Source organism: Pseudoalteromonas sp. APC 3355 (assembly GCF_030407615.1).
Lineage (GTDB): Bacteria > Pseudomonadota > Gammaproteobacteria > Enterobacterales > Alteromonadaceae > Pseudoalteromonas > Pseudoalteromonas distincta.
Window position 1 is genome coordinate 230,686 of sequence record NZ_JASDDB010000002.1, and the last position, 57,671, is coordinate 288,356.

General features: G+C 38.8%; 49 protein-coding genes, 1 tRNA gene and 1 riboswitch (2 of these 51 only partly in view). Of the genes, 37 read left to right on the top strand and 13 right to left on the bottom strand.

Annotated features, from left to right (window positions below):
* The 5 genes from guaB to rimI form a co-directional block, all read left to right on the top strand.
* A protein-coding gene (gene guaB / locus QMA08_RS04325; protein WP_002958783.1) for an IMP dehydrogenase crosses the window boundary here: on the top strand, window positions 1–110 show its 3' portion. Its footprint begins 1,360 nt before the window's first position; 110 of the gene's 1,470 nt are visible here — the last part of the coding sequence; its start codon lies off the left edge, out of view; it ends in the stop codon at window positions 108–110.
* Between the two features lie 102 nt (window positions 111–212).
* Entirely contained in the window at window positions 213–1,790 is a 1,578-nt protein-coding gene (gene guaA / locus QMA08_RS04330) for a glutamine-hydrolyzing GMP synthase (protein ID WP_002958782.1), read from the top strand.
* Between the two features lie 155 nt (window positions 1,791–1,945).
* Window positions 1,946–2,022: transfer RNA gene (locus QMA08_RS04335), tRNA-Trp, on the top strand.
* Between the two features lie 64 nt (window positions 2,023–2,086).
* On the top strand, window positions 2,087–2,392 hold the full coding sequence (locus tag QMA08_RS04340; protein ID WP_278381985.1) for a hypothetical protein: 306 nt from the start codon (window positions 2,087–2,089) through the stop codon (window positions 2,390–2,392).
* The gene (gene rimI / locus QMA08_RS04345; protein WP_290173981.1) at window positions 2,379–2,846 is read left to right on the top strand and encodes a ribosomal protein S18-alanine N-acetyltransferase; all 468 of its coding nucleotides are present in this window, start codon (window positions 2,379–2,381) and stop codon (window positions 2,844–2,846) included. Before QMA08_RS04340 ends, rimI begins: the two co-directional genes overlap by 14 nt.
* A gap of 73 nt (window positions 2,847–2,919) precedes the next feature.
* On the opposite strand, the gene QMA08_RS04350 is transcribed toward rimI, so the two are convergent.
* Both QMA08_RS04350 and QMA08_RS04355 read right to left on the bottom strand, forming a co-directional pair.
* Window positions 2,920–5,586: an ATP-binding protein gene (locus QMA08_RS04350; protein WP_039484936.1), complete on the bottom strand. Its 2,667-nt coding sequence runs from the start codon at window positions 5,584–5,586 to the stop codon at window positions 2,920–2,922.
* 485 nt (window positions 5,587–6,071) lie between these two features.
* Entirely contained in the window at window positions 6,072–6,722 is a 651-nt protein-coding gene (locus tag QMA08_RS04355; RefSeq protein ID WP_039484933.1) for a TetR/AcrR family transcriptional regulator, read from the bottom strand.
* 248 nt (window positions 6,723–6,970) lie between these two features.
* On the opposite strand from QMA08_RS04355, the gene QMA08_RS04360 reads away from it, so the two are divergent.
* The 8 genes from QMA08_RS04360 to QMA08_RS04395 all read left to right on the top strand — a co-directional run bounded on the left by QMA08_RS04360 (window position 6,971) and on the right by QMA08_RS04395 (window position 16,671).
* Window positions 6,971–8,482: an efflux transporter outer membrane subunit gene (locus QMA08_RS04360; protein ID WP_290173782.1), complete on the top strand. Its 1,512-nt coding sequence runs from the start codon at window positions 6,971–6,973 to the stop codon at window positions 8,480–8,482.
* On the top strand, window positions 8,482–9,309 hold the full coding sequence (locus tag QMA08_RS04365; protein WP_290173783.1) for an MFS transporter: 828 nt from the start codon (window positions 8,482–8,484) through the stop codon (window positions 9,307–9,309). The genes QMA08_RS04360 and QMA08_RS04365 overlap by 1 nt, the downstream gene beginning before the upstream one ends.
* Complete coding sequence (locus QMA08_RS04370) at window positions 9,306–10,025, top strand: hypothetical protein (protein ID WP_290173784.1); 720 nt, start codon at window positions 9,306–9,308, stop codon at window positions 10,023–10,025. Before QMA08_RS04365 ends, QMA08_RS04370 begins: the two co-directional genes overlap by 4 nt.
* A 29-nt stretch (window positions 10,026–10,054) precedes the next feature.
* The gene (locus QMA08_RS04375) at window positions 10,055–11,089 is read left to right on the top strand and encodes an HlyD family secretion protein (RefSeq protein ID WP_182753899.1); all 1,035 of its coding nucleotides are present in this window, start codon (window positions 10,055–10,057) and stop codon (window positions 11,087–11,089) included.
* 292 nt (window positions 11,090–11,381) lie between these two features.
* Window positions 11,382–12,971 carry a peptide chain release factor 3 gene (prfC, locus tag QMA08_RS04380; RefSeq protein WP_290173785.1) on the top strand — a complete coding sequence of 530 codons (1,590 nt, stop codon included), beginning with the start codon at window positions 11,382–11,384 and terminating at the stop codon, window positions 12,969–12,971.
* A 60-nt stretch (window positions 12,972–13,031) separates the two neighbouring features.
* Entirely contained in the window at window positions 13,032–14,774 is a 1,743-nt protein-coding gene (gene argS, locus QMA08_RS04385; RefSeq protein ID WP_002958775.1) for an arginine--tRNA ligase, read from the top strand.
* Between the two features lie 469 nt (window positions 14,775–15,243).
* Window positions 15,244–15,882, top strand: coding sequence for a pyridoxamine 5'-phosphate oxidase (gene pdxH / locus QMA08_RS04390; RefSeq protein ID WP_002958774.1), 639 nt, complete (start codon window positions 15,244–15,246; stop codon window positions 15,880–15,882).
* Between the two features lie 21 nt (window positions 15,883–15,903).
* A complete protein-coding gene (locus QMA08_RS04395) occupies window positions 15,904–16,671 on the top strand; it encodes a TatD family hydrolase (protein WP_290173786.1) in 768 nt (255 codons plus the stop codon).
* Here QMA08_RS04395 and QMA08_RS04400 read toward each other — a convergent pair.
* Window positions 16,638–17,258: an AhpA/YtjB family protein gene (locus QMA08_RS04400; protein ID WP_290173787.1), complete on the bottom strand. Its 621-nt coding sequence runs from the start codon at window positions 17,256–17,258 to the stop codon at window positions 16,638–16,640. The genes QMA08_RS04395 and QMA08_RS04400 overlap by 34 nt on opposite strands.
* A gap of 152 nt (window positions 17,259–17,410) precedes the next feature.
* Between QMA08_RS04400 and serB the strand changes: the two genes are divergently transcribed.
* Window positions 17,411–18,439: a phosphoserine phosphatase SerB gene (gene serB / locus QMA08_RS04405; RefSeq protein WP_290173788.1), complete on the top strand. Its 1,029-nt coding sequence runs from the start codon at window positions 17,411–17,413 to the stop codon at window positions 18,437–18,439.
* Between the two features lie 20 nt (window positions 18,440–18,459).
* Here serB and QMA08_RS04410 read toward each other — a convergent pair whose 3' ends face one another.
* Window positions 18,460–20,937, bottom strand: coding sequence for a PilZ domain-containing protein (locus QMA08_RS04410; RefSeq protein ID WP_290173789.1), 2,478 nt, complete (start codon window positions 20,935–20,937; stop codon window positions 18,460–18,462).
* A 364-nt stretch (window positions 20,938–21,301) separates the two neighbouring features.
* Here QMA08_RS04410 and radA point away from each other — a divergent pair, with 364 nt between their 5' ends.
* Together radA and QMA08_RS04420 are read left to right on the top strand one after the other, a co-directional pair.
* Complete coding sequence (gene radA, locus QMA08_RS04415; protein ID WP_002958769.1) at window positions 21,302–22,687, top strand: DNA repair protein RadA; 1,386 nt, start codon at window positions 21,302–21,304, stop codon at window positions 22,685–22,687.
* Window positions 22,688–22,762: 75 nt separating this feature from the next.
* Window positions 22,763–23,695 (top strand): hypothetical protein, encoded by a 933-nt coding sequence (locus QMA08_RS04420; protein WP_024603815.1) that lies wholly within the window; start codon window positions 22,763–22,765, stop codon window positions 23,693–23,695.
* A gap of 53 nt (window positions 23,696–23,748) precedes the next feature.
* On the opposite strand, the gene argE is transcribed toward QMA08_RS04420, so the two are convergent.
* Window positions 23,749–24,897: an acetylornithine deacetylase gene (gene argE / locus QMA08_RS04425; protein WP_290173790.1), complete on the bottom strand. Its 1,149-nt coding sequence runs from the start codon at window positions 24,895–24,897 to the stop codon at window positions 23,749–23,751.
* A gap of 224 nt (window positions 24,898–25,121) precedes the next feature.
* Between argE and argC the strand changes: the two genes are divergently transcribed.
* The 10 genes from argC (at window position 25,122) to QMA08_RS04485 (ending at window position 35,004) form a co-directional block, all read left to right on the top strand.
* Window positions 25,122–26,132 (top strand): N-acetyl-gamma-glutamyl-phosphate reductase, encoded by a 1,011-nt coding sequence (gene argC, locus QMA08_RS04430; RefSeq protein WP_290173791.1) that lies wholly within the window; start codon window positions 25,122–25,124, stop codon window positions 26,130–26,132.
* A complete protein-coding gene (gene argB, locus QMA08_RS04435; protein ID WP_182716083.1) occupies window positions 26,133–26,900 on the top strand; it encodes an acetylglutamate kinase in 768 nt (255 codons plus the stop codon).
* A 7-nt stretch (window positions 26,901–26,907) separates the two neighbouring features.
* A complete protein-coding gene (locus QMA08_RS04440) occupies window positions 26,908–27,840 on the top strand; it encodes an ornithine carbamoyltransferase (protein ID WP_002958764.1) in 933 nt (310 codons plus the stop codon).
* Window positions 27,837–29,039, top strand: coding sequence for an argininosuccinate synthase (locus QMA08_RS04445; RefSeq protein WP_007377844.1), 1,203 nt, complete (start codon window positions 27,837–27,839; stop codon window positions 29,037–29,039). The genes QMA08_RS04440 and QMA08_RS04445 overlap by 4 nt, the downstream gene beginning before the upstream one ends.
* A 51-nt stretch (window positions 29,040–29,090) precedes the next feature.
* On the top strand, window positions 29,091–30,956 hold the full coding sequence (gene argH, locus QMA08_RS04450) for an argininosuccinate lyase (protein ID WP_002958762.1): 1,866 nt from the start codon (window positions 29,091–29,093) through the stop codon (window positions 30,954–30,956).
* A gap of 258 nt (window positions 30,957–31,214) precedes the next feature.
* The gene (locus QMA08_RS04455; RefSeq protein ID WP_182732748.1) at window positions 31,215–31,412 is read left to right on the top strand and encodes a hypothetical protein; all 198 of its coding nucleotides are present in this window, start codon (window positions 31,215–31,217) and stop codon (window positions 31,410–31,412) included.
* A 1,008-nt stretch (window positions 31,413–32,420) separates the two neighbouring features.
* Entirely contained in the window at window positions 32,421–32,936 is a 516-nt protein-coding gene (locus QMA08_RS04465; RefSeq protein ID WP_290173792.1) for a hypothetical protein, read from the top strand.
* Window positions 32,929–33,453 (top strand): hypothetical protein, encoded by a 525-nt coding sequence (locus QMA08_RS04470; protein WP_182695710.1) that lies wholly within the window; start codon window positions 32,929–32,931, stop codon window positions 33,451–33,453. Before QMA08_RS04465 ends, QMA08_RS04470 begins: the two co-directional genes overlap by 8 nt.
* 503 nt (window positions 33,454–33,956) lie before the next feature.
* On the top strand, window positions 33,957–34,484 hold the full coding sequence (locus QMA08_RS04480) for a hypothetical protein (RefSeq protein WP_182695709.1): 528 nt from the start codon (window positions 33,957–33,959) through the stop codon (window positions 34,482–34,484).
* Window position 34,485: 1 nt separating this feature from the next.
* Entirely contained in the window at window positions 34,486–35,004 is a 519-nt protein-coding gene (locus QMA08_RS04485) for a hypothetical protein (RefSeq protein ID WP_182693093.1), read from the top strand.
* Window positions 35,005–35,036: 32 nt separating this feature from the next.
* On the opposite strand, the gene coaD is transcribed toward QMA08_RS04485, so the two are convergent.
* On the bottom strand, window positions 35,037–35,528 hold the full coding sequence (coaD, locus tag QMA08_RS04490) for a pantetheine-phosphate adenylyltransferase (RefSeq protein WP_039484868.1): 492 nt from the start codon (window positions 35,526–35,528) through the stop codon (window positions 35,037–35,039).
* 198 nt (window positions 35,529–35,726) lie between these two features.
* Between coaD and QMA08_RS04495 the strand changes: the two genes are divergently transcribed.
* Window positions 35,727–36,380, top strand: coding sequence for a TetR/AcrR family transcriptional regulator (locus QMA08_RS04495; RefSeq protein WP_002958757.1), 654 nt, complete (start codon window positions 35,727–35,729; stop codon window positions 36,378–36,380).
* Between the two features lie 97 nt (window positions 36,381–36,477).
* Window positions 36,478–37,935, top strand: coding sequence for a tRNA uracil 4-sulfurtransferase ThiI (gene thiI, locus QMA08_RS04500; RefSeq protein ID WP_024595947.1), 1,458 nt, complete (start codon window positions 36,478–36,480; stop codon window positions 37,933–37,935).
* Between the two features lie 25 nt (window positions 37,936–37,960).
* On the opposite strand, the gene QMA08_RS04505 is transcribed toward thiI, so the two are convergent.
* Window positions 37,961–38,863, bottom strand: coding sequence for a 2-dehydropantoate 2-reductase (locus QMA08_RS04505; protein ID WP_290173793.1), 903 nt, complete (start codon window positions 38,861–38,863; stop codon window positions 37,961–37,963).
* A complete protein-coding gene (locus tag QMA08_RS04510; RefSeq protein ID WP_002958754.1) occupies window positions 38,856–39,209 on the bottom strand; it encodes a VanZ family protein in 354 nt (117 codons plus the stop codon). Before QMA08_RS04510 ends, QMA08_RS04505 begins: the two co-directional genes overlap by 8 nt.
* 152 nt (window positions 39,210–39,361) lie before the next feature.
* Here QMA08_RS04510 and QMA08_RS04515 point away from each other — a divergent pair, with 152 nt between their 5' ends.
* The 3 genes from QMA08_RS04515 (at window position 39,362) to QMA08_RS04525 (ending at window position 42,929) form a co-directional block, all read left to right on the top strand.
* The gene (locus tag QMA08_RS04515) at window positions 39,362–39,844 is read left to right on the top strand and encodes a YajQ family cyclic di-GMP-binding protein (protein ID WP_002958753.1); all 483 of its coding nucleotides are present in this window, start codon (window positions 39,362–39,364) and stop codon (window positions 39,842–39,844) included.
* A gap of 188 nt (window positions 39,845–40,032) precedes the next feature.
* Window positions 40,033–40,827 (top strand): hypothetical protein, encoded by a 795-nt coding sequence (locus tag QMA08_RS04520; RefSeq protein WP_024595949.1) that lies wholly within the window; start codon window positions 40,033–40,035, stop codon window positions 40,825–40,827.
* Between the two features lie 54 nt (window positions 40,828–40,881).
* A riboswitch (cobalamin riboswitch) is annotated at window positions 40,882–41,066 on the top strand.
* A gap of 36 nt (window positions 41,067–41,102) precedes the next feature.
* Window positions 41,103–42,929, top strand: a complete 1,827-nt coding sequence (locus QMA08_RS04525; RefSeq protein ID WP_290173794.1) for a TonB-dependent receptor — start codon at window positions 41,103–41,105, stop codon at window positions 42,927–42,929.
* A gap of 77 nt (window positions 42,930–43,006) precedes the next feature.
* On the opposite strand, the gene msrA is transcribed toward QMA08_RS04525, so the two are convergent.
* The 3 genes from msrA to QMA08_RS04540 form a co-directional block, all read right to left on the bottom strand.
* Complete coding sequence (gene msrA, locus QMA08_RS04530) at window positions 43,007–43,543, bottom strand: peptide-methionine (S)-S-oxide reductase MsrA (protein WP_024595951.1); 537 nt, start codon at window positions 43,541–43,543, stop codon at window positions 43,007–43,009.
* A gap of 85 nt (window positions 43,544–43,628) precedes the next feature.
* The gene (locus tag QMA08_RS04535; protein ID WP_024603401.1) at window positions 43,629–46,727 is read right to left on the bottom strand and encodes an efflux RND transporter permease subunit; all 3,099 of its coding nucleotides are present in this window, start codon (window positions 46,725–46,727) and stop codon (window positions 43,629–43,631) included.
* Window positions 46,728–46,730: 3 nt separating this feature from the next.
* Complete coding sequence (locus tag QMA08_RS04540; protein ID WP_002958748.1) at window positions 46,731–47,783, bottom strand: efflux RND transporter periplasmic adaptor subunit; 1,053 nt, start codon at window positions 47,781–47,783, stop codon at window positions 46,731–46,733.
* A gap of 246 nt (window positions 47,784–48,029) precedes the next feature.
* Here QMA08_RS04540 and QMA08_RS04545 point away from each other — a divergent pair, with 246 nt between their 5' ends.
* The 6 genes from QMA08_RS04545 to QMA08_RS04570 all read left to right on the top strand — a co-directional run bounded on the left by QMA08_RS04545 (window position 48,030) and on the right by QMA08_RS04570 (window position 53,498).
* Window positions 48,030–48,734 (top strand): DUF2982 domain-containing protein, encoded by a 705-nt coding sequence (locus QMA08_RS04545; RefSeq protein ID WP_024596874.1) that lies wholly within the window; start codon window positions 48,030–48,032, stop codon window positions 48,732–48,734.
* A gap of 22 nt (window positions 48,735–48,756) precedes the next feature.
* Window positions 48,757–49,089 (top strand): hypothetical protein, encoded by a 333-nt coding sequence (locus QMA08_RS04550; RefSeq protein WP_024596875.1) that lies wholly within the window; start codon window positions 48,757–48,759, stop codon window positions 49,087–49,089.
* A 69-nt stretch (window positions 49,090–49,158) separates the two neighbouring features.
* Window positions 49,159–50,808: a DUF1566 domain-containing protein gene (locus QMA08_RS04555; RefSeq protein WP_290173795.1), complete on the top strand. Its 1,650-nt coding sequence runs from the start codon at window positions 49,159–49,161 to the stop codon at window positions 50,806–50,808.
* Between the two features lie 9 nt (window positions 50,809–50,817).
* Window positions 50,818–51,336 carry a DUF1566 domain-containing protein gene (locus QMA08_RS04560; protein ID WP_024604441.1) on the top strand — a complete coding sequence of 173 codons (519 nt, stop codon included), beginning with the start codon at window positions 50,818–50,820 and terminating at the stop codon, window positions 51,334–51,336.
* 165 nt (window positions 51,337–51,501) lie between these two features.
* Window positions 51,502–52,419 carry an AAA family ATPase gene (locus QMA08_RS04565; protein WP_165744853.1) on the top strand — a complete coding sequence of 306 codons (918 nt, stop codon included), beginning with the start codon at window positions 51,502–51,504 and terminating at the stop codon, window positions 52,417–52,419.
* Window positions 52,420–52,430: 11 nt separating this feature from the next.
* Entirely contained in the window at window positions 52,431–53,498 is a 1,068-nt protein-coding gene (locus QMA08_RS04570; protein ID WP_182711517.1) for a general secretion pathway protein GspB, read from the top strand.
* Between the two features lie 53 nt (window positions 53,499–53,551).
* Here QMA08_RS04570 and QMA08_RS04575 read toward each other — a convergent pair whose 3' ends face one another.
* Window positions 53,552–54,745, bottom strand: coding sequence for an HD-GYP domain-containing protein (locus QMA08_RS04575; protein ID WP_182711518.1), 1,194 nt, complete (start codon window positions 54,743–54,745; stop codon window positions 53,552–53,554).
* Window positions 54,746–54,863: 118 nt separating this feature from the next.
* Window positions 54,864–57,671, bottom strand: partial view of a bifunctional proline dehydrogenase/L-glutamate gamma-semialdehyde dehydrogenase PutA gene (gene putA / locus QMA08_RS04580; protein ID WP_024596881.1) — the 3' portion only. It continues 996 nt past the right edge of the window; only the last 2,808 of its 3,804 coding nucleotides appear in the window; the start codon falls outside the window, past its right edge; its stop codon occupies window positions 54,864–54,866.

A 57,671-nucleotide genomic window follows, 5' to 3' on the forward strand; every position in this document is an offset into this window, starting at 1 on the left:
AGCTTAATACAAAACCACAATTTGTACGTGTTACTTCAGCGGGTATGGGTGAGTCGCACGTTCATGATGTGCAAATCACTAAAGAAGCACCAAATTACCGCTTAGGTTAAGCAGCGTAATTAATTTAATATACTGGGCTTGCTTTGCAAGCCCTCTTTTTAGTCGTTTACATTAACAAACGGCATTTAGCATCAGACTTTACGAGATACTCCATGAGCAAAGATATTCACGATTCACGAATTCTCATTTTAGACTTTGGTTCACAATACACTCAATTAATCGCCCGTCGTGTGCGTGAAATTGGTGTTTACTGTGAACTTTGGGCATGGGATGTGACTGAAGAGCAAATCCGCGAGTTCAACCCACAAGGTATTATTCTTTCTGGTGGTCCAGAATCAACAACACTTGAAAACAGCCCGCGCGCTCCTGAGTATGTATTTAATGCAGGCGTTCCTGTGCTAGGTATTTGCTACGGTATGCAAACAATGGCAGCTCAACTTGGTGGAAGTGTACACAGCTCTGATAAAAAAGAGTTTGGCTACGCACAAGTTGAAAAAGTAGGCAGCTGTGCATTATTTGATGCAATTGAAGACCATATTACTGATGGCGGCAACGGCATACTTGACGTATGGATGAGTCATGGCGATAAAGTAATGGACATTCCAGCTGATTTTACAACAACAGCTAAAACATCTACTTGTCCACATGCTGCAATGTCTAACGAAGAAAAGCGTTTTTACGGCGTACAATTTCACCCAGAAGTAACGCATACTCATCAAGGGTTACGTTTGCTTGAGCGTTTCGCTATTGATATTTGTGGCTGTGAAAAATTATGGACTCCTGCAAAAATCATTGATGATGCTATTGAGCGTATTAAAGAAACTGTAGGTGATGACGAAGTTATTTTAGGTCTCTCTGGTGGTGTTGATTCATCAGTTGTGGCTATGCTTATTCACCGTGCAATTGGCGCAAAGCTAACATGTGTATTTGTTGATAATGGTTTACTTCGTTTAAACGAAGGTCAGCAAGTGATGGACATGTTTGGTAATAAATTTGGCTTAAACATTGTAAAAGTTGAAGCTGAAGAGCAGTTTTTAAATGATTTAGCTGGTAAGTCAGACCCAGAAGATAAACGTAAAGCCATTGGTCACACGTTTATTAATGTATTTGATGAGCAAGCCAAAAAGCTTAAAAATGCGAAATGGTTAGCGCAAGGTACAATTTACCCTGACGTTATTGAATCTGCGGCATCTGCCACAGGTAAAGCGCATGTTATTAAATCTCACCACAATGTGGGCGGATTACCAGATGACATGAAAATGGGCCTTGTTGAGCCATTGCGTGAATTATTCAAAGATGAAGTGCGTAAAATTGGTCTAGAACTTGGTTTACCGTACGACATGCTTTACCGTCATCCTTTCCCTGGACCAGGTTTAGGTGTACGTGTACTTGGCGAAATCAAAAAAGAGTACTGTGATTTACTACGCCGCGCAGATGCGATTTTCATTGAAGAGCTACACAAAGCTGAGCTTTACCATAAAGTAAGCCAAGCGTTTACTGTATTCTTACCAGTTAAATCGGTAGGGGTTATGGGCGATGCACGTAAGTACGATTGGGTTGTATCACTTCGTTGTGTAGAAACAATCGACTTTATGACAGCACGCTGGTCACATTTACCATATGAGTTTTTAGGTGTGGTTTCAAACCGTATCATTAACGAAATTGATGGTATTTCTCGTGTTGTTTACGATATTTCAGGTAAACCACCTGCAACTATCGAATGGGAATAATTGATTTTAGTTTCAATTAACTAATTTTAAGTGATTAAAAAACGGCGGATTAGCATGCTAATTCGCCGTTTTGTTTATTTAAAAAGCAGTTAAACTAAAAGAGTGATTTTTCTCTTTACCTTTGGCGAAACTTCTCTATAATTCGTCGTCATTGCAGGGGCGTAGTTCCAATTGGTAGAACAGCGGTCTCCAAAACCGATGGTTGGGAGTTCGAATCTCTCCGCCCCTGCCATTTCTTCTTTACATCGTTTTTATTACTTCTTATATTGTTCAAATGTCTAATCTACTGAGTTGTTATGCATCCACGTTACGCAGCTATTTTTGATATAGAAAATCTTGAACTCAATCAACATTATTGTCCTCAAGCAAATGATCAAGCTAATACTTTATCGCAAAGCACGATAGCCAGTTCTTTAACGCTAAATGAGCAACTATTTGCAGACATTAAGCTCAGTGCAGGGGCTATTATTATAAATAGCGTTGTACAGGGTAGTGAGATGCAATTAAACGACAATCAGCTTACGTTGCCAACCCCACAGCTCAACGCCTCTGAGAAGCGTGCTTTATGGGCTTTAATGAGTGAACACCTTGATAAACTTTAAATCAGTAGATGAAACTGCAATACCTCAATTAATGGCCATCGAAACAGCATGTCATAGCCATCCGTGGACTTTAAATACAATGAGTTCATGTATAGGCGGGCGCTATTTTAATGTTGCCGCATTTGATGAGGTGAGCATGATTGGTTTTTATATTGGTGAAAAAGCAGGGCCTGATTTTACGCTTATGGATATTTGTGTAACACCAAGCCACCAGGGTAAGGGTATTGCAAGGCATTTGTTAGCCCAGTTTATTGAATATGGTGAACAGCAAAATGCTGAAAACCTCTTTTTAGAAGTACGCGAATCTAATACGCGGGCTATTGCGCTATACGAGAACGCTGGCTTTACAGAGATGTCAGTGCGTAAAAACTACTATCCAAGTGATAATCCGGCCAAAAATGGCTTTGAAGACGCTATTTTAATGGGCATGGCATTAGGTTTAAACTTTTCATAATTAAAGTCGGTGATTAGCGTTTTAAGCATAGAGCGCTAACGCACCGAACTTGTACTATTTTGTAAATTTTCTTTTAGGTTACTTTGCCACTAATTGCTTGCTCAATGGCTGCTATTAATTTATTTACCAGCTCGTCTCTTGGCACTTTATTGTTACTTTTTAAATTTTCTTCAAGTGCCGCAGCGCTGTGATAAATTTCATCAAAATTAAAGCACCCAGAACTACCTTTAATACTGTGCGCTATACCTCTTAATGCCTCCCAGTCATTACAATGTTTCAGAGTTTTAACTTCTTCTAAATAAGTAGGTAAGTTGGCTAAATAGTTATCAGTAATTTGCTGAAACTTTTCGCTTTTTAATAAGCTGTCCCACTTATTTTGATTATCCTTTTCAAGATGTAGGTAGCTTACGAGTACATTTTCCAGAGCATCTTTATCAATGGGTTTAGCGAGTGCTTTGTTGCAGCCAGCTTCTAGGTAAGTGCCTATATCGTGATTCATTACGTTAGCAGTAAGGGCAATAATGGGGCCATCGTATGCTGCATGACGAAGCATTTTAGTCGCTTCTAATCCGCCCATTACAGGCATTTGCATATCCATTATAATAAGCTGATAGTCGTTAACGAGTGCCATTTCTACAGCTTGTGCGCCATTACTAGCAATATCGGGTTCAAGGCCCCAAGTTTGCAGTAATAATTTAATTAATAGCTGGTTATCAGGGTTATCCTCAGCGACTAAAATATTAGCCTCAAAGTTATTGGTCGCAAACGATAAGAGAGGGTCTTTCTCTGGTATTAACTGGCTTTCTTGCGTTAAAAACTCAAGCATTGGTTGATCATCAGATAACTGACACGACACCCTAATTGTAAAGCGGCTACCAACGCCAACTTCACTTTCAAGCGTTACATCGCCACCAAGTAACAGTGCTAAATTTTTAGAAATACACAATCCAAGGCCTGTACCACCAAAACGACGTGTGGTTGTGGCATCGGCTTGCTCAAACGGTTTAAACACACGCTCTATTTGATGCTCAGACATACCAATGCCGGTATCTTTAATTACAAATTCTAGCTTTTGACTTGCTTGTAAATAATGCACGCAAATAGACACACTGCCATTTTCGGTAAATTTAACAGCGTTATTTGCAATATTTATCAGTATTTGTTTTAAGCGGGTCACATCACTATAAATGGTGCGTGGTAGCGGCAGTTGGTAATCAATATTAAGGGTTAATTGTTTTTCTTGTGCCAGTGGTTGAATAATCGATTCAATGTCATGCACAAGCTGCACTACGTTTAACGCAGACAAATCGACAGCTAGCTTTTCAGCTTCAATTTTAGATAAGTCGAGTATGTTATTTATTAACTCTAGTAAGTGTTTTGAATTACGTAAAATAGTGCTTAGATGTTGTTTGTCGTTGGCTACTTTGTCGTTGTGGAGTAATTGCTCTGTAAAGCCCATAATAGCCGTAAGTGGCGTTCGTATTTCGTGACTCATATTAGCTAAAAAACGACTTTTAAGCTGATTAGCTTGCTCGGCTTGGCCAATTGCAAGCTCTAGTTGGCTGTTCATGGCTTCAAGTGCTTTAGTACGACTTTCTACTTTATCTTCAAGGTGGTGTTTATATTCTTCAAGCTGCTGCTGGTAGTGTCTAATTTGATTAACCATGTGGTTAAAGTCGTTAAACAAAACACCCACTTCGTCATTTGTATGAGCTGGTAAGTGCACCGACAAATCGCCATCACCAACACGGTGGCTTGCAGCACCTAATAATTCAATTGGGTTAAGTAATAAATTACGTACCACTATAAAAATTAATATTGGCAGGGTGATTATCGAAATAATAACAATTAAGCCTGTTATTAAGCTTATGGCTTTACCAGATTGATAAAGCACACCTTTGGGAATGGTTGAAACGTAATAATATCCACCGGGCATTTGTACGGCAAAAATCATACGCTCTATTTTATCTATGCTTGAGAGTTCAATGGTAGAAAGCATGCCTATATCGGCAAGATCGTGTACTTGGTTAAGTTCATATTCGCTTATGTATTGGCCGCGCATGTTGTAGTCGGAGCTAAATAAAATTTTCCCGTCTTTGGTCAACATTAAATTAAGTGTGTTGTTATATGGCGCTTCTAAAATACTGGAGTTGAGTATTGAAGGCTCTATATGTATTACAATAAAACCAAGCTGCTGTGGACGTTTCAAGTAGTAATCAACGCTGTCAATTCGTTGAATGAAATATAAGCTCGTGGTGCCATCGTCCTTTTGAATCATAAATTGCTGTGTACTTAAATTACTTTGCAATACTCGATTAAAAAATGGATAGCTTTTAGGCGCTGTTGTTAGGTTGTTAGAGTAGTAGGCATCACTTTTCCCACTTGCTGAAACTAAATTAATGCTAATTATATCTGGATAAGCTTCGCTGTAACTGGCAAATACATCCATAAGCGCGCCAAGTTTTCGGGTGTAATTACCGTTGGCGCTAATATCGTTTGCTAAAAAGTCACTAAGTACTGGCGAATTTGAAAGTAGTTTTGCAGTAGAGTGAAAAGAGTCGATATAGTTGAATATTTTTTGCTGTTGTTGCTCAACAAAACGGCTCATTATTAAATCAGCTTGTTTTTGTGTTGAATTAGTTACATTGGTGAGCGTAAAGCCACCTAAAAATAGCAGTGGCAGAATAACAAGAGGTGTTATATACCATAATAATCTTATACTTAACTTACTGGTTTTCATGACCAAACGACTTATCCTCCATGCAATCTGCCAATAATATGCGTTACGACCTGATTACACAAGCTTATAGCGGTCTTGGTGGCTAAATTACAATCATTAGTTGCATGATCTTTAGCTCTTTTTTTTATGTTTAAGTTATTTAAATTTAACAAATTACACTGAATAATATCAATTCAGTGTTTAAAAAACTTACATAGTTTTACATCTTTTAAAGTTACTAATTTATTGCCAAATTGGGAAGCATCTTTTGTAGAGCGAAATTTGAACACAAAACACTCCACATGCTTTTATATTTTTGCCAAGCTGCTCTCCATAGTCGATTTACTGCCACGAGTTTATATATTGATGCATAGGTGAAATAAGGCTGTGAGGCTGAGAAGGCATAGCAAGGTTTAATACGATGATTTTGAGTGTTTGTTTAAAACGAACACGTGTAAGAAATACGCATTCGTAATAATGTTATTACCTATTAAATAATTACATATTTAACAGCCGTATGAGCGTACTAAAAAGTCGATGGTTATTTCAACCCATCGATCAATCGCATCTTTAGTTATTGGTTTATCCGGATGAGTTAGATATAACAAATGCAGTTCGCTGCGCATTAACGCAACAAATACATCGGTAGCTTCTTCAATGCTAATAGTTTCAAAGTTAAGCTCGTTTGAAGCGACTGCATCTGTTAAGTACTTAGAAACTTTACCTTTAACTACAAGCGGACCTGAGTTGTAAAACATATGACCAAGAGCAGGAAAACGGGGAGCTTCAGCTATTACGACGCGGTATAGCGCCATTGCAGATTCCGCCAAGGCGACTTGTAAGTAGGCATACCCTAAGCGGCGTAAGTTTTCAGTTAAGTTGCCCGGTTTAAAAGTAATATTATGAATTGAAGCCGTAAACACTTCGCATTCACTTTTTATGACTGCTAAAAATAATGTTTCTTTATTTGCAAAGTGAGCGTAAACCGTTGATTTTGATACCCCTGCTTCACGTTGGATCATATCAGTAGTTGCACCGTTAAACCCATGAGTTAAAAATATTTTACGAGCTGCTTGTAATACTGTCCTTGCTTTTGCGCCAAGCTCTAGCTCACTAGGAGGCGTAGTGCTTTGGGAATTAGTAAGCTCTTTTGTCATTACATTTCACCTTGACATGATATTAAATTACGAATAGCATATCAAACCGAGCGGTACAGTTCAATTTAAGCTTTGAGTTTTCTGTAACTAGTCCACTTCAGTAACGCTAATATAACTTAGCTAATTGTTTCTAAAATACATTCATGATTGTGAGCTTGCTAATATTGATTTGTTAAATTTTCCTGCAAACAAGTCAAACCGAGCGGTACAGTACATGTTTATTGCATTGTTAAATTTGGGAAATCGAAATGGCAATTCTGCGTTTTAATAAAAGGCTTTTTAACTATTCACGGCACACTGCCATAGCACTTACGTCAATTGCTATTTTATCTGGGTGTGTTGTAGGTCCCACTTTTGAAGAGCCTAATGCAAACATAAATAACGCGGCTGTAACGCCTACAGCCGACTTTGGCCAAGGCGAGCAAAGCAACAAAGCTGAATTAGTATGGAACTGGTGGACTATATTAAACGACCCTATTTTAACTGAATTAGAGCAAAAAGCGCAGCTGGGTAATCTTGACTTACAAATGGCTTCAAGTCGAATTGCACAAAGTCGAGCTGCGTTGGGTATAGCATCATCAGAGCGTTTGCCAAACGTATCTGCTGGATTTGATTACAAACGTGAAGGTCTTAGCGAAAACGGTAAATTTGTCGCACTTGGTGCGCCACCAGATGCTGATAACTTTTGGCAGCTAGGGTTTGATGCCAGTTGGGAGCTGGATTTATGGGGTCGTAATAAACGAATAGAAGAGGGCGCAATCGCTATGTTGCAAGCGTCATTATTTGAACGTGAAGCTGTGCGGGTCAGCCTCGCGGGCGAAGTTGCTAAAACCTACTTGTTGCTGCGAAGTGCACAAACACAATTAGAAATCACACATGAAAACAAAAGCATTGCAGAGCGTGTATTAACCCTTGTGCAAAGTCGTGAAAGAAATGGCGTAAGCACGCGCTTTGAAACTATTAGCGCCCAGGCAGAACTCGCAACAATTAATGCGGGATTACCAGAGGTAACACAGCGTCGTAATGCTTTAATGAATGCACTTGCATTATTAATTGGGGAGCAACCGCGTGCATTAAATGCTTTATTAGCAGCACGTATACCACAGCCACATATTCCTACTGGCATACCTAAGGTGATCCCATCTGAATTTGTAAAACGTCGCCCAGATATTTTACAAGCTCAGGCAAATTTACACAGTGCCGTAGCCGCTATTGGTGCAGCACAAGCAGATTTTTACCCGCGTATTACGTTAACGGGTACATTAGGTGTTGAAGGTTATGCGCAGCACGATTTATCAACGTGGGACTCACGCGTATTTTCTGTTGGGCCCAATGTATATTTGCCTATTTTTCAAGGTGGACGCTTAAAGTCACAACTTAAATTAACAAAAGAACGCGAGAAAAATGCGGCATTAAATTATCGCCAAACAGTACTCAAAGCATGGCATGAAGTAGATAACGCAGTAGATGGCTGGGCGGCACAGCAAAATCACCACGATAAAGTAGAAATAGCATATAACTTTAATAAACAAGCACTACATAGTGTTGAGCGAGCTTACCAGCAAGGTGCTGCAGATTATCTTAGTGTACTCACTGCACAGCGCCACTTACTGGCAAGCCAAACTAATTTAAACAATAGCGCCACTAATGCATCACTTGCGGTGGTTAGCTTATATAAATCATTAGGTGGAGGCTGGAATCCTGATGTTTTGCCTAAAAAAACATCAGCGAGAAATGAAATAGTTGCGGAGGGGGAGTAATGAATGCAGCCACAATTAATGTGCCCATACAAAACGCGGATCCCATTGTAAGACCCGCTGGACCTTCTAAACAAGCAATTGCCGGGCTCTTAGGTATTTTTATTGCGGCAATGATGGCCGGTTTAAATAATCGTGTCGGTTCTTTAGGTCTTGTTGATATTCGTGGCGTGTTGGGCGCAAGCCTTGATGATGCATCGTGGCTATCGAGCGCTTACACCGTAGGAGAATTAATAGCAATGCCGTTTGCTTCATGGTTTGCTATTACGTTATCGGTTAGGCGTTTTCATATTAGTATGGTGACAGTATGTGGTTTTATAGCCGCAATATTGCCGTTTATTCACAACTTAGATTTACTGATCGCTTTACGCTTTATCCAAGGTGTAAGCAGTGGCGCGTTAATCCCTATTTTAATGATGGCCGCACTTAAGTTTCTACCTCCTCATATTCGTTTACATGGTTTAGCTTTATATGCAATGACTGCTACATTTGCACCTAATTTAGCTATTTGGTTAAGTGGCCAATGGGTTGATGGGTTATCTGATTGGCGCTTAATTTACTGGCAAGTTATTCCATTGTGTCTTGTAGCCGGCTCTCTAACAGCATGGGGCTTACCAAAAGAAGGTGTTAAGTATGCTCGCTTTAAAGAAGGTAACTGGTTAGGCCTAATATGCGGGGTTTCATCACTTGCGTTAATTGCTACAGCTCTCGATCAAGGAGTTCGGCTTGACTGGTTTAATTCATCACTTATTACCGTATGCTTTAGTGCTGGAATTGTTTTGTTTGGCTGTTATTTGTTTACGGAGTGCATCATAAAACCCCATTTATGAAGCCTCAGCTAATCGGTAAACGTAATTTAGGTATTGGCGCGGTGATACTAACGTTATTGTTGGTGGTTTTTATGTCGGGTTCAATGCTTCCTTCAGTTCATTTAACAAATTTACATAACTATCGAGCATTACAGTTAGCGCCTATTGGGTTGCTTATTGCTTTACCGCAGTTAGTGCTGGGATCTGTTGTTGCACTTTTTTTATATAAAAAATGGGTTGATGCACGATTTGTTATGGCAATAGGCCTGTTCTTAATTTCTCTTGCTTGTTTTAGTGGTACTCAAATAACGCCGCAATGGCATGGCGATCAATTTTTAACAGCCCAGTTATTGCAGGCATTTGGCCAGCCAATGGCCGTTGTCCCTATATTATTCTTAATGACTAGTGTGTTAGACCCAAGTGAGGGCCCGTACTTTTCGGGAACTATAAATACCTTACGTGTTTTTGGATCGCTAATTGGTGGTGCAGTTGTTGGACAGTTGATCGTTGTTCGAAGTCGTTTTCATAACGAAATGTTATTAGATCATGCTTCACTAGTTGGTAACTCTCTACCACAAAGCGCAACACCTACGGAGCTTGGTAGTGTTATTGCTCAGCAGTCTTTAGTTTTATCTATTGCTGATGCGTATTTAGTGTTGGGAATTATAGCCCTTGTCTTAATTCCGTTGGCACTGTGCATGGACTTTGTACCTGCACCGAATCTAAATAAATCTTAAACCTTATTTTTAAAATTGAGTAATAAATTATGGCATTATCAAAAGCAGTTAAATTTACCGTGGTAGCAACCTTATTTGCTGTTGTTGCAGGTAGTATTGTTTATTTAAATACACCAGAGTCATCGGCTTCAACGCAAACAACAGATGACGCATATATACAAGCCGACTTTACGTTTGTATCGCCTAAAATATCAGGTGTCATAAATGAGGTATTAATTAAAGATAATCAGCGTGTAGAAAAAGGCGATGTGTTAGCAACGATTGATGACCGCGATTATGTAGTTGCTATTGACGCAGCTAAAGCACGGGTTAATAGTGCACAGGCAAATATTAAAAGCCTAAAAGCAAAAATTATTTATCAGGAGTCTGTAATATTACAAGCAGAGGCCGGTATTGAAGCGGAAAAAGCAGGGCTTGAATTAGCAAATGTAAATCTAACTCGATACAGTAATTTAGCGTCTGATGGCTCGGGCACTGTTCAAGCGCTTCAAGAAGCACAAGCAAAGCTAGCAATTCAAAAAGCTAACTTACATAAAAAAGAAGCAGCACTAGTTGCAGCAAAGCAGCAAACAGCTATTTTAAATGCTGATCAAGATAAAGCAAAAGCATTATTAGCTCAGTCAAATGCCTCATTAGAAGAAGCATTATTAAAGCTCTCTTACACAAAAATTAAAGCACCTGTTAGCGGTATTGTTGGTCAAAAGGCTGTGCGTGTAGGTGGCTTTGTAAGCCCAGGTAAGCCACTTCTCGTTATTGTGCCACTGGATAAAGTGTTTATAAGTGCAAATTATAGAGAAACACAACTAGCTAATGTAAAAGTTGGTCAACAGGTTGAAATTAAAGTTGATGCATTGCCAGGCGTGACATTAAAAGGACACGTTGACAGTCTAAGTCCAGCAAGTGGTGTAAGTTACTCCACTATTGGTGCGCATAATGCAACAGGCAACTTTACTAAAATAGCGCAGCGCCTACCGGTAAAGATTAGTTTAGATGCTAAGCAGCCTTTACTTAGTCAACTACGTGTTGGAATGTCGGTTGTACCTACAATTGATGTTGTTAAGTAACTACTCATTTTTATTTAAACGATCTACGAGTAAATTGTAGGTCGTTTAAATATCGCTTGCTGTACACATTTATTTTAAAGCTAAGATATTTTTAAGTAGATAGCACACTTTTATACCGACTCCTGTTACAATTGCCATTATTAAAAAATCAACTATTGACGCTTTATTATCAGCTGTTTGCAACGTGAAAATCAGCGAGAATAGTAGTTAATTACGATCAACATAACGGGTTTACTCGCAGACGCTTATTAAAATGCATTCAACCCCGCATATAAACTAAAAGAATTTATCAATGGCAGACCAGACTATTATCAATGAAATCAGCAAGCGAAGGACCTTTGCTATCATCTCTCACCCGGATGCTGGTAAAACAACGATTACCGAAAAAGTATTGTTATTCGGACAAGCTATTCAAAGAGCTGGTACTGTAAAAGGTCGCGGCTCTAACCAGCATGCTAAATCTGACTGGATGGAAATGGAAAAAGAGCGTGGTATATCAGTTACTACGTCTGTAATGCAATTTCCATATAACGACGCACTTGTTAATTTACTTGATACGCCAGGACACGAAGATTTCTCTGAAGATACGTACCGTACATTAACAGCAGTAGATTCGTGCTTAATGGTTATTGATGCGGCTAAAGGTGTAGAAGACCGTACCCGTAAGCTAATGGAAGTTACACGCCTGCGTACCACACCTATTGTTACATTTATGAACAAATGTGACCGTGATATTCGCGACCCAATGGAAGTGCTGGACGAAGTTGAAACAGAGCTAAATATTGCCTGTGCACCCATTACTTGGCCAATTGGTTGTGGTAAAGAGTTCAAAGGTGTTTATCACATTCATAATGATGAAGCTGTTTTATATAAAACGGGCCAAGGTCATAAAATTCAAGATGTTCGCACAATTAAAGGCCTTGATAATCCAGAGTTAGATATTGCCATTGGTGAAGACTTAGCTGCGCAGTTACGCGATGAGCTTGAGCTTGTTATTGGTGCATCAAACGAATTTGATTTAGATCTGTTTTTAGCCGGTGAGCTTTCGCCAGTTTATTACGGTACCGCACTTGGTAACTTTGGTGTTGATCACGTGTTAGATGGTTTAACTAAGTGGGCGCCAACGCCATTACCACGTGAAACCGAAGACAGACTAATTGTTGCAACTGAAGAAAACTTTACCGGGTTTGTATTTAAAATTCAGGCCAACATGGACCCTAAACACCGTGACCGTATTGCATTTATGCGTATTGTATCGGGTAAGTACAGCCAAGGCATGAAAATGAATCACGTGCGAATTGGCAAGCAAGTGAGCATTTCTGATGCGGTAACCTTTATGGCGGGCGATCGTGAACGTGCCGCAGATGCTTTCGCTGGCGACATTATTGGCTTGCATAACCACGGTACAATTCAAATTGGTGATACGTTCACGCAAGGCGAAAAACTTAAATTTAGTGGTATTCCTAACTTCGCCCCTGAACTATTTCGTCGTATTCGCCTTCGCGATCCGCTTAAGCAAAAGCAATTATTAAAAGGCTTAGTACAGCTTTCTGAAGAAGGGGCTGTACAGGTATTTAGACCACTTATTAATAACGACTTAATAGTAGGCGCGGTAGGTGTACTTCAGTTTGATGTGGTTGTAGCGCGTTTAAAAGCAGAATATAACGTTGATGCTATTTATGAAGGCGTAAACGTGAATACGGCACGCTGGGTAAGCAGTGATGACGTTAAAAAGTTTGAAGAATTTAAACGTAAATGCGAAAGCAATTTAGCACTCGATGGCGGCGATAACTTAACTTACATTGCACCGAGCCGTGTAAATCTTAACTTATCGGTAGAGCGTTACCCAGAAGTAATGTTTAGCCATACACGCGAAAACTAGAGCTCATTTACAAGAATTAAAAGAAAACCTGCTTTGGCGGGTTTATAAAGGTAAAAAAATATGAATATTCGTACTATTTTAATTGAAAAAGCCATTGCAGCTATGGTCGGTGCAGGCTTACCTGAAGACACAAACCCGGCAGTAACGCAAAGCACGCGTCCACAATTTGGTGATTACCAAATTAATGCAGCCATGGGCGCAGCTAAAAAAATGAAAAGCAACCCGCGTGAGCTTGCACAAAAAATTATTGATAACCTTGATGTAAGCGATATTGCACAAAAGACTGAAATTGCGGGTCCAGGTTTTATTAATATTCATTTAAAGCCTGAGTTTTTAGCGCAAAGCGTGAAAGCGGCTAACAATGATGCAAAACTAGCTGTAAACGAACATGCTAAGCCACAAAAAGTTGTTGTTGATTATTCATCACCAAACCTAGCTAAAGAAATGCACGTAGGTCATTTACGTTCAACCATTATTGGTGACTCAATTGTACGTGCGCTTGAATTTAGAGGCGATACGGTTGTGCGCCAAAATCACATGGGTGATTGGGGTACGCAATTTGGTATGTTAATCGCGCATTTAGAAGATCAAATTAGTCAAGGCGTTGACTTAGATACTGTTGCGCTTGCTGATTTAGAAACTTTTTACCGCGATGCTAAAAAACGCTTTGACGACGAAGAAGGCTTTGCAGATAAAGCACGTGATTACGTTGTTAAATTACAAGGCGGCGATGCGCATTGTGAAAAACTTTGGAAACTATTTATAGCCACCTCAGTTAAACACTCAGAAGAAGTATACAAGCGTTTAAATGTAACGCTTACCCAAGCCGATATTATGGCTGAAAGCGCATACAATGCAGAGCTTAACGATATTATTAGCCTACTTAAAGATAAAAACATTGCCGTAGAGTCGCAAGGCGCGCAAGTGGTGTTTTTAGATGAGCTAGCTAATAAAGATGGCGAGCCATCAGCGTTTATCGTACAAAAATCTGGCGGTGGTTTTTTATATGCAACAACAGACTTAGCGGCATGTGACTACCGTTCAAACAAATTAGGTGCTGATCGCATCTTAATTTTTGTAGATGCACGTCAAAATCTACACTTTAACCAAGTAGAGCTAACAGCGCGTAAAGCTGGTTTATTAAGAGACGAAACAAGTTACGAGTTTTGCCCGTTTGGCACCATGATGGGCGCCGATAATAAACCATTTAAAACACGTACTGGCGGCACAGTAAAACTTGCTGATTTATTAGAAGAATCAATTAACCGCGCAGCCGCAAAATTAGCTGAACGTGAGTCTGATTTAAGTGATAGCGATCGCAGCGAAATTGCACGTAAAGTAGGTATTGGCGCAGTTAAATATGCCGACCTTTCTAAGCACCGTACCAGTGATTACATTTTTAACTGGGACAGCATGCTAAGTTTTGAAGGCGCAACAGCTCCTTACTTACAATATGCTTATACACGTGTACGCAGTATTTTCCGCAAATCAGGCGTTGATGCTGCTACATTAAATTCAGACGTTGCAATTGTTGAGCCTCAAGAAAAAGCACTTGCACTTAAGCTACTACAGCTCGAAGAAGTACTTGATTTAATGATCAGCGAAGCAACACCGCACGTACTATGTGGTTACTTATACGAGCTTGCAAGCTTATACATGACATTTTACGAAGCTTGCCCAGTACTTAAAGAAGGCGTAGAGCCAAGCGTGCGCGATAGCCGTTTAGTGTTGTGTAATTTGGTTTCAAGAACATTAGAAACGGGATTAGATTTACTTGGCATTGAAGTTATGGAGCAAATGTAATCACCGTCGTATTTTAACCTAATACTGCGTTATCCACCCCGACTTACCCTAATCACATACAAACCGTATGCTCATAGGGATAAGTCGGGTTGGATGCCTTGTCTTAGGCTAAACTACTTAGGTGAACCGTCTGCTGCGTGTAGTTCGCTTTAGCTGCGTTGGTAAAACTATTTAGCCTAAGTCACATACAAACCGTATGCTCCTTGGCATAAATAGTTTTACCGCCTTGCTAGCACTCCTACACTTGCAGATATCTGAGCTGTGTAGTTTGCGTTGTAGGTTGGGTTGAGTGAAACGAAACCCAACGATACACCTGAGGCTCTGTGTTTATTGCTATCGAATACACCCGAGACTCGGTGTTATTGCTATCACATATACCTGAATCTTAATATTTGTTACTACTCAATATCTATTGTTTTAAGCTCGCTACTCTAAGCTCTTTTCTAAGTCTTTATTTAAAGGATTTGTTATGAAACTCGAAGATATCCGCCGTGAATACCTGCAAGACGCGTTAAGCGAAGATAACTTGCAAGATGACCCATTCAAGCAGTTTGAAACATGGCTTGAGCATGCTGTAGCAAGCCAATTACCCGATCCAACAGCGATGGTTGTAGCAACTGTTGATGAAACCGGTCAGCCTTCACAGCGTATAGTGCTTTTAAAGCACCTGGATGATAACGGCTTTGTATTTTTTACCAATACAGGTTCGCGTAAAGCGCAGGAGCTTAAAGGTAATAACAAAATATCGCTTCACTTTCCGTGGCATCACATGGAACGCCAAGTTATTGTATACGGTGAGGCTAAACCATTACCAACTTCTGCTGTGGCAAAGTACTTTTTATCTCGTCCTAAAGAAAGCCAATTAGCAGCGTGGGCATCAGCGCAAAGTCGTCCGGTGTCATCACGTAAAGTACTAATGGAAACCTTTGCTAATATGAAAAACAAGTTTGCTAAAGGTGAAATTCCATTACCTGATTTTTGGGGCGGTTATTGTGTAGTGCCCACTAAAATTGAGTTTTGGCAAGGTGGGGCGCATCGTTTACATGATCGTTTTATGTATCAGCGCCAAGCAGATAATAGCTGGCAAATTACACGCTTAAATCCTTAATAAATAGATGAGTAAGTAACCGTGCAATTTATTGACTCTCATTGCCACCTCGATTTTAGTGAGTTTGATTCAAGTCGTGAATCGCTGATAAACGAGTGTGTAGCAAAGGGAGTTAATCAGTTTGTTGTACCGGGTATTACGCTTGCTCAATCGCATACTCTTATAGGGCTCAAAGCAACCTATCCAAGTATAAAAATAGCGGCAGGGCTGCACCCTTATTTTTTAAAACAGCATGAAGAATCGCACATAGAAGCATTATTCGAGTTTGCAACTACAAATAAGCATCAGCTGGTGGCTATTGGTGAGTGTGGGCTTGATAGAAGCATTGAAAACCTCTCTAAACAAACTTATTTATTTGAACAACAAATAGGGCTTTCTAATGAGCTAAGCTTACCGCTCATTGTACATCACAGGCAAAGCCATGATTTAATTGCGCAATCGTTTAAACGTTGTAAGCCAAAAAATGGGGGAGTGATTCATGCATTTTCAGGTTCAATCCAACAAGCGAAGTATTATATCAAACAGGGCTTTAAGCTTGGCGTAGGCGGTGTTATTACCTATGAACGTGCAGCTAAAACCCGTGCTGTTATTGCCGCTATTGAGCCCGAGCACTTAGTGCTTGAAACAGATTCACCTTCAATGCCGTTAAGTGGCTACCAAGGGGAGGTTAACACGCCATTGCATATACCTGATGTGTTTGACGCACTATGTGATTTAAAGCCAGACAGCGAAAAAGAGACGCTTGCCAAGCAACTTTATGATTCTTGTTCAGATGTTTTTTGCATATAACGATTTACCTGCCAGCGTTTTAATCCACGGCCTAACTGCCACGTAAAAATACAAGCAATCACTAGCATTAATAAAACCTGTCTGCCTAAGTCATGAAAATGATTATGGCTGTCGGATATTGCAGCGCGAGTTAAATAAGTAATAGATACAAAACCTATAGGGCGGTCATCATCGCTTATAACAGGTTCCATAAAAGGTGTTTTTAACTTACTTATTCCGGGGGTAGAATCAGAAAGTTGACCATAAACATGGTGCGACTGCCAATTGTCGCTACTGGCTAATAAAATACCCTGTTGATCGTAAATAGTGGCCGAAAGCACGAACTCATCTTTACTTATATCGTTACAAATTGCATTGAGCTGGGGTTTGTTTTTTTCGATTAAAGGTGTTTTAACATTTAAAGCCATAAACTGAGTGAGGCTTTTTGCGGTGCTGTCGGCGCTATCGTACAGTAACTGGTGACTCTTAAAACTACTATTAACACCCACCCAGCTTAGTAATACAAAACAGCCAGCCGCAAGAATTAAGCGAACGAGTCGCTTTCTTTGGGATGCGCTTATAGGGTTTTTAATATGGTTATTTTTCATAGTCACCGTTTATGCTACTGACAGCATTTTGATTTGATGTTACAACTACACTAACTATAACCTTAAACCCCACCTGATGGCGAATTTAGTGTTGAGAATAGCAGTTTTGAGATGCCAACTATCAGGAAAATAAAAATAAACACGGAGATCCCATGTCGCAAATCAACATGGCACAGCAAGCTGCTGAGCAACCATTACAACACTTAACTCTAAATAAATGGTTTAGCTATAGTGGTGGTGTATCTACACCTCTCGATTATATTCCAAACAAAGCATTAGGGTTATTTAGCATCGCATTTGCAGGTGATTTTGAAGAAAAACACATTGCCAGTATTGTTGACTTTTTAGCGACACATAACCAAAACGTCACCGCTATATGCCAATACCAACCTGATTTAGGGCTTGCACCAGCACTGTGTTTTTACGCGCAAAATGCAGATAAAACTATAAACCCGTTAGTACTACAAGAATTTTCAAACACGCTTGATTGTCAATTAGTGCAAGTTGCTACGCCGCCTAATTTATATGAGCCTGGTTTATTGGTTATGGATATGGATTCAACTGCAATAACTATTGAGTGCATAGACGAAATAGCACGCCTTGCGAACGTATACGATGAAGTTGCCTCTGTAACTGCACTTGCAATGGCGGGTAAACTTGATTTTAGTGAGAGTTTATATCAGCGTGTAGCTAAGCTTGAAGGTATTGAAAAAAGCTTAATTGAAGAACTGAAAAGTACATTACCATTAATGCCTGGTATTAAAATACTGTGCCAAATTTTAAAGCAACATAACTGGTATTTGGCGATTGCCTCAGGTGGTTTTGTGCCTTTTGCAGAGCGTGTACAAGAGCTGATTAATTTAGATGAAGTGCACGCTAATGTGCTCGAATTTAAAGACGACAAGCTAACAGGTAAAGTACTGGGTACGATTGTCGATGCGCAGCAAAAAGCGGTCGTATTAGAGGTGCTTCAGCAAAAGCTAGGGCTTAAAAAAGCACAAACTGTAGCTATTGGGGATGGCGCAAATGATTTAGTGATGATGGCAAAAGCTGGCCTAGGTGTGGCCGTACATGGTAAGCCTAAAGTGGTTGAGCAAGCACAAGCGGCTATTTGTGAAGGGTCATTATTGCAATTGTTGTATATGTTGGCTATTCCGTTAGAAAAACAGCCAACACTTTAAAATAAATTAAGTTAAACCGCTTAACGTAAGCGGTTTAACCAAATAAGCTTACGGCGGCTCATTTGTGCTACTTGCTCTTTTTTTAGTTCTAAATGGCTTAGCGCTTCTTCAGTTATATCTACTACATCACCCACACCAGCTACGGCCCATAAGGCTTCTTCTAAATCTTTAGCTTTGTGCATTGCGTACTGACTTACGTATTTTAGCTCATTAGAAAGATAATCAGTATCGGGGCGACCTGTGCGCGATATATACAAGCGCATTACGAATATAAGTTGCGATGTAATGTCTTTACTAATTTGCTTATAAAAGCTTGAGTAGTCTTCACCTAAAGCGCATTGGCTAACAATAGCCTCTTCAATACTGCCTTTTCGAGGGTCGAAGTTAATAGCAAGTGTAAAAGCAAGTGGTGCATCTTGGCGGCTGCGATCTTTGATATTTGGTGTTATTACATTAATAATTTGCTCTTCAGTCAGAATGCTCGAAAAGTCAGTTTTGTTACTTAATAAACCAAAGTTTTGCAAAATCACGTGAATAGGGCTGGCGTATAACCCATATCCAATTGCACCCGTTTTAAAGTGTGCAGCTTCTTTGTGTAAATATAGCGGAAATTGGCAAACGCTTTTTGTTACCATATTTCTAAGTGCGGTAGATAAGCCTTCTACTTTAGGTGCTTCTTCAGATACTTTAAGTTTGTCTTTATTACCTTCTATTAGCTGAGTGAAAAAGGTCACGCCAGCATGGGGTAAATCAGCAATGCGATTTGCTTTTAGGTTAATAGTAGTAAATGACTTACTGATGGCCATTACTTCGTACTTTAGTTCACTAAGCTTATGCTTTTTAGTTATTTTTTGAAGTTCAGGGAATGCTAAAAGTACTATATCGCCTTTTTTAAATGTGGCAGGTTGTTCGCACTCTAACTGCAAACCCATTACCGAAAAGTCACGTGTATAGCCATTAAATACCTCATCATTAATAGTAACACTAACTGGTGTTTTATAAAGATAGCGCTTATGCGAGCGTAAATTTACGTATTCAAGTGGCACAATATCTAAGTAGGGTGGTGTTTTGTGTTTTGCGTGGCCAAAGTGCTTAAGCTGATTTACTAATGCTTTATCAAAAGTAAGTTGTTTATAATTTGCTTGTTCAGCTTTATTGCCAATATTTGTAAGTACAACAATATACTTAACATCTTTTATAAGGCCTTTTACACGAGGTGAAGGCGGCTTATTTAATTTTTCTATATTTTCACCGGCACTATTAGGTAGTGAAAGCGGTATAAAAGAATCATCTGGATGACTTGGCATTATTTGTATTTTAAAACACTGCCAGCTCTCTTTTTGGCTACCAAAACCTAAAAATAGATCACGTAATTGAGGGTTGTTATTTAACTCTGTACGCGTCGCTGAGTAGTAATAAATTTTACCTGATGATATATGTGTAAATGTATAGAGGTAATCTTCTTTTACTGCGGTAATTTGAGTTAGTAATTGTGTAATACGCTGATGATTAAGTATATTGTACAAACACGGTGTTTTTCTTTCATCGGTAAAGTAGCGCTGAATAAAAATATTATTTTCAGTGGTAAGGCTAAGGCTTGGGTAATATTGCTCATCTTTTTTACTTAAAAACACATATAAAGACGTTACGCGAGGAATGTAGTACTGCTCATACCCCTTTGATACTACAGCATCGAGCGTATTATCTAGATTTACTTTATAACGACGCTTATTACCATGAATAAAACTTTCTAAAAAGTCATTAAAGGCATCGTTGTTTTCTATATAAGTGCGCTTTAAACGGATGTGATTAAATTCACGAGAGATATTTTCTACTGCAACAACTTCGTATTGAATACCGTTTTTTAGGCCAAGTTCAAAGTCTTGCTCAAGGCCTACTAAGCGCATTGCGATGAGTTCGCCTTTTTTTATAGAGTAGCGCGTTGCAAGCTTAACTTTACAACCGCTTAAAGATATATCTGAGGTGCTAGCAGCAATGTTCTTTTTATCTTTGTAATCAATCGTTACTTTTATTGAGTAATTCATCCGTTCTTCACGGCGGCTCTCGTAAGAGGCAAACTTAATTACTTCAGTGTTTAAGTTATTTTCTAACTCTTGTAACTCTGATTTTTCAGCTGCTTGTTTTTGTAATACGCGGTGGTTATTTTCTGTATTCATTACGGCTTCGTAAACAGCTAAGGTGTATTCACCATGTTGTTTAAGCGCTTTTTCAAACACTTCAATGGCTGTGTCATCCATAAAGTGTTGCTTGCCGTTATGCTCATATGGTTTTACTTGGCCTGTCACTAATCCACGAAGATCAACAAAACGTGCCACTGGCTGAGATAAACGCGACATTTCCATTTTCATTAAAAATTGCTCAGGTTTAGTTAACCCTGCGGTTTTTGATTTGAAAATTAGATCAAATTTAGCGTTGCCTAAATATGTTTTTAACTCATTCACGAGGTCTTCGTGTTTGAGCATTATGTCATCAGCCATTTATAAAACCATCACCGTCTAATTGAAAAAGTAGGTATACTGTTAAGTCCATTTATTAGAAGTTCAATAAACGTTAAATCGCGCTATGTTATTAATATAGGTACAATTATTTGAGTTGCTACTGTTTAGCTCTTGTTATGTATGTGTTATTTGCCATTTTATTGGCAAGTTACTTTAAACTATTACAAAGCAAAAAGTATGCCCTAAATTATAGCTAAAAAGAAACACCATGTGTATTTATTGATTGTGACGCTAGATTTTTAAGCAGGCAAGAGTTTGTTGCTAAGTAAATGCCTGAAATGGCAAAATAAGCGCTTAATAGTAAGAATTTTTTTAATTTAAAGAATAGTAGGTAAAGTTATCAATGGCTAAAGCGGCAAAAGTAGAATTTGTTTGTACCGAATGTGGCATGAACTATCAACGTTGGCAGGGTCAATGTCGCTGCGGTGCGTGGAACACATTAGCGGAATTTAAGCCTTCAGCAGGGCACAGCAAAAAAGCATCAATACGAGCAAACGTTGGTGGTTATGCTGGTGGTGTTGGCGGTGGCTCTAAAAAAATCAATGATATTGCTACATCAGAGGCTGAAAAGCAGCTAACTGAAATCGGCGAGCTTGATCGCGTACTAAGCGGCGGGGTGACTACTGGCTCTGTTAATATAATTTCCGGCGATCCGGGGGCGGGTAAGACAACTTTGCTATCTGACCTAGTGGCGAGAATGTCACAACGGATGCCGTCACTTTACTGTACGGCAGAAGAATCTTTATCGCAGTTTAAAAACAGGGTAAATCGTTTAAAGTTAAACTATAACCCGGACGAGCTTTATTTACTTTCAGAAACGAGCGTTGAAACCATCATCGAAGAGCTCGAGAAAAATAAAATTAAGTTTGCTGTTATTGACTCTATTCAAGCTGTTGTAACCGATACGGCAAATGGTAGCCCAGGTTCGCCTTCGCAGGTAAAAAGCGCCGCCCAAGCATTAACTCAGTACTGTAAGCAAAATGATGTAACCATGTTCATTATTGCTCACGTAAATAAAAATAACGAAATAGCAGGCCCTCAAACACTTGTACATATTGTTGATGCGCTTTTACACATAGATACCAACGATGGGCAAATACGAACACTTAGGGCAAATAAAAACCGCTTTGGTGATATTGATACTGTTGGCATTTTTAAAATGTGTGAACGTGGAATGTTAAGCGTTGATAATCCAAGTGAAATATTTTTATCGGGTTCAACCACCGACTCACCTGGCTCTACTATTACCTGTATTCGTAAAGGGAATCGTAATTTATTGCTTGAGATTCAATGTTTAACTACCGAAACAGAAGCTGAATTTCCGCAGCGTGTTTGTGTTGGTTTAAATATGAATCGTATAAAAATGCTGACCGGTATATTACGTAAGCATACTAAAACTAAAATATTTCACGATACGTTTTTTAATATTGTGGGTGGTTTAAGAATTGATGAGACAGAAACCTGCATCGATTTAGCATTAGTAACCGCGTTACTTAGCAGTTTAAACGAATTTGTTGTACCTCGTACCACGTGTATTATGGGAGAACTTAGCTTAAACGGCGATGTACGCCCAATAGACAGTGGTGTACCGCGTGTTAAAGAGGCTGCACAACATGGTTTTACAGAAATATATATTCCATTTCGCAATTACCATAAATCGATGGAAGGGCTAGGCGCTAAAATTACCCCTGTAAAAACCGTACATGAGTTACTTAGTTTGATTAATTAACACTTATCGGTGATGTTCTTCAGTGTTACTCTTAAGTTGAGACACTTTATAGAAAGAATTAAATAAGGAAATGACATGAAAAAATTAGTTATAGTTGCAGCTCTTGTGGCCGCAGGCGTGGGTGGTGTTAGTTACGCAAACTACGTAGCAACTCAAGAAGTGCGTGCAGAAGTAGATAAGCAACTTGCTTTAGTAAGCGAGCAAACTGGCGCTACATTTAAATACGCTGGTTTATCGGCAAGTGTTATTTCAAAGAGTGTAGAAATAACAAATATGGAAGTAATAAGCCCTGAAGGTGATAATGTTGCTAATATTCAAAGCATTGAAATAACTGGCTACGAGCCGGATAAAATATCACCACATACATCATTTGATGTAAAAAGCTTTCAGTTTGATAAAAGCTTCGTATCAAAATTACCAGCTGATACAAACGAAATGTTAGCGTCGGCAAGTTACGACTTACATTCATCACTTGATTACGATGAAGAGTCTGGCAATAGTGATGTAGTAGTTAAGCTTGATGCAAAAGATATTGTTAGTTTTAATATGGATATGGGTTTAGCTAATTCAAAAGCGTTAATGGATGCTTCATTGGCTATTAGCAAGGCGCAGCAAGAAGCGGGTGAGCAACCGCTGACGTATGAGCAAGAATTACAGCAGCAAACACTTGTTATGCAAGCAATGAGTAAATTAGAGCCGCGTAATGTTAGCTTTGCCTTAAATAACCAAGGTAAATTAAAAGATTTACTATCAAGCGAGCTTGAAAAGCAAGGTATGACGCTTGAGCAAATGGAAATGACGCTAGAGCAACAGTTACAACAAGCTCCTGTAACTGAAGATATTGCAGAGGCTTTAACTAGCTTTGCGAAAGGTTTAAATTCATTCAGTGTGTCTGCAAAGCTACCTGAAGGTAAAACTATGATGGAAATTAACCAACAAGTTATGATGCTAGTAGGGCAACCTGAAGAACTAGTTAAGTTTATTAACTTAGAAGTTAAAGGTGATTAGGCCTTAGTTCTGTATTAATAAAGGCGCCAATTGGCGCCTTTATTGTAATCTTATTAGCTAAAGCAATTTGCTTTTATAAGATCAGTGATTATTTGTTGTGATGGTTTTATTTTTTCCATCGCTAAAAATTCATCAGGCTGGTGTGCTTGGTTAATTGAGCCTGGGCCCATTACAATCGTTTCACAACCGAGTTGCTGGATAAACGGCGCTTCAGTGCAGTAATTTACTGCGACCGCTTTTTGCCCCGCTATTTTTTCAGCCATTTTGACTAAAGCACTGTCGGTGCTACCACTAAATGCCGGTATTGGTTCATGTAAATCAATAACGCTCACCGCATTTGGGTATTGCTGATTTATCTCTTTCGTTGCATCGAGTACGAATGCTTGTAGTTCTTGTACACTTAAACCTGGTAATGGGCGCATATCTATATGCATTTCACAGCAACCACAAATTCTATTCGCGTTATCGCCGCCATGAATATTACCTAAGTTTAATGTTGGATAAGGGATTTCGAAGTGGTTTATTGAATACTTATGCTTTAATTGTTCTTTTAAGATCATCAATTTTGTAATCACTTTATGCATTACTTCAATGGCGTTAAGACCACGTTCGGGATCGGAGCTATGCCCAGAGCGACCAACCACTCTTATTGCTGTACTCATATGGCCTTTGTGCATAAATACTGGCGTCATATCAGTAGGTTCGCCTATTATACAGCGCGCAGGTTTTAAATTCGGGTGCTTACATATTTGTTGTGCACCAGCCATCGTTGTTTCTTCGTCGGCGGTGGCAAGGATTAAAATAGGCTGAGTTTGCTGCTTTTCATCAAGTTCACTAATCGCTTGTAATACAAAAGCAAAAAAGCCTTTCATATCAATACTTCCTAGCCCATACAATTTGTTATCGAGTTCGGTAAGTTTAAATGGATTATGGTTCCAACGACTGTCATCAAAAGGCACTGTGTCGGTATGACCTGCTAGCATTAATCCGCCATCACCTTCTCCGCGTTTTGCTAATAAATTATAGCGCCCTTTACCTCCTTCTAATTCTATAATTTCACACGTAAAACCGATTGTTTCGCACCAACTGGCTAGGAGTTCGATTACGTTTTTATTGCTCATACACAGGTTGTCTTCAATAGCACTAATAGAAGGGGCTGCAATCAATTGTTGGTACATGGAAATAAACGAAGGCAAAGGCATAAAAAAATCCAAAATTATTATTCAATTTAATTGCATAACAATATAAAAGTATTTATGATGAATATCAATTCACTTTTTAAGCATAAATATATTAAAAGTAACGCCATGAAAATAATGCGACGATAATCAAAATTCATTAATAAAAAAGACTTAATTAGCGTCTAAGCTAGTTTAAGCGAACATTATAGATAAGTAGTAATTAATTTTAAGATAACGAGTAACAAATGAATGTAGTGATTATTGGCGCAAGCGGATACAGCGGCGCAGAGTTAGCAAGTTTAGTTGCTAAGCATCCAAACTTAACTTTAACAGGCTGTTATGTATCTGAGGGTAGCTTAGATAAAAATAAATTGCTAAGTGATTTATACCCAGAGCACCTTGGCTTACTAGACTGCCCTTTACTTCCTCTTAGCGTATCAGCTTTTGATGACATTCAAAGTGATGCTGATTACGTATGCTTATGTACCGATCACAAAGTAAGTGTTGATCTAGCGCCGCAATTTTTAGCTATGGGTAAAAAGGTATTTGATTTATCTGGTGGCTATCGTTTAGCAAGCAATGACGACTACGTTACTTACTATGGTTTTGAGCATCAACATCCAGAGCTTTTAAATGAAGCGGCTTACGGTCTAGCTGAGTGGAACCATGATGCTATCGCTAATGCAGAGCTAATTGCTGTTGCAGGTTGTTACCCAACAGCAGCGCTTAATGCGCTAAAACCGCTTAAGCAAGCAGGCTTATTAAGCAGCGAAAGTATTATTATTAATGCGGTTTCGGGCGTTACAGGCGCAGGGCGTAAAGCCAGTGTAGGAACACATTTTTGTGAAGTGTCGCTTGCACCTTATGGTTTGTTTAACCATCGCCATGGCCCTGAAATTGAACAACACCTTGGCCACAAAGTGTTGTTTACACCGCACTTAGGTAGCTTTCCGCGCGGTATTTTAGAAACTATTTATGTACAGCTTAAGCCAGGCGTTACCAAGGAAAACGTTGCATCGGCTTATCAAGTACTTTCGAGCGAGCCATTAATTCGTTTATTAGGCGATAAAGTACCTTCAATTAAAGGTGTAGCTAAGCAGCCATTTGTTGATATTGGCTGGCAGCAACAAGGAACGCAGTTAATTGTGATGTCTGCTATTGATAACTTATTAAAAGGCGCTGCTGGACAAGCTTTGCAGTGTATTAATATTTCTATGAATTTAGATCATACCACTGGATTAAAAGGAGCGTTTTAAATGAGTAAAAAAACGTGGGTAATTAAGCTAGGTGGTGCAGTACTTAATACAGAAAATGCAGCAAAAGCGTTGTTTGATGTATTAAATGAGCAAAAAAATGATGAATTTGTCATTGTACATGGCGGTGGCGCTTTAGTTGATACATGGTTAAAACAAGCGGGTTTTGCCAGTGCTAAACACCAAGGATTACGTATTAGCCCAGCAGAGCAAATGCCTTATATAGTGGGTGCACTCGCAGGTTGCGCTAATAAACAATTAATGACTCAAGCTATTAGTGCTGGGCACAAGCCTGTGGGCTTAAGCCTTTTTGAGGCAGGTGTTACTGCCACTCAAAAGCTAAAAGCGCTTTGCTTAGTGGGTAAATGTAAAAGCAACGACGATTCTATTGTTAATGATTTACTTAAAATCGGTCGCCTACCGATTGTTAGCTCTATAGGCTTTGATGAGCAAGGGCTTTGGTACAACGTAAATGCAGATGAAGCAGCAGCGGCTATTGCTAGTAACTTAAATGCTGAGCTTATTTTTATGACGGATGTTGAAGCAGTGCTTGACGAAAATAAACAGCCGTTACATCAACTTGACACAAAACACATTGATACTTTAATTACAAATGGAGTAATTGTGGGCGGGATGGAGGTCAAAGTTAAGACCAGCCTTCACGCTGCCCAACATTTACGACGCGGTGTGTATATTTCCAGCTGGCAAAAGCCAGAAAATTTAACTGCTCTGCTACAAGGCGAGCATGTCGGAACTAAGATTACACCATAGGTTTATTATGTTTGAGAATTTTTTAACGGGTTTAGAGTTAGACCAAGAAGGCGCACTTAATTTATTAAAGTTAGCGCAAGATATAAAAGCAAAACCAGAAAAATACAGCAACGTATTAGCGGGAAAATCAATCGTAACATTGTTTGAAAAACAAAGTTTACGTACTCGCTTATCGTTTGATATAGGTATTAACCGCCTTGGTGGCCATGCAGTTTATTTAGATCAGCAAAATGGCGCTATGGGTGCACGTGAATCAATTAAAGATTTCGCACTTAATATTTCTACTTGGGCCGATGGTATTGTTGCACGCGTAAATCAGCACAGCACATTAACTACATTAGGTGAATACGCATCAGTACCGGTAGTAAATAGTTTGTGTGATTTATACCACCCATGCCAAGCTCTTGCTGATTTTTTAACGCTTCAAGAAGTTCACGGCGATGTGAGCGAGCTTAAAGTGGCTTACTTAGGTGAGGGCAACAATGTAACTCATTCATTAATGCTTTTAGCGGCAACGCTTGGCACTGATTTTGTTGCTGTAACGCCAAAAGGCAGCTCGCCTGATTCGCAAATCCTTAAAAAGGCAGAGCAAATAGCGGCAATGAATGGCGCATCAGTGATGGTAAGTGACCGTGTTGAAGCGGCTGTTGGTGCAAACGTTGTATATGCAGATACATGGGTATCAATGGGTGATACAACACCGCTTGAGCAAGTTAAAGAAAAATATATGCCTTATCAATTAAATCAGGCATTGCTAGATCAAACAGGTGCAACTACGGTATTACATTGCCAACCGGCACACCGTGAATTTGAAATTACCTCTGAGGTAATGGATGGTCCAGCATCGAAAATTATTCAACAAGCAGAGAATCGCATGCACGCGCAAAATGCTTTGCTAGTTACATTACTAAATCCAAATTTTGTTAAGGAACACCTATGAGTTCAATTAAAAAAGTCGTTTTAGCCTATTCAGGTGGTCTTGATACATCGGCTATCGTGCCATGGTTAAAAGAAAACTACGGTTGTGAAGTTGTTGCGTTTGTAGCGGATGTAGGTCAAGGCGCAGAAGAACTTGAAGGCGTAGAAGCTAAAGCAATCGCTTCAGGTGCTTCAGAATGTTACGTAGTTGATTTAAAAGATGAAATGGTAAGTGATTACATTTATCCAACACTTAAAACGGGCTCGATTTACGAAGGTACTTATTTACTAGGTACGTCTATGGCGCGTCCTATTATTGCTAAAGCACAAGTTGAAATTGCACGTAAAGTAGGTGCTGATGCACTTTCTCATGGTTGTACTGGTAAAGGTAATGACCAAGTTCGTTTTGAATCATGTTTTGCAGCCCTTGCTCCAGATTTAAAAGTAATTGCGCCATGGCGTGAGTGGGACTTATCGAGTCGTGAATCATTACTTGATTACTTAGCAGAGCGTGACATTCCGTGTTCAGCATCTGCTACAAAAATTTATAGCCGTGATGCTAACGCTTGGCATATTTCGCACGAAGGTGGTGAGCTTGAAGATCCATGGTGTCAACCAACTGAGCAAGTATGGACTTGGACTAACTCTCCAGAGCAAGCACCAGATAAATCAGAACTAGTAACTTTAAAAGTTGTTGAAGGCGAAGTGGTTGCTGTAAATGGCGAAGAACTTAAACCATATGACTGTTTAGTTAAATTAAACGATATTGCATCACCTCATGGCGTTGGGCGTGTTGATATTGTAGAAAACCGTTTAGTAGGTATGAAGTCACGCGGTTGTTATGAAACACCAGGTGGCACAGTAATTATGGCTGCGCTTCAAGCCATTGACGAGCTAGTGCTTGATAAAGCAAGCCGTAAATGGAAAGAAGTACTAGGTGGTGAATTTTCACATTTAGTGTACGACGGACGTTGGTTTACACCACTTAAAGATTCTATTTTAGCCGGTGCAGAAGCACTTTCTAAAGTGGCAACAGGTGAAGTGGTACTTAAGCTATATAAAGGTCAAGTAACTGCGGTTCAAAAGCAATCACCAAATAGCTTATACAGCGAAGCATTTGCTACATTTGGCGAAGATGATGTATATGACCAGTCACACGCTGAAGGCTTTATTCGTTTATTCTCGCTTTCAAGCAGAATTTCAGCATTGGCTAAAAAGTAAATTATTTATAGCCCCTTATAAAAGGGGCACTACAGGGTTTGGAGAGATTTCATGGCATTATGGGGCGGACGTTTTTCTACGGGTCCAGATGAGGCGTTTAAGCAATTTAACGACTCTCTTCCCTTTGACTACCAGTTAGCAGAGCAAGATATTATTGGCTCTGTGGCATGGGCTGGTGCACTTGAACAGGTAAATGTACTTTCAAGTGATGAGCATACAAAATTAGTTGCTGCATTAAATGAGCTACTTGAAGAAGTTAAAGCTGATCCACAATCAGTTGCTACTTCAGGTGCAGAAGACATTCATTCACATGTTGAAGCTGCTCTAATTGAAAAAGTAGGTGATTTAGCTAAAAAATTACATACAGGCCGAAGCCGTAATGACCAAGTTGCCACCGATTTTAGACTATGGTGCCGTGATACAGCCGATCATTTACTAGATGCCATTGCACAGCTAAAAGGCGAATTTGTAGCGCTTGCAGAGCGAGAGCTTGGCACAATATTGCCAGGTTACACGCATTTACAGCGCGCACAACCAGTATTGTTTAGCCACTGGTGTATGGCGTATGTAGAAATGCTAGAGCGCGATGAAAGCCGCCTGCAAGATGCTAAAGCGCGCATGAATTTTTGCCCATTAGGCAGTGGTGCATTAGCAGGTACAGCTTATCCGATTGATCGCCAAGCATTAGCCCACGGATTAGGTTTTACAGCGGCTACAAAAAATAGCCTTGATGGCGTATCTGATCGTGACTTCGTGTTAGATCTTTTAAGTTGTGCGTCTATTTCGATGATTCACTTATCTCGTATGTCTGAAGATCTGATTTTTTATAATTCGGGTGAAGCCGGATTTATAGAGCTTGCTGATAACGTCACGTCAGGCTCATCGCTCATGCCTCAGAAAAAAAATCCTGATGCACTCGAGCTTATTCGCGGTAAAACTGGACGTGTATTTGGTGCATTTAGCGCTATGATGATGACATTAAAGGCACTGCCACTTGCATACAATAAAGATATGCAAGAAGACAAAGAAGGCCTGTTTGACGCTATGCCAACATGGCTTGCATGTATTCATATGGCGCAAGCATGTATTAAAGGCGTAAAAGTAAATGGCGATAAAACGTTAGCAGCGGCAAAAGGCGGCCACGCTAATGCCACCGAACTTGCTGATTACTTAGTTGCTAAAGGTGTGCCATTTAGAGAAGGGCATCATATTGTGGGTGTACTTGTACAGCTTGCGATTAGCGAAGGTAAAACGCTTGAGGAGCTATCACTTGAGCAGTACAAATCAGTAAACACTGTATTTGAAGACGATGTTTACCCAGTACTTGAAATTGATGCGTGTATAAAAGCGCGTCAAGCGCTTGGTGGGACGTCTATTGAGCAAGTAACTAATGCTGTTAAAGAAGCCAAAAAAAAACAGCAAATAACGGTACGTGATGCAAATTTAGATGATGTAGAGGCAATAGCCACACTTATACAGCATTGGGCAACGGTAGGCGAAAACCTACCTCGTGCAAAAAGCGATATGGTGCACTCTATTAACGAGTTTGCAGTTACTGAAATAAATGGAAAAGTGTCAGGTTGTGCATCGTTATACATTTACGATACCGGCCTTGCTGAAATACGCTCATTGGGTATAGACCCAAAAAGTAAAGTGACGGGGCAGGGTAGACAGCTTGTAGAGCACCTACTTACTAAAGCCAAAAAATTGGCACTTAACCGAGTTATTGTATTGACCCGTGTCCCCGATTTTTTTGAACAACAACGTTTTACTTTTTGTAGCAAAGACTCTTTGCCTGAAAAAGTAATGAAAGATTGTGAACTTTGCCTTCGTAAAGAAAATTGTGACGAAGTAGCAATGGAATATATTTTGAAGCTAAGTACACGTGCGGAGATCCCGTGTAAATACGTAGCTTAAACTCCCTGGATACAAAAAACGTACGGTTATCCCTGTGCGTTTTTTTATATTTGCAGTAAACTGGTCGGAGTTGTTTAGTTTGATTATATTTTTGAGTGAATTTTAATGCGTCAAAAAAAGTTGGCACATTGGTTGCTATGTATAAGATAGATAGCAAAATAGCTATCACTGCTTAAAACAGGTAATGCATTTATCTACATAATAATGTGGTTAAAAGTTGCACCAAATATAAATAAAACTTTTACAAGGATCAATCACATGCAAGTTTCAGCTAATAGCCAATTACAAATGCAAGCATACAACAAAACACAACAATTAAAGCCTGCAATGGAACAAACTGCTAGCCCTAAAACCCTGCAATCTGATACAGTAAGCTTCTCTCAAGATGGTATGAAAGCTGCGAGTGCTGATTTACAACGTAATGGCGCACCCATCATTGTAGTTAAACCAAGATGATAATTTAAGGTTTTAAATGTTGTTAACTGAGTTTTTTGGGTTGTTCTCTTTGTCAGCTTTTTTGATGTGGGGATTTTTAATGGCATTCCTTTTTAATGTGTTTGTATACACATTAGATGTCAAAAGAAAAACAACTCTATTACTCAGTTCGTTTATAATGATGGTATCTTATACTTTATCAGATTTAGTCTTTACATGGTTATCCATAAAAAACTCAATATACTTAGATTGGGCTATTTATGATATCGTCACCATTTTAGCTCTAATATTTGCCCATAAAGCCATAAGGATAACAACACCATCCTTTTTATATTTAGTTACTGGATTATCGATAAATTCAACCTTCTTTTTTTGCATGTATTTAGATATATATATATATTAAAAAATAAAGAACCATGGCTTTTTTGGGAAGTTTATACATATACAGTGAACTTTATAGATCTAGTTATGATTGTTGTATTAATTATCGATAGAGACTTTCTCGGTCTTCATAAATTAAAAAATAAAACTATCAACTACTTCAAGTCAAACGATACCAACAAAGTAACCTAGCTCAAATGTACGTTACTGAACCCCTAATGGTTTATGTACAAGCCTTCACTCAGTGGGGCTTTTTAATGGCCTTTCTGTATTGTTTGACCTCTACGATAAATAAAGAAAATAAGTCTCCTGTTTATTTATCTGCGCTTATGCTCTGCTCATATGTTTCTAGTGGTTATATAGACTTATTAGAAGGTTTATATTTAAACTCGATGCTCTACGATTTTGTTACTATTTTAGCTTTATTAATTTTAGAGTACTTTAAAGTACTTCACCGCTCTATGGCTTTTCACTTCATCATCTTTGCGTTAATAATAAATGCTGTGCTTACCTTAATATTACATTACGATCTATACGTCTTGTATAACTATGAGCCTTGGTGGTATTGGAGTGTTTATTCTGTTGGTGTAAATATGTTCGATGTTTTAATGATTCTGTCACTAGTATTCAACAAAAATCTCAAAAATAATGGATAATATTCTAGTTAATCCAGCCATTTCTTTTTACATAGGTGCATTTGTACAGTGGGGCTTTTTAATGGCTTTTTTGTACTCATTAGTTATAAGTATTAACAAACCTAGAAAAGAAGCTGTATGGTTATCATTTGTTATGTCAATTTCTTACTCCTCAAGCCTGTTTATAGATATACAACACATATCGTATCTTCAGCTCTTTTTGTTTGATATAACAACTATTTTCGCCATTATTATTTTAAGGTTGTTCATTATTGAAAATCTTATATCGATCTACTTGTTGTTAGGGTTGATTATAAACTCATCATTATTTCTTGGTATGTATATAGATGTGTCAGTTTTTAATAATTACGAACCTTGGTGGTTTTGGTTTTTTTATTCAATTGTTGTTAATTTAGCCGACTTTATGATGCTAGCTATATTTTTTATAAACAAAGATTTTTTAGCTTTAGCTGCAATTAAAATATGGTTCCACAATAGTATTATGAAAAGGAATAATAGTAGTGGCTGATATACTTTGGGGTCTGGTAGATTTAGGATACAACGTAGCAATACTATTTACATGGTTCTTCCTAATCGCATTTTTATATAATCTATCAGCGAGTATTAATAAAAATGATAAAAGTAGAGCGCATCTTTCATTTATAATGATGGTTTCATATATATCTAGTCTTTTTATGGATCCACTGATTGAAAATCCTCACCTAAATTACTTCTATTATGATCTTGCTACTATTAGCGCCCTGATACTTTGGCGATTTATATATAAAAAATTAGTACCAATTGCTTTTGACTATTTAATTGTAGGGCTTTTTATTAATGCATGTTTATTTTTAGGTATGCATTACGATATTGAAATTGCAGGTACTCTTTACTATTGGTGGTTTTGGACAGTTTATATTTTTGGAATGTATTTTGTCGACTTTACAATGGCATTGGTATTAATCATCAATAAGGATATTTTAGGTTTGTATAAACTAAAAGGGTGGTTGCGAAATAATAAATTCATAAAGGGGCATGATGGCTGACATACTGTGGGATCTGGTAGCGATTAGAGATTATGTAGGTATATTTATTACATGGTTCTTTGTAATTGCATTTCTTTATAATTTGTCAGCAAGCATAAACAGTCCCTATAAAAATACAATGTACCTTTCTGGTATTATGATGATTTCGTATACCTTAAGTACACTGTTCGATATGGTTATAGTGTCTCACTTAAACTATTTTTACTTCGATATTGTAACTCTAATTATTATTTTTACGTTTCGGTACTGTAGTTGTGGCCCAATTCCTAACGCATTTTATTATCTTGTTTTTGGTTTGAGTATTAACGCATCTTTATTTTTAGCTATGCATTACGATATAGAGATTTTAGGTACTCTATATTATTGGTGGTTTTGGAACGTTTATGTATTTGGTATGTACTTTACAGATTTGATAATGCCATTAGCGCTTATCTTTAACAAAGATTTTTTAGGTCTAGTTAAGCTTACTAAATTTTTAACTGAAAAATTTAAAAGGTCACGCAATGCTTGATTTTTTATGGCAGCTGGCTGGTTTATACGACTATATAACCATTTTTACTACATGGTCTTTTGTACTCGCTTTTTTATATAATTTGTCTGCAAGCATTAACAAGTCTGACAAAAGCTGCACACAGCTTGCATTCATTATGATGGTATCTTACACCTCTAGTATTTTTATGGATCCCTTGAGCAAGACACCCCATTTGACCCTTTTTATATTTGATATCGTAACTATATTTTTTCTGATTATATGGCGGATATACTTTAGTAAAAATCTCCCCGTAGCCTTTTATTATCTTTTAGTCGGACTTAGCTTTAACGCATTTGTTTTTTTTGGAATGCACTACGACAGTATTGTTTTAGGAAATTTAGACTACTGGTGGTTTTGGGCCTTATATGCAATAGGGCAAATAATTTTTGATTTAACGATGCTTTTAGTTCTCCTAATTAATAAAGATTTTTTAGGTTTGGTTGCATTAAAACGGTATTTACTTAATCGTAGAAAAAGCACTCATCAAAAGGTTGAATAGAATGGAGGATCTATTTTGGCAATTAAATTCAGTTAATGAATATTTTGGAATACTTATTACATGGCTGTTTGTTTTTTCTTTTTTGTTCACTCTATCAATTGCCATTAATAAGCAAGATAAAAGCCGAGTTCACCTTAGCTTTATTATGATGGCTTCGTACACACTTAGTTTATTTATGGACATAACTACTGCAGCTCCGCATTTAAAGATGTTTATATTTGATGTACTAACAATTGCAGTTATTTTTATGTGGCGTATTTTTTTAGGACGCAAAATACCGTACGGATTTTATTATCTTATTGTAGGGCTTGGTATCAATGCCTCACTGTTTATGAGCATGTATATTGATAATACTCTTTATGGCAATCGGGACTTTTGGTGGCTGTGGATGCTGTATGGTTTACTTATGCCTATTATTGATATCACTATGGCGCTAATACTAATTATCAATAAAGATTTGCTAAAACTTGTTTGGTTAATTAAAAAATTAAAATCATCATCTATACAAAAGCCAAATTAGCGCATACAAGTTATGCGCTAATTCGGGAAGTGTTATTGGGCACCACAGCCCAGTTTAGTTTTTAGCGCTTTGACAATTACAGGGTCTACAAACTCGCTTACATCACCATTGTGACGTGCTACTTCTTTAACAAGCGTTGATGAAATAAATGAATTTCGCTCTGCGGGTGTTAAAAATACACTTTCTAAATCAGGATTCAGGCGGCGGTTCATGTTAGCTAATTGAAATTCATAGTCAAAATCAGATACAGCCCTAATACCACGAATAAGCACATTAGCATTGTGATCGCGCGCAAGGTCAGCCAATAAGCCAGAAAAACCAATGACCTTAACATTATCTAAGTGACTTAAAATAGAGTTTGCAAGTTCAACACGTTCTTCAAGGTTAAAACAGGGTTTTTTACTTGGGTTGTTCGCAACCGCAACTAATACGGTATCAAACATTTTAGCTGCACGTTGAATAAGATCTGTATGACCATTAGTTAGTGGATCAAAGGTGCCCGGGTAAATTGCAATAACTTTCATAATGTTCACTATTTATGATTTTAGCGCTAGTTTAACAGTGTTTATGCCACAAAGCAGCCTAGCTAATAAAGCATATAAACACTTACTTTCTTTGAACAGATCAGTCCAAGGTTTGAGTGTTTTAATGATTCATATTTGTTTATACTGTTTACCTCTTTTGAGTGTAATGTAGCCTATAGATAATTTGAGTATTAGCATATGAATACCAAGGATAAAATAATACACACCAGTATTTTGTTGTTTAACGAAAATGGTGAGCGTGCAATAACGACAAATCATATTGCATCAAACTTAGGGATGAGCCCGGGTAATCTTTATTATCATTTTAAAAATAAAGAAGACATTATCCGTCATATTTTTGCGCTGTATCGCGATCATTTAAATACTCACTTTAAACCTATTAATAAAGATGATGATGCATTTAATCATTTAACGGCTTATTTAGATTCGTTATTTGAATTAATGTGGCGTTACCATTTTTTTTACGACAATCTTGGCGATATACTCGCCAGAGACACTGAGCTAAAACAAGCTTACATTGATTTTCAGTTAGAGTTATTAGAGCAAGTTCGTAAAATTATTCTAGGTCTTCGCGATAGTGAAATGATTGCTATTGATGAGCAAGATGTCATTGATTTAGCCCATACACTAAAGTTAACTGTTAGTTTTTGGACGCCTTATATTAAGGCTCGTAGGCCAAGCGGTACCCTTGCTGAGCAAGATATATATCACGGTATTTTAAAAGTACTTACATTATTTAGAGCGTACAGTACCGATAAAAGTATCGATAAAATGAACCTATTACGCGAAAAATACACTGAGTTAGCGCAACAAGCTCCAACTGTTGTTTAGCCGTTGCCCTTTGGTTGTTTCCTAGACGCTGAATTTTTTGCTATAATCGCGCGCCAAATGCCTGGGAGCGCGAATTCCCGCAGTCTAAGAGTGAACTATGCTTAAATTTATCGTCAAACTACATCCTGAAATAGCCATCAAAAGCCGTTCGGTCCGTAAACGCTTTACTAAAGTGTTAGAAAATAACATTAAAATTGTATTGCGACGTCTTGACGAAAAAGTACAAGTAAGAAATAACTGGGATAATATTTCAGTTGTTACAAAGCTTGAAGATGCACAAGTTCGCCTTGATTTTATCGACAGCCTTAAACGCATACCTGGTATCGTTCAGTTTATTGAAGTAACTGAGACGCAATTTGAAACTCTCGATGATATCTATCAAAAAACAATAGCGTTAGTGGGTCACACAATTGTGGGTAAAACTTTTTGTGTGCGTGCTAAGCGTATAGGCCAACACGACTTTACCTCGACTGATTTAGAGCGTTATGTTGGTGGTGGGCTAAATCAACATATTGAAGGCGCAAGCGTTAAGCTTAGCCGTCCAGAAGTAACAATACGCTTAGAAGTAAAAGACGATAAAGCTTATATTGTTTCGCAAACGCATTTTGGTATGGCGGGCTTTCCACTACCAACGCAAGAAGACGTGCTTTCGCTTATGTCGGGTGGTTTTGACTCTGGCGTAGCAAGTTACCAAATGATTCGTAAAGGCGCACGTACGCACTTTTTATTCTTTAATCTAGGTGGCGCAGCGCACGAGATTGGTGTTAAGCAAGCGAGCTATTTTTTATGGAAAAAATACAGCTCAACACATAAAGTTAAATTTATAACAGTTGATTTTGAACCTGTTGTTGCTGAAATTCTAGAAAACGTTGAAAACAGCCAAATGGGTGTTGTACTTAAACGTATGATGATGCGAGCAGGAAGTGTAGTGGCTGAAAAGTTAAACATTCAGGCGCTTGTCACTGGTGAAAGTATTGGCCAAGTATCTAGTCAAACATTAGCGAACTTAAGCGTGATTGACCGCGTTACTGAAACGCTTATTTTACGCCCGCTAATTCAAAATGATAAACAAGAAATTATTAATCTTGCTCGCCAAATTGGTACAGCTGAAATGGCTGAAACGATGCCTGAATATTGTGGTGTTATTTCTAAAAAACCGACAGTTAAAGCCAAAATTGAAGTAATAGAAGCCGAAGAAGAAAAGTTCGATTTTGATGTGCTAGATACCGTAGTAAATAACGCGCGCATAATGGATGTACGCGATATTGACGTAGAAGCCAAGCAAGAGCTAAAAGAGGCTGAGTCGGTTGCTGATTTACCTGCAGGCTCTGTAGTAATTGATATTCGCTCACCAGAAGAAGAAGAAGCTGCACCGCTTGTAATCGATGGTGTTGAAGTGGTGCATTTGCCGTTCTTCCGTTTAGCTACTAAGTTTGGTGATTTACCAAAAGACACTGACTACTATTTATATTGTGACAGAGGCGTAATGAGCCAACTACAGGCACTTATGCTGCACGAACAGGGCTTCGAAACTGTAAAAGTTTATCGCCCGTAAAGTTAAAAGCTTATATAAGCGTGGTTTATACCACGCTTTTTTTTGCCTGAATTTTGACTAACAACTCATCGTTGTAAGGCGTTGGAATACTGTAAAGTTTACCTTGTTGGCTAATATAGCCACATATAGCTGATATTTCGGTTTCTCTATTGTGAGCTATATCTTGCTGCATTGATGAGTAATTATTTGCGGTTAACTCCATTATTTTATAAGCGGTATTGAGAGCTTTAATTAATGGGATATTAAGCCCTTGAGCCTTTGCAATATTGCATGCTTCAGTGAGTGCATTAAAAATTATTGTATTGTACTTAGGTGCACGTAATTCGCCATTTTTTACATTACTTAAAGCGCTTAATGGATTAATGGCAATATTGACGAGTAGCTTTTCAAAACGAAGCTGCTGAATGTTATTAGTAAACTTTAGGTTGGGTATTACTTTAAAAATATCAGCTATTGGCGCGCTATTTTGAAGTGCAAGCTCATTACAGCCACCAATAACGCTTTGTCCTTCACCTGTGTGTTGCACAATATATTGGTTTGATTTAAAGCCCGCTATGCTTGTCGTTAAAAAGTAGAGTGCTTGATGGGTGTTTAGCTGGTTATTTATCTCATCAACGTTGCCCATTCCATTATGCGAAAGTATAACAGAGCAATGTGTCGGTAAAAATGGCTTTATTTGAGAAAACGCATCAAGCACTTGAAAAGCTTTAACGGTAAATAAAATTACATCAAATTCAGTTGCTTTATCTAACTGATTTAATGAAATAAATTTTGCGTTAATTTTTTTTGATGCACCCTTAGCTCTGCTGTAAAAGCGGGTGTTTGTTGGGTTTTTACGAGTTAAAACACTGACATTATGCGATGCGCTCAAAAAGTGGCTCAGCAATAAGCCAATAGCGCCATCGCCAACGATTAAAATATTAGCCATGTGGGTTCTTTTTTCGAGGTGTAAAAATTACTCTAAGTAAAAAGTAGCTTGCAGCACCTGCAAAATCAGCAAAAAAATCACCAAGTGATGCTTGCCTATAAGGAAGTGCGTCTTGCATTATTTCTATCGAGGCGCCATAGCCTGCTAATAAGAGTATTTGAGCATATAAAGGAAGCTTAAAAGCCTTGTCCATTATTATGGCTAATATAAAAAAAATCCCAAAATGGGCGACTTTATCAACATGAGGGAATAAATTTACAACGCCACCTTTTATTTCTTTAGCAAATAAAAAGGTGAAAGCCACTATGCTGATTAAAAAAACTGCTTGATAAACACGCCTTGTCACGACAAATCCTAAAATCGCTTAAAAAAGAGGCGCAAGTATATCAAACTAATTTAGTATCGCACCTGAACAAGATGCAGAAAAATGTAAAGATTTATAATTTTAGCGTTATAATTGCCACATAAAATTAAGATTAAATAGTTAGGAGTATACTAATGCCTTCATTTGATATTGTATCTGAAGTAGAAATGAACGAAGCTAAAAATGCGGTTGATAACGCAAACCGTGAACTAGAGACTCGCTTTGATTTTAGAGGCGTTGATGCTTCTATTGAGCTAAACGATAAAACAATTAAGCTTAAAGCAGAAGCTGACTCTCAAGTTATGCAGTTGTTCGATATTTTAGCGGGAAAAATTTCAAAGCGCGGTATGGATGTAGCTAGTTTAGAACTTCAAGATATTAGCCGTGCAGGAAAAAATGTATTTCGTAACGTTGGGTTAAAGCAAGGTATCGAAAAAGACATGGCCAAAAAAGTGGTTAAAGCCATTAAAGATTCAAAAGTTAAAGTACAAGCCGCTATTCAAGGCGAAGAAGTGCGTGTGACAGGTAAAAAGCGTGACGATCTTCAAGAGGCAATGCAGGTAGTACGCAGTGCCGATTTAGGTCAGCCTTTTCAGTTTAAAAACTTTCGCGACTAATTTATAAACTGTTTTTAATAAAAATGCTTTAATTTGTCTATATTTGCAGACAGATTAAAGCTACTTAATTTTTTACAACTTTCCCACCTTATCCTCTCGTAGTTCTGCATGTATTAATCCACCTTTTGATATTTAAGCTATTATATTTAATTGAATATAATAAAAATTTCACTCTAGAAGGTATTAAAATGAGACCCCATCAATTATTTCTGTTATTTGTTTTGCTTATATTTACCAAGCCAAGCTTATCAAAGCCAGTTGATATTGATGTATTGGTCGAAGATGGCTACTTTCCGATTATTATTAACGCGCAAAAAAAGCAGGGCTTTGCTCCTGAGTTTATTAATATTTTAAACGACGCACAGGAGGAATTTAACTTTATACTTATTTCTTTACCTGTAAAAAGGCTTACTTTGTCTGTTGAAAAAAATAACTTCGACGTTTTATTTTTAATGGCAATGCAATGGCTGCCAAAAACAACGCAGAAAAACATTGAAAAAACTGAATTTTATACCATCACCAAAAACGAGCTTTATACACTCAAAGAGAATGCATCAGAACAAACTTATTTTGACAATCTGGACAAATTAACCAAAGTTGGGGTTTTAGGGTACTCGTATCAATTTGCAGGATTTAATACAAATGCCGAATACTTGAGAGAAGAGCACCAGGTAAGCCTTACAATCGATGAATTCAATGTAGTTAAAATGCTGCTATTAAGGCGCGCTGAAGTCGGGGTTTTAAACAGTATTGCTTATCAGTATTTTAAAAAGCAGAATATCTTAAATATGGATTTACTATTTAAGAGTGACGTACCAGATGCAGTGTATGAAACACATTTTTTGATTAACTCACAATCAAATAAAATATCTAGTCGCAAAATGGATGAAATATTAAATTTACCTACTACACAAATGCAACTTCAGAAGCTACTTGATAAGTACGGTATTCCTTCAAGCTATAATAATACAGCACTGAACTGAAATAGCTTTTAGCTATATAGACGTCCATTGACATTTGTAAACAAAATGCTCACAATGACGGCATATTTTCAAGGTGCTTGCTAGCCACTTCATGTAATGATTTTTTTAGCAGGATAATCGGGAAGTTGGTGCGTTTTCATGATGACTACAAGCCCAACACTGCCCCCGCAACGGTAGAGTATTGCATGTTTTTATGTGCTTACTGAGTCCGGAGACCGGCCTTGATGCAATCTTACTTACTTAAATCTTTGCGGTGGGCAAAGGTAGGGGATCTCATGTTAAATAAAACAACTCTAGGCGTTGCAATTTCTGCTGCGCTTTCATTTTCTGTGTCTGGTGCAGAGCAATCAATTGAAAAAATAACCGTTACAGCTAATAAGTTTGAGCAATCAATTAACGACGTTTTAGCGAGTGTAAATGTTATTGAACGTGCTGAAATAGAAGCTAGTAACGTACGCGATTTACCTACACTTTTAAGCACGCGAGTGGGTTTTCAAGTTAATCCAAACGGTGGTTTTGGTCAAAATACAGGTGTGTCACTTCGTGGTACAGGCTCTGGCGATACGTTGATTTTAATTGACGGTGTACGTACAGGCTCAGCAACACTTGGTCAAAAAGCACTAAATAATGTCCCTTTAAATAGTATTGAACGCATAGAAATTATTAAAGGCTCTCGCGCGGCTGTTTATGGCTCTGATGCACTCGCTGGTGTTATTAATATTATTACGCGTGAGTCAGATAACTTATCCCTAAGCGCTACATTTGGTTCTGACTCTTATCAAAATTATCAAGTTGCAGGCTCTGTAAAATCAGATGATATAACAACAGCATTTAACGCAGGCTTTGAAAAAACAGATAACTTTGATGTACTGCAAGGCGTAGCACCTGATGAAGATGGCTATGAAAATAAAAACCTTGGGTTTAAAGTAAACTACACCGATGCACATTACGGCGACTTTAAGTTATTAGGCCAATACAGTGAAGGTTATGCAGATTACGACAGTAGCTTTAGCCCAGTAGATAGTACGATTGAACGAGATGACTTTAAAAACTATCAACTTTCTGCAGGTTGGAGCAAAAACTACACTAACCAAACGCATAGTATTGATTTAGCGCTTTCAACAGATGATTCAGACAATACATATGTCGATTTTTCAGTTGGGCCAACAACAAGTACCTTTATAACTAAACGCACACAAATTGATTATAACGGCCAGTACCTGTTATCTAATGAACTTAACATTAGTGGTGGTATTAATTGGTACAACGATGATGTGTCGCATAGTTCGCAACCATTTGTTGAAGACAGCCGCGATGTACTTGCTGTGTTTGTAGGTGCTTACTATGATGCAGATAAAGTACTGGCTAATTTAACTGTTCGCCAAGATGATGATGAGCAATTTGGCGACGAAACAACGTATACAGCCGCTGCAGGTTATCATTTATCTGAAGATGCAACATTTCGTATAAGCCAAAGTACTGGCTTTAAAGCTCCTACATTTAACGATTTATATTATCCACTTTATGGTAACCCTGATTTACAACCTGAAAAATCAGTAAACCGTGAGTTAGGTTTGAGTGTAGATTTTGATATCGCGCAAGTTGATATTGCAATATTTAGAAACGATATAGAAGATAAGATTGATTACGATGCAAACTTTGCATTGGCTAATATCGATGAAGCACGTTACGAAGGGGTTGAATTTAGCTTATCTCAGCAGTTTTTTGGTTTTGATAGCAACCTTAACTTTGCTTACTTAAGCGCTGAAGACGAAGAAACGGGCGCAGAGTTGCGTAATGTTGCTAAACGTACTTTTAACTGGGAACTTGCAAAACAGTTTGGTGCTTTTGATGCAAGCTTAGACATGCAATACCGTAGCGACCGACAAGGTGCTGTGACGCGCTTAGGCTCTTATACACTCTGGAACCTAGCGGGTAATTATCAAGTAAATGAACATATTGAAGTTTCACTTCGTGTAGAAAACTTATTTGATAAAGAATATAACGCTGTTGATTCAAACACTGATTTTACAACGGGTGAAGTGTATTACTACAACACGCCAGAGCGTCGCTTTTTTGCAGGCGCAAGCTACCAGTTTTAACGGTATTTATTAATATTAAAAAGCCCGACTTATGTCGGGCTTTTTAATGTGTAGCTAAGTTTAACTACTAAAATTAGCTAGTCAGCTAAGAACTCTTTAAATACGGTTTCAAACTTGTGTAACTTAGGTGCTATTAAAATACTACAGTAACCCTGCTGTGGGTTTTCGTTATAGTAATCTTGATGATAATGCTCTGCTGGATAATACGTAGTGGCAGGGCTGACTTCTGTCACAATTGGCTCAGCGACATGGCTTTGCAGTTGAGCTATCATTTCGTTGGTTTGCTTAAGTTGCGCTTCATCGTGATAGTAAACCACACTTCTATATTGTGTGCCTATATCGTTACCTTGGCGATTCAATTGTGTTGCATCATGCAGTGTGAAAAACATTGCTAAGAGTGTTTCAAAGCTAACTACAGTCGCGTCAAATTCAATTTTAACAACCTCAGCGTGACCGGTTGTGCCTGAGCATACAGAATCATATGTTGGGTTATTTGTTTCACCGCCGGTGTAGCCAGAGCTTACGGTTAGTACGCCATTTACACGTCTAAATGCAGCATCTATACACCAAAAACAGCCGCCACCAAATGTTGCTACTTGCGTTGTTGAGCTCATAAGTATTCCTAAAATGTATATGGGGTTTAAAGGCGAGCATAAATTGTATGCGCCGCAACAACAAGGTTACGGCGCAATTAAGAGGCTAGATCTCTTCGAAAGGTTTTTCAGCGGCTTGTTTGTCTAATTTTTGCTGTAAAAATTCAGGTGATTGAGTGTTACGTGCAAGTGCATAATATGCAGCAGGTACAACAAAAAGAGTTAGTAGGGTCGATACAATAACCCCAGTAAACACGACTACACCTATCACCATACGGCTTTCAGCGCCCGGACCTGAAGCAAGTACTAAAGGTACCGAACTCATAACCGTAGTCAGCGAGGTCATAATAATAGGGCGCAAACGCTGAGTTGCTGCTTGCAAAATAGCTTCACTAAATTCAACGCCTTTATCGCGTAGTTGGTTAGTAAATTCTACAATCAAAATACCGTTTTTAGCACTTAGCCCTATGAGCATGACAATACCTATTTGGCTGTAAATATTTAAGGTAAGTCCTGTAGCCCAAAGTCCGAACATAGCGCCCATTAAACCAAGTGGTACGGTAAGCATGATGACGAACGGATGCATAAAGCTTTCAAACTGTGCTGCCAGTACTAAAAAGGTAACAGTGAGTGCAAGTATAAATACGTAGGTCATCGCTGATGCGCCTTCGTAATAAAGCTGCGACTCGCCTTTGTAATCTACGGCGCCATCTATATCGTTTTCTTGCGCGGCTACTTCGTTTAAAAAGTTAAGCGCTTGCTCAAGCGTATAACCGTCGGCTAAGTTGGCGCTTAATGTAATTGCGCGCATACGGTTGTATCGGTTTAAGCGCGATGCGGTTGCTTCTTCTTTTAAGCTGATAAGGCTATCAAGTGGGACTAGTTCACCGCTTCGTGATTTAAGATATATATTTGAAATGTCAGTAGGGTTAGTAAAGTCTTCTTTAGTCCCTTTTAAAATTACATCGTATTCTTCACCACGGTCAATAAAGGTTGTAACACGGCGCTGGCCAAGCATTGTTTCAAGTGTACGGCCTACATCAGATACAGAAACGCCTAAATCAGCGGCCTTGTTTTTATCTATGCTGACTAAAAACTGCGGGAAGGTTTCTTTATAATCATGATCGATTCTTACTAAACCTGGGTTTTGTTCAGCACGCTTAATTATACGGTCACGCCAATCGGCAAGTTGTGCATAATCATTACCTTGCAATACAAACTCAATAGGGCGAGATGAACCACCACCGCCAATACCACGGCGCATAATGGCAAATGCACGAACATCGGTAACTTCTTGCATTTTACCGCTTATTTCGTCCATTACTTCCCATGTTGAGCGTTTGCGTTTATCCCAATCGGCCATACCAACAATAGCAACACCGCCGCTGCCACCCCAGCCAGGTACTCGAACAAGTACGCGACTTAGCTCACCTGCTTGCGAGTAAGGCATTAAGCGTTCTTCAATTTTAGCCATATTAGCGGCATTATTTTCATAACTTGCGCCCTCAGGGCCGCTCATCATAATAAAGAACGTGCCACGGTCTTCTTTTGGCGTTAGCTCAGAGGGGACTTGTAAAAACAACGAGTAACTAACAAAGCCCGCTAATAATAGGCTCACCATTAAACCCCATTTACGGGTTATGTTGGTGGAGAGTGAATTACGGTAACTTACTTCAATTTTAGTAAACTGGCGGTCCATCCATTGGCTAAATTTATTTGGTTTGTCTGATACTTTAAGTACTTTAGAACACAAGGCTGGTGCGAGAGTCAGCGCTGTAACACTTGAGAAAAATACGGCAGCACTTACCGCCATTGCAAACTCAGTAAATAATGCCCCTATACGGCCATCCATAAACACCAATGGCACAAACACCGATATTAGTACAAGCGTGGTTGCGACAATGGCAAAACCAACTTCACGCGCACCTCTATATGCAGCTAGTAATGGCGGCTCACCCAGTTCAATACGACGGTGAATGTTTTCAAGCATTACAATGGCATCATCTACTACTAAACCAATAGCCAGTACTAAGGCAAGTAAAGTTAGTAAGTTGATTGAGTAGCCCATTGCTAATAAAAACATAAAGCTACCAACAAGTGCGACCGGTACGGTAACCGCAGGAATAAGCGTTGCTCGTATATTGCCTAAAAACAAAAATATAACGAGTACGACTAAACCCATAGAGATGGCAAGTGTGCTGTAAACTTCACTAATTGATTCTTTAATAAATACAGACGAATCGTAGCTGTCTTGAATTGTGGTGCCTTCAGGTAGGTTACGTTTGATTTTTTCAAGTTCACTGCGTGCGTTATCTACTACGGTAAGCGTGTTTGCTTTAGCTTGTTTTACAATTCCTAGGCCAATCATGTTGCGCCCGTTACCACGAAATAAGCTTTCGTCATCGGCAGCTTCTAATTTTACGTCGGCAACTTCACCTAAACGCACTAAATAACCTTCTTCACCACGTTTAATAACAAGGTTTTTAAAATCGCGCTGATCTTTATAACTACGTGCGGTACGCACGGTAAAGTCGCGATCTATTGATTCTATTTCGCCGGCAGGTAATTCAACGTTTTCTGTACGCAGTGTATTTTCAATATCGCTCGAGGTAATGCCACGTGCAGCCATTGCTTGGCGGTTTAGCCAAATTTTCATGGCGTATTGGCGCTCACCACCAATACGCACGTTAGATACACCATCTACAACGGCTAAACGGTCAACGATAAAGCGCTGTGCGTAATCAGAGAGCTGTAACGAGTCCATTGTTTCGCTGTTTAATACAAACCATGCGATTGGGCTTTCATCACTATTTGACTTAGACACTTCTGGTGGGCGTACCTGATCGGGTAAACTATCAAGTGCACGTGCTACACGTTCGCGTACATCGTTAGATGCGGCATCTATATCGCGGTTAATATCAAACTCAATGGTAATGTTTGAACGCCCATTACGACTAGATGAGTTTATACTTTTAATGCCTTCAATACCGGAAATTCGATTTTCTATTATTTGCGTTATTTTTGTTTCTATAATTTCGGCAGAAGCACCTGTGTATTCAGTGCTGATATTTACTATTGGTGTTTCAATATCAGGGTACTCACGAAGTGGCAGCATAGTAAATGCAACCAGACCAAAAGTAAGAAGCAGTAAATTAATTACTATGGCAAAAACGGGGCGTTTAACGCTAGTATCAGTAATTTTCACGTATTACCCCTTTACGCTTACTTTACTACCAGAGCGAATTTTTATTAGCCCTTCAGTAACAATTTGCTCGCCATCATTTAAACCTTCATCGATAGCAACCCAGCCATTATTTCTGCCAGCAACATGCACTTCAACCTTATTGGCTACTCCGTCTTGAATTTGAAAAACAAAGTGTTTGTCTTGTAAAGGGATAACCGCTTTTTCTGGCACCATTAAAGCTTGGTTACTGCTTAGCTCAAGTGCTGTATTTAGTAACATACCAGGGCGAAGTAATCCTGATTTATTAGCAAAACTTGCAGTTACTTCAACACTGCGTGTTACCGAATCAATACGCGAGCTAATATGCGTTACCTTGCCGTTAAATGTCTGCCCTGGGTAGGCATCGTTTTGGGTAAGTACTTTCATACCTATGTTTAATTGTGCTAAATATTTTTCAGGTACTTTGAAGTCAACTTTAATAATACTAATATCATCAAGTGTGGTGATTATTGTTGTGTTGCTTACGTAGGCGCCAACTGATATTTCACGCTTACCTAACAGGCCTGAAAATGGCGCGGTAATAGTCATTTCATTTAACTTTGTTTTAGCGCTTTCTAGTTGAGCTTCAGTGGCATCAACACGAGATAATTGTTCTTCAAGTAATGACTTTGCCGTTGATTGCGAGCGTGAAAGTTCGGTAAGGCGATCTAACTGGCGTTTTTCCTCACGTAAGTTAATACCGAGTTCTTTAACTGCAAGTTGCTCTTGTTGGCTTTGTAACTGTACTAATTTTTGTCCTTTACTGACTAAGTCGCCATCTTTAAAATATATATCTGTGACATAATCGTTTTGCGCACTTTTTATATAAATAGCTTGGTTTGCACGTGCACTACCGATGGCCTCTATCATCACTGCGTTTTCCTCAGAAGTAACAGTATGAGCCGTTACTTGGGTAGACATTTGTGATGAATCGGCTTGTTCGCCGTGGCTAGCGGGTAAATATAAATAAACGCTAAATATTAGAAGTAACGTAATAATAAATGGAAAAAGTGCTTTACCTGATTGTCTTGAGTACATTGATTTCATACCTGAAAATGAATTGTAAGTATTGTACGAAATAAGACCGTGAAAAGACGGTTATGTATCTCATAAATTTGTGCGTTAAGCGTAAAAGTAAATAAGATTTATTCATTGTTCCTATTTTGTTGAGGAAAAAGCGGTAATGTATGAAATTTAAAACTAGCTGTAACTTATGTATAACAATAAGAAAGGTCATAATTTGGGGCATTATTATGTTTGTTTTTTATATGGTGTTTTACCGATATGGATAAATCTGACAATGTCATTAAGTTTCGGGCACAGGGCGCGCGAAACGCAATTGAGGCGATTGTTGTAGGTGCTATAGGCTTAGTCTTTATTATGTTATTTAATTTACTGAGGCCGGGTGAGATTAGCATACTTGAAATATTTTTAGTGAGCTTGTGCCTTGTGGCTATTTTTATTGGATTTTTAAAATCTCAAGAACCATACCATAGCCTTATATTGAGCGAATCTGAGCTCGTTTATTGCCACAAGTACGGAGCTTGGTGTATGCCTCATAGTAACTTTCATCACAGTGGAATACCCAAAGTAGAAGATGGCTTTGACTATTTAGAATTAAATGCGGTTGGCGTTAAGGTAAATGATATAGACGACTTTTTATCAAGCATAGCGCCTAGAATTGCAGGGAAATTATTAATAGAGCAGCGTAATTTATTTATGCAAGTTGTTCAAAAACATTGCAAAAATGGCAATTGCCCATCAGAATGGTTAATAGAAGATACACATTACACATCCCATAAAGGGATAAGCTATACTGGGCTTATAGCCATGTTTGCTAATAGAACTAAGCACCTTCAGCAGCTAACAGGTTACGATTTATTATTGCCTGCCAGCGTGTTAGATAGAGATATTTGGGCATTTAGTGCTAACTTAAATAAGTGGAAGCGCGAGCCTAGTCAGTTTATAGCGTCGCAGCTTAGTAATTAAGCTACGACTGTAGGAAAGAAAAATGAGTCAAGAGAGAGCCTTTTTAAAAAGTGGTCGAAACACCATAATACATAAAGATAAAAAGCATGATTTAGTGATTGTAAACTCTGAAATTCATCCTCGAATTAAAGTAACGCAACATGGTCTGGAGCCATTTAAAGAAGAATTACCTAAAAACCGCCGTGATGCAAAAGAGCGTTATTTAGAAATGGTATATGTAAGTAGCGCTGATGTATTTGGCGAAGAAAAGCAGTTGCTGTTTATTCAAGCTCTAGACGGGCGTGAATACAAAATAGATTACAGTAAAATCGGTACGAAGTTGTTTGTACGTATTCATCAAGACACATATATGTAGTACTTTAATGGCATCTTTATTGCTAGTGATTACACTATAGTAATTATTTGACATAATAAGGTGCTGCGTATGAAAGCGTTTGCTTTAATCCCCCTCATTTCTTGTAGTTTACTGAGTGCGTGTGGAGGCGGTGGCGGTGATAGCGATAATACAGTTGTTGAAACGTCTGTTAATGCTGGAGCCGATTTACAAATTATCGAAAAATCTGAATTTACCATCACAGCACAAGGTTCCCCCGCTGATGGTACGTTTTCATGGCAACAAGTTAGTGGCCCAAGCATAGAAGGTTTCCCCCTTGAAGGCGCTGAGCAAACACTTACTGCACCTGACGTAAAAACTGATAGTGAAATAATATTAAGAGTGAGCTATCAAAGTACAGGTAGTAGCGCTGTTAGTGACGACATTTCTATTTCAGTGAGCTCTGATAACCAACTACCTCTTGCTGTTGTTACACAAACATCTCCTGAAACACTTCCCTCTGTATACAAAGATACAGTGACTTTGAGTGCCCTAGAGTCGAGCGATCCTGATGATAATGGTCAAATTGATAGTTATTTGTGGCAATTGCTATCGGGTCCTGATTTAGATATTGAGAGTTTTAATGAATCAACTCTTAGCTTTTCTCATCCATTACTTGAAAGCAACGTGAATTTATCTTGGCAGCTAACTGTCACTGATGATGAGGGTGGCGAGGCGAGCACTCAATATTCAATGACACTCAACAAAACAAATGAGTTAGTAGATGCAAATGCAGGCGCAGATCAAAATGTTGAAGAGTTTGAACAAGTAACGCTTGATGCAACAAATAGCGAAACAGTTACCGATACCTATAAGTGTAAATGGCAACAACTTACCGGTAATAGCGAAACATTAAGCAATAGCGACCAATGTACAACGACATTTTTTGCCTCAAATGTTGATACTGAGTCTACATTGAGCTTTGAAGTCACGGTAACCGACTCAAAAGGACGCACCGATACAGACTCTTTATTTGTTGATGTATCACCCAAAGCACTTGGACTCATCAACGATAGTGGTGTTGGTGAGTGTTATAACAATACTCAACGTATTAATTGTGAGAGTGATGACTTTCCAGCGCAAGATGCAGAGCTTGGACGCGATAGCTATGCAAACCGCTTAGATAAAGTTGGCAAAGGTAATTTAGCGTTTGATTACACTAAACTTAATGAGTTTGCTGATGAAGTTGGTGATGATAGTAGTGACTTTACCTGTATACGCGATAATGTTACTGGGCTTGTATGGGAGGTGAAAAGTGTGGCATCTGGCACGGTACCAAATACTTCGTTACGTGATGGTCAAAATCATTACTTTTGGGATGTAGGGAATACGACTTTTACCGATACCAGTACAGCCAATTCAACGTGTCCGGACAATACAAGTTGTGGAGTACAAAGTTATATAAACGAAGTTAATGATTTAGATTTTTGTGGTGGTACAAACTGGCGATTACCTACTTATACAGAGCTTTTGAGCTTAATTGATTACGGTAAACAAGGGCAAAGTATATTAATTGATGAGGCATTTTTTCCTAATATGCCAAGTGAAAGTGCATTAAGCCATTTACGTTACTGGACCTCACAGACAGCAGCTGATGGTACCAGTTTATCTCAAGCGTATATCATTGATATGAGTGATGGTAACGACCTTGCTTATCCAAAAGAAAATACTGCTTATGTACGTTTAGTTAGAAGTCGTTAGGAGAAAATAATGAAATTAAAATTACTCTATGCACTAGCAACTATAAGCTTGAGCTTTAATATTGCAGCGGCGCAAACGTGCTACGACGGTGCAGATACCACAACACCGACAGATAGATTTACTATAAATACAGATGGCACAGTGTCTGATAGCGAAACAGGCCTTATGTGGCAACGCTGTAGTTATGGGCAAACTTATAATACAGAGACACAACTTTGTGAAGGTTCAACACCTTCTCTTACTTGGCAAGAGGCACTACGCGGTGCTAAAAATGATACAACCGCAGATTACGATGATTGGCAAATGCCTAACATTAAAGAATTGGCGAGTATTTTAGAGCACAGTTGCACAGAGCCGAGTATTAATGAAGACGTATTTTTGGGCACTAAGCTTCAAAACTATTGGTCAAATACATCGGGTGTAAGCACGATGAGCTCAGCGTGGGTTTATCAATTTGATAGCGGGTTGAATAGCTTACATGCTAAAACCAGTAATGTGTATTTACGATTAGTGCGCTACGAAGAGTAAAATGCATACTAAGATTAGACAGACAAAAGTGCAGCCTTAAAACAGCTGCACTTTTTTGTTTTACATAAATTTACGTTATTTCAATAATAAAGCGCTTACAACGTTGTCACTCAGCGCATTTTTTTGCCATTATAGGCCGTGATTTAATTACGAAGGAACATCACGGTGTATTTAAGCTATTTTGGCCTGAACGAAAAACCTTTTTCGATTTCGCCCAACCCTCATTACTTATTTTTAAGTGAACGACATAAAGAAGCCTTAGCACACCTTACCTATGGATTAGGTGAAGACGGTGGTTTTGTATTATTAACAGGTGAAGTAGGTACAGGTAAAACTACAATTACCCGCAGTATGTTAGAGCAGCTTCCTGAAAACACTCAAGTAGCGATGATCCATAACCCAGCGCTTTCAGAGCTGGAGTTATTAGCCAGTATTTGTGATGAGCTCAATATTAGTTACGATGTTCATAATGCGACGCTTAAAAGTCTTACCGATATTATAAAAAAGCATTTAGAGACTAATAATAAATCGGGCGGGCACACTATACTTATTATTGACGAAGCACAATTACTTGCCCCTAACGTGCTTGAGCAATTACGTTTGCTGACAAATATAGAAACCGATCATAAAAAATTATTACAAATAGTATTGGTTGGTCAACCTGAGCTGCAAGACCTTTTGAAGCGCAACGAATTAAGGCAACTTGCCCAGAGGATAACGGCTCGTTACCATTTATTACCACTTACGCAAGGCCAAACAGTCGCTTACATAAAGCATCGGTTACATATTGCAGGGTGTGATAAAGGAATCTTTTCGATGGATGCCATGCAAGCTGTTCATCAATTAACTGGCGGTGTGCCACGATTAATGAACTTGGTATGTGAGCGTGCTTTAGTTGGGACTTTTGCAAAGCAGCAGTTGATAGTTGATAGCGATATAATAAAAAAATCAGCCCATGAGTCATTACCCATGGATTTTGTAGCACCGGTTAACGAAGCTAACAAAGCAACGTCATTTGTACCCTATAGCCTTGCATTCGCTGCTTTATTTGCCGTAGGCATTGGGCTTTCATTTATTTTATAGTTAGGTAAGTTATGTCTTATTTATTAGATGCGCTAAAGCAGTCGCAGCAATCAGATATGAGTGCTGAACAGTACGACTTACAATCTGAGCAGTTAAAGCAACAGCAAGCACTTAAGCGTTATAGACGATTAGCATTAGTATTTGGTACAAGCTTAGCTGCTTTTATTGCGGTAGCGGGTGGCTTTACCGCCGGAAAGTGGTTTCAAAGTACGACTTTATTAAACGCAGCGGAACCCGCTGTAATTAAGGTGGTGAAAAGCGAAAAATCATCGCCTAACAAAGAAGTTAAAGAGGAAGGTGCTGAAACTGAAGCTGAAAAACAGCAAGTAGCTAAGTTGGAGTCTGCTAAAGTAGCTAAGTTGGAGCCTGCTAAAGTAGCTCCAACAAATACTGCAACGATTGAAGGGCAACTTGTGCATGTGCAAACCCCCAATGGTGTACAGCAAATGTTATTAACCCCAAATGGTCAGTATATTCCTATGCCGTCGAGCCAGGTCACGAGCGCAGCAGGTTATAATCAGCAAAACATGCAACAAGTAATGCCTGTTCAAAATTATAATCAGCCAGCGTTTAACCCACAAAGTAATTACAATCCAAATAATGCACAAAACACTGCGGTATTTGGGCAAAATCAAAATACCGCATCGGCTCAACTTGATATGAGTAAATATAAAGTATTGGGTAAGCCAATTAATGGCAGCACCCAATCTCAACAGACGAGTGACCCTGAGCTTGATGCTGTGCCTAAAACTCTTAAAAATGCATTTGCGCAAGCTATACAAGATGTCGAAAAAAACCAAGATTATGAAGTTACTCAAGCGTCAAAAACGTCATCACGTGTTGAGCCTGTTGAGTTATTACCTGATGGTTTGCAATCAATGTTACCTAGTATTAAATATCAAGCGCATATATATTCATCGAGTGCTGATAAACGTTGGATCAAGCTAAATGGCCGAGAATTACACGAAGGAGAAAGCATAGGAGCTCTAACAGTCACAGAAATTACACCTGAGCAAAGTGTGCTAGATTTTGATGGTTATGAGTTTAGCTTAAAAGCTTTGCAAGACTGGCCGCAGTAAGCGCTTAGTTATCATGTTGAGAGCTCGGTAGAATATTGAGCTCTCAATAGTGCTTAGGATAATATTGAATTTTTATAAAAGCGTTCTAAATCAATGTTATATTCTTTAGGTTTAATCGCTGACTCAAGAGTGTCTACAGTTTTTTTATTAGATAAATCAATATCTTTTACTTCGGTGTAGCGGCTATGCTTAGCGCTGTAAAATGTTTTAACGACAGGTTTTAGTGGTGCCCCCGGATTACTCTCGGTGACCAAACCCACTCTTTGACTCGATAACCTTACAAGCGTTCCTACCGGATGGATGCCAATACATTGAATAAATTTATTAAGCAGCACAGGATCAAAGCTATCAGGGCACCCGTCTTTTAATATTTTAAACGCCTTTATTGGCTCCATGCCTGCTTTATAAACACGTTCTGCGGTAAGTGCATCATAAACATCTACAATTGACGCCATACGCACATACTGACTTATCTCGTCACCTTTTTTACCAAACGGGTAGCCTTTACCATCGAGTCTTTCGTGGTGCATACCTGCAATATCTACAGCGATTCCTGTTAAGCCAGAGTCTTCTAATATCTCTTTACTGAAAAGCGAATGCATTTTCATTATTTTAAATTCGTCGTCTGTAAAGCGGCCAGGTTTGTTTAGCACTTCATCAGGGATTTTTATTTTACCAATGTCGTGTAATAGTGCGCCGGTAGTCAGCTCAACAATAGTGTCTTTCTCTATATTTAAGTGTTTTGCAAAAATACCCATTAATATTGATACATTAATTGAGTGCTCAAGTAGGTAGGCATCTTTTTGGCGCATTTGGGTAAGGCAGGCTAGGGCATCTTGATTTCTAAAAACAGAATCCATAAAGCCACTTGCCAGTTCTCTAAACGGCCCTATATCTATATCACGGCCAGCTTTTATATCTTTAAATGCTTTTATTTGCAGTGTTTTTGCTTCGTCATAAAGCTTTTTTGCTTTTCCCATTTCTTGCTCAGCGCTGTTTATTTTTTGCCAAGGATTACGCTTTATTTTTGTTGTAGGTGTAGCGATAGTATCTTTTTCAGGGACTGAATCAATGAGGGTTTTATCTGGGTCGATTTCTACTTCTAAAATACCTGCTTTTATCAGGTTATTAATACCAGCTTGAGTTTTAACCCAGCCTTGGTTTTTAATTTTAATGCTGCCAGTTTGTTTGGTAACGCTTTGCACAAACATACCTGGGACTAACTTAGTAATAGGAATGGTTTTCAATTTTACGGCTTCAGTTGCTAATCTACTTTTAAACTAACAAACTTATACGTAACGACCAAATAAAAAAGGCACTTTACAGTGCCTTATTTTATTTTTTAGTAAAAAAGCATTAGCTTAATTATTCATCATCTTCAACAAGCGTCATTAGCGAGGTATTACCGCCTGATGCTGTTGTATCAATACTAATTGTTTTTTCAGTAATTAAGCGCTTGATTAATGTATCGTAATACTCAGAGCTAATTACCGGTAAAATTGCGCCTTTACGCTGTGCAAGCTGTTGGCTGAAGTAGCCTAAACGAGACGAGCGAGCGGCAACTACCGCACCAGCTAAATGAGGGTGAGCTAAGATAGCTTGTAACTGATTAGGTTTAGCTACTTGGAAAACACCTTCAGCAACACCTGTAGAGATAAATTTATCTTTAAAGGCAACAGCTTCATCGTAAAACAGCTCAGACGCTACAGTAATTACCGTATTACCTGCGGCAATAGCGGTAATGATAGACAATGCCCAGAAGTTAAATGATGTGCTCTTATCTGCATAACACACTACACAACCACGCGCTTCTAGATGAAGTGTATTAGACTCACCCGTTGGCCCTGGCAGGGTAGTAAATTTACGCATGTGCTTTTCAAGGCGGTTAAGCTGTGCACGAGCTTCTGATAATGTTAATGCTAAATCGTCTGCTAAATCGTCGATAATTTCTACCGTCGCGATTTTAGCAAGCAACTGACGCACAGCCGAAACACGGTCGTTTAGTGGTGTTGCACGCCAGATTTTTTCATCGCGCATTGAGTTAGCCATTAGCTTTTTAACTTGCTCATTTGCACCGCTGTAGTGGTGTAAATCAAGCTCATCTGGCGTCAGGTTTGTCATTTGCACGTTATCTGGTGATGCCTTTTCTTTTACTAAACGTTGAAGGTAGTTAGGGCCACCGGCTTTAGGGCCAGTACCTGATAAACCACGGCCACCAAATGGTTGCACACCAACAATAGCACCAATCATGTTTCGGTTAATGTAAACATTACCCGCACGTGACATTTTAGCAAGGTACTCACAGCGCTCTTCAATACGTGAATGTACACCCATTGTTAAGCCATAACCTGTGTTGTTAATTTGATCCATCACATCATCAAGTTCGCTCGATTTAAAGCGAACAATATGAACACATGGGCCAAATACTTCACGCTTAAGTACTGATAAGTCTTTGATTTCGTATAAACGAGGAGCAAAAAAGTATGCGCCATTTTGCGTGTTATCCGGAATTTTACACTCGTAATGAAGTATAGAATTACCTTTTAAGTACTCAACGTGCTCATTTAAGTTTTTAAGTGCTTTTTCATCAATTACAGGACCAACATCAGTTGATAGTAACGATGGATCGCCAATGTGTAACTCAGCTAGCGCACCTTTAAGCATTTCGATAATGCCATCTGCTACGTCATCTTGAATGAATAAAACACGAAGAGCAGAACAACGTTGCCCAGCACTTTGAAAACCAGAACTGATCACATCGTCAACTACTTGCTCAGGAAGCGCCGTTGAGTCAACAATCATACAGTTTTGGCCACCTGTTTCTGCAATTAACGGTACTTGAATATCGTTACGTGCAGCAAGTGTTTGAGAAATTAATGTGCCTGTTTCAGTAGAGCCTGTAAACATAACCGCTTGAATGCGTTCATCAGGAACAATTGTTTTGCCTACTTCAGAACCACGAGCAATAACCGGTTGAACAACATGCTCAGGTAAACCAACAGACAGCATTAGTTCAATAGCACGAAGGGCGATTAAACTTGTTTGCTCAGCAGGCTTTGCAATTACAGTGTTACCTGTAACAATCGCAGCAGCAACTTGGCCTAAGAATATTGCAAGCGGGAAGTTCCACGGGCTGATACATAAAATAACGCCACGGGCTTCAAAACGCTCATCTTGCGATAGCTCCTCAGCGCGCGCCGCGTAGTAACGACAAAAATCAACCGCTTCACGTACTTCATCAATACCATCTTGCGCTACTTTACCTGCTTCTTTAATACAGATAGCAACAAGTTCGTCGTGATGACGCTCTAATATGTCAGCAACGCGACGCAGTAAGTTAGCTCGCTCTCTTACTGGTGTTTGTGACCATGATTCAAGTGCTGCTTCAGCGTTAGCCAGTAATACTTTCATCTCTTCGCCAGTTTGCAATTTAACGTGGCCGATGATTTCTTTGTGATTTGCTGGGTTTTTAACAGCTAATGAGCCTTCAGGTACTTGGCTTTGCTCAATTAAGTGCTCGTTAAACCATGTTTCAAGATTCTCTTTGAAAGGGGTAATAACGTTAATGTCGGTTAAATCCATGCCTTTAGAGTTAGCACGTTCTTCACCATATAAATCAATTGGCATTTTGATTTGCGTATTGTACTTGTTACGCAAGCCTTGCAATGTTTCTACAGGGTCTGGAAGTAATGATTCAACAGGTTTTGTTGTATCTACAATGGCGTTCACAAATGATGAGTTAGCACCATTTTCTAACAAACGACGAACAAGGTACGCAAGGAGGTCTTCATGTTGACCAACTGGGGCATACACGCGGCACTGAATTTTTTCTTCGTTAACGATTTGGTCGAATAATGACTCACCCATACCATGCAAGCGTTGGAATTCAAAACCTGTATTGTCGCCTTTGGCTACTTCTAAAATAGTCGCGGCAGTGTAAGCGTTATGTGTAGCAAATTGCGGATAAAGCACATCGCGCGCTTCAAGCATTTTAATAGCACACGCTTTGTAAGAAACGTCTGTTGTTGCTTTACGGGTAAATACTGGGTAGTGATCTAAACCATCTTGCTGTGTGGTTTTGATTTCAGTATCCCAGTATGCGCCTTTAACTAGACGTACCATCATCTTGCGACCAACGCGGGTTGCAAGGTCAGTTAGCCATTCAATTACAAA

What these genes read in the sequence shown, in the direction of transcription:
- argC (WP_290173791.1), top strand. Translation starts at nt 25,122, where the DNA reads ATGAATGTAGTGATTATTGGCGCAAGCGGATACAGCGGCGCAGAGTTA.
- QMA08_RS04545 (WP_024596874.1), top strand. Translation starts at nt 48,030, where the DNA reads ATGGATAAATCTGACAATGTCATTAAGTTTCGGGCACAGGGCGCGCGA.
- msrA (WP_024595951.1), bottom strand. Translation starts at nt 43,543, where the DNA reads ATGAGCTCAACAACGCAAGTAGCAACATTTGGTGGCGGCTGTTTTTGG.
- prfC (WP_290173785.1), top strand. Translation starts at nt 11,382, where the DNA reads ATGGCAGACCAGACTATTATCAATGAAATCAGCAAGCGAAGGACCTTT.
- argE (WP_290173790.1), bottom strand. Translation starts at nt 24,897, where the DNA reads ATGCCTTTGCCTTCGTTTATTTCCATGTACCAACAATTGATTGCAGCC.
- QMA08_RS04555 (WP_290173795.1), top strand. Translation starts at nt 49,159, where the DNA reads ATGAAAGCGTTTGCTTTAATCCCCCTCATTTCTTGTAGTTTACTGAGT.
- pdxH (WP_002958774.1), top strand. Translation starts at nt 15,244, where the DNA reads ATGAAACTCGAAGATATCCGCCGTGAATACCTGCAAGACGCGTTAAGC.
- guaA (WP_002958782.1), top strand. Translation starts at nt 213, where the DNA reads ATGAGCAAAGATATTCACGATTCACGAATTCTCATTTTAGACTTTGGT.
- QMA08_RS04400 (WP_290173787.1), bottom strand. Translation starts at nt 17,258, where the DNA reads ATGAAAAATAACCATATTAAAAACCCTATAAGCGCATCCCAAAGAAAG.
- QMA08_RS04525 (WP_290173794.1), top strand. Translation starts at nt 41,103, where the DNA reads ATGTTAAATAAAACAACTCTAGGCGTTGCAATTTCTGCTGCGCTTTCA.
- QMA08_RS04505 (WP_290173793.1), bottom strand. Translation starts at nt 38,863, where the DNA reads ATGGCTAATATTTTAATCGTTGGCGATGGCGCTATTGGCTTATTGCTG.
- QMA08_RS04370 (WP_290173784.1), top strand. Translation starts at nt 9,306, where the DNA reads ATGAAGCCTCAGCTAATCGGTAAACGTAATTTAGGTATTGGCGCGGTG.
- QMA08_RS04420 (WP_024603815.1), top strand. Translation starts at nt 22,763, where the DNA reads ATGAAAAAATTAGTTATAGTTGCAGCTCTTGTGGCCGCAGGCGTGGGT.
- QMA08_RS04350 (WP_039484936.1), bottom strand. Translation starts at nt 5,586, where the DNA reads ATGAAAACCAGTAAGTTAAGTATAAGATTATTATGGTATATAACACCT.
- QMA08_RS04480 (WP_182695709.1), top strand. Translation starts at nt 33,957, where the DNA reads ATGCTTGATTTTTTATGGCAGCTGGCTGGTTTATACGACTATATAACC.
- QMA08_RS04560 (WP_024604441.1), top strand. Translation starts at nt 50,818, where the DNA reads ATGAAATTAAAATTACTCTATGCACTAGCAACTATAAGCTTGAGCTTT.
- QMA08_RS04495 (WP_002958757.1), top strand. Translation starts at nt 35,727, where the DNA reads ATGAATACCAAGGATAAAATAATACACACCAGTATTTTGTTGTTTAAC.
- QMA08_RS04355 (WP_039484933.1), bottom strand. Translation starts at nt 6,722, where the DNA reads ATGACAAAAGAGCTTACTAATTCCCAAAGCACTACGCCTCCTAGTGAG.
- QMA08_RS04410 (WP_290173789.1), bottom strand. Translation starts at nt 20,937, where the DNA reads ATGGCTGATGACATAATGCTCAAACACGAAGACCTCGTGAATGAGTTA.
- QMA08_RS04550 (WP_024596875.1), top strand. Translation starts at nt 48,757, where the DNA reads ATGAGTCAAGAGAGAGCCTTTTTAAAAAGTGGTCGAAACACCATAATA.
- QMA08_RS04570 (WP_182711517.1), top strand. Translation starts at nt 52,431, where the DNA reads ATGTCTTATTTATTAGATGCGCTAAAGCAGTCGCAGCAATCAGATATG.
- QMA08_RS04455 (WP_182732748.1), top strand. Translation starts at nt 31,215, where the DNA reads ATGCAAGTTTCAGCTAATAGCCAATTACAAATGCAAGCATACAACAAA.
- QMA08_RS04485 (WP_182693093.1), top strand. Translation starts at nt 34,486, where the DNA reads ATGGAGGATCTATTTTGGCAATTAAATTCAGTTAATGAATATTTTGGA.
- QMA08_RS04540 (WP_002958748.1), bottom strand. Translation starts at nt 47,783, where the DNA reads ATGTACTCAAGACAATCAGGTAAAGCACTTTTTCCATTTATTATTACG.
- argS (WP_002958775.1), top strand. Translation starts at nt 13,032, where the DNA reads ATGAATATTCGTACTATTTTAATTGAAAAAGCCATTGCAGCTATGGTC.
- QMA08_RS04515 (WP_002958753.1), top strand. Translation starts at nt 39,362, where the DNA reads ATGCCTTCATTTGATATTGTATCTGAAGTAGAAATGAACGAAGCTAAA.
- argB (WP_182716083.1), top strand. Translation starts at nt 26,133, where the DNA reads ATGAGTAAAAAAACGTGGGTAATTAAGCTAGGTGGTGCAGTACTTAAT.
- coaD (WP_039484868.1), bottom strand. Translation starts at nt 35,528, where the DNA reads ATGAAAGTTATTGCAATTTACCCGGGCACCTTTGATCCACTAACTAAT.
- QMA08_RS04520 (WP_024595949.1), top strand. Translation starts at nt 40,033, where the DNA reads ATGAGACCCCATCAATTATTTCTGTTATTTGTTTTGCTTATATTTACC.
- argH (WP_002958762.1), top strand. Translation starts at nt 29,091, where the DNA reads ATGGCATTATGGGGCGGACGTTTTTCTACGGGTCCAGATGAGGCGTTT.
- serB (WP_290173788.1), top strand. Translation starts at nt 17,411, where the DNA reads ATGTCGCAAATCAACATGGCACAGCAAGCTGCTGAGCAACCATTACAA.
- QMA08_RS04360 (WP_290173782.1), top strand. Translation starts at nt 6,971, where the DNA reads ATGGCAATTCTGCGTTTTAATAAAAGGCTTTTTAACTATTCACGGCAC.
- QMA08_RS04365 (WP_290173783.1), top strand. Translation starts at nt 8,482, where the DNA reads ATGAATGCAGCCACAATTAATGTGCCCATACAAAACGCGGATCCCATT.
- QMA08_RS04465 (WP_290173792.1), top strand. Translation starts at nt 32,421, where the DNA reads ATGGATAATATTCTAGTTAATCCAGCCATTTCTTTTTACATAGGTGCA.
- thiI (WP_024595947.1), top strand. Translation starts at nt 36,478, where the DNA reads ATGCTTAAATTTATCGTCAAACTACATCCTGAAATAGCCATCAAAAGC.
- QMA08_RS04440 (WP_002958764.1), top strand. Translation starts at nt 26,908, where the DNA reads ATGTTTGAGAATTTTTTAACGGGTTTAGAGTTAGACCAAGAAGGCGCA.
- QMA08_RS04340 (WP_278381985.1), top strand. Translation starts at nt 2,087, where the DNA reads ATGCATCCACGTTACGCAGCTATTTTTGATATAGAAAATCTTGAACTC.
- radA (WP_002958769.1), top strand. Translation starts at nt 21,302, where the DNA reads ATGGCTAAAGCGGCAAAAGTAGAATTTGTTTGTACCGAATGTGGCATG.
- QMA08_RS04375 (WP_182753899.1), top strand. Translation starts at nt 10,055, where the DNA reads ATGGCATTATCAAAAGCAGTTAAATTTACCGTGGTAGCAACCTTATTT.
- QMA08_RS04445 (WP_007377844.1), top strand. Translation starts at nt 27,837, where the DNA reads ATGAGTTCAATTAAAAAAGTCGTTTTAGCCTATTCAGGTGGTCTTGAT.